The organism is Burkholderia sp. BDU5 (assembly GCF_001522845.1).
Taxonomy (GTDB): Bacteria; Pseudomonadota; Gammaproteobacteria; order Burkholderiales; family Burkholderiaceae; genus Burkholderia; species Burkholderia mayonis.
Map to the genome: position 1 here is coordinate 113,427 of NZ_LOWC01000145.1, position 56,205 is coordinate 169,631.

General features: G+C 66.9%; 48 protein-coding genes and 5 pseudogenes (2 of these 53 running past the window's edge). 24 read left to right on the top strand and 29 right to left on the bottom strand.

Translation table 11 applies throughout. The features are described from left to right. Positions 1-687, top strand: partial view of a glycosyltransferase family 4 protein gene (locus WS69_RS23270; RefSeq protein ID WP_059473029.1) — the 3' portion only. The gene continues 453 nt to the left of window position 1, outside the view; 687 of the gene's 1,140 nt are visible here — the last part of the coding sequence; the start codon falls outside the window, past its left edge; it ends in the stop codon at positions 685-687. Beyond that, positions 681-1,433 carry a glycosyltransferase family 2 protein gene (locus tag WS69_RS23275; RefSeq protein WP_197419299.1) on the top strand — a complete coding sequence of 251 codons (753 nt, stop codon included), beginning with the start codon at positions 681-683 and terminating at the stop codon, positions 1,431-1,433. Before WS69_RS23270 ends, WS69_RS23275 begins: the two co-directional genes overlap by 7 nt. Positions 1,434-1,469: 36 nt before the next feature. Here WS69_RS23275 and WS69_RS23280 read toward each other — a convergent pair whose 3' ends face one another. From WS69_RS23280 to WS69_RS23295, 4 genes are all read right to left on the bottom strand, one after another. Further along, complete coding sequence (locus tag WS69_RS23280) at positions 1,470-2,153, bottom strand: Fe2+-dependent dioxygenase (protein WP_059473030.1); 684 nt, start codon at positions 2,151-2,153, stop codon at positions 1,470-1,472. Beyond that, entirely contained in the window at positions 2,150-2,893 is a 744-nt protein-coding gene (locus WS69_RS23285; RefSeq protein ID WP_059473031.1) for a tetratricopeptide repeat protein, read from the bottom strand. Before WS69_RS23285 ends, WS69_RS23280 begins: the two co-directional genes overlap by 4 nt. A gap of 4 nt (positions 2,894-2,897) precedes the next feature. Next, complete coding sequence (locus WS69_RS23290; protein ID WP_059473032.1) at positions 2,898-5,144, bottom strand: TonB-dependent receptor; 2,247 nt, start codon at positions 5,142-5,144, stop codon at positions 2,898-2,900. 579 nt (positions 5,145-5,723) lie between these two features. Then, a complete protein-coding gene (locus tag WS69_RS23295; RefSeq protein WP_059473033.1) occupies positions 5,724-7,019 on the bottom strand; it encodes an aspartate carbamoyltransferase in 1,296 nt (431 codons plus the stop codon). Between the two features lie 270 nt (positions 7,020-7,289). Between WS69_RS23295 and WS69_RS23300 the strand changes: the two genes are divergently transcribed. Next, positions 7,290-7,424 (top strand): entericidin A/B family lipoprotein, encoded by a 135-nt coding sequence (locus WS69_RS23300; protein ID WP_004528487.1) that lies wholly within the window; start codon positions 7,290-7,292, stop codon positions 7,422-7,424. Between the two features lie 807 nt (positions 7,425-8,231). On the opposite strand, the gene WS69_RS23305 is transcribed toward WS69_RS23300, so the two are convergent. Together WS69_RS23305 and shiA are read right to left on the bottom strand one after the other, a co-directional pair. Continuing rightward, the gene (locus WS69_RS23305) at positions 8,232-9,002 is read right to left on the bottom strand and encodes an IclR family transcriptional regulator domain-containing protein (RefSeq protein ID WP_059473034.1); all 771 of its coding nucleotides are present in this window, start codon (positions 9,000-9,002) and stop codon (positions 8,232-8,234) included. A 13-nt stretch (positions 9,003-9,015) separates the two neighbouring features. Beyond that, the gene (gene shiA / locus WS69_RS23310) at positions 9,016-10,323 is read right to left on the bottom strand and encodes a shikimate transporter (RefSeq protein ID WP_059473035.1); all 1,308 of its coding nucleotides are present in this window, start codon (positions 10,321-10,323) and stop codon (positions 9,016-9,018) included. Positions 10,324-10,694: 371 nt separating this feature from the next. Here shiA and WS69_RS23315 point away from each other — a divergent pair. Further along, a pseudogene (locus tag WS69_RS23315) lies at positions 10,695-11,823 on the top strand (4-hydroxyphenylpyruvate dioxygenase family protein). Positions 11,824-12,321: 498 nt separating this feature from the next. Beyond that, positions 12,322-14,040, top strand: a complete 1,719-nt coding sequence (locus WS69_RS23320) for a CocE/NonD family hydrolase (protein WP_059473036.1) — start codon at positions 12,322-12,324, stop codon at positions 14,038-14,040. A 327-nt stretch (positions 14,041-14,367) separates the two neighbouring features. On the opposite strand, the gene WS69_RS23325 is transcribed toward WS69_RS23320, so the two are convergent. The 4 genes from WS69_RS23325 to WS69_RS23340 all read right to left on the bottom strand — a co-directional run bounded on the left by WS69_RS23325 (position 14,368) and on the right by WS69_RS23340 (position 18,669). Next, positions 14,368-15,150 carry a helix-turn-helix domain-containing protein gene (locus tag WS69_RS23325; RefSeq protein WP_108034054.1) on the bottom strand — a complete coding sequence of 261 codons (783 nt, stop codon included), beginning with the start codon at positions 15,148-15,150 and terminating at the stop codon, positions 14,368-14,370. 12 nt (positions 15,151-15,162) lie between these two features. After that, complete coding sequence (locus tag WS69_RS23330) at positions 15,163-15,573, bottom strand: response regulator (protein ID WP_059473037.1); 411 nt, start codon at positions 15,571-15,573, stop codon at positions 15,163-15,165. 403 nt (positions 15,574-15,976) lie between these two features. Further along, the gene (locus WS69_RS23335; RefSeq protein ID WP_059473038.1) at positions 15,977-16,624 is read right to left on the bottom strand and encodes a response regulator; all 648 of its coding nucleotides are present in this window, start codon (positions 16,622-16,624) and stop codon (positions 15,977-15,979) included. Then, entirely contained in the window at positions 16,621-18,669 is a 2,049-nt protein-coding gene (locus tag WS69_RS23340; RefSeq protein ID WP_059473039.1) for a PAS domain S-box protein, read from the bottom strand. Before WS69_RS23340 ends, WS69_RS23335 begins: the two co-directional genes overlap by 4 nt. A 56-nt stretch (positions 18,670-18,725) precedes the next feature. Between WS69_RS23340 and WS69_RS33710 the strand changes: the two genes are divergently transcribed. The 7 genes and pseudogenes from WS69_RS33710 (at position 18,726) to WS69_RS23375 (ending at position 28,378) form a co-directional block, all read left to right on the top strand. After that, positions 18,726-19,067, top strand: coding sequence for a hypothetical protein (locus WS69_RS33710; RefSeq protein ID WP_156438350.1), 342 nt, complete (start codon positions 18,726-18,728; stop codon positions 19,065-19,067). Between the two features lie 360 nt (positions 19,068-19,427). Next, positions 19,428-23,232: pseudogene (locus tag WS69_RS23350) on the top strand (nitrate reductase subunit alpha). Then, the gene (gene narH, locus WS69_RS23355; protein WP_059473041.1) at positions 23,229-24,758 is read left to right on the top strand and encodes a nitrate reductase subunit beta; all 1,530 of its coding nucleotides are present in this window, start codon (positions 23,229-23,231) and stop codon (positions 24,756-24,758) included. The pseudogene WS69_RS23350 and the gene narH overlap by 4 nt, the downstream one beginning before the upstream one ends. Then, positions 24,755-25,447 carry a nitrate reductase molybdenum cofactor assembly chaperone gene (gene narJ / locus WS69_RS23360; protein ID WP_059473042.1) on the top strand — a complete coding sequence of 231 codons (693 nt, stop codon included), beginning with the start codon at positions 24,755-24,757 and terminating at the stop codon, positions 25,445-25,447. The genes narH and narJ overlap by 4 nt, the downstream gene beginning before the upstream one ends. A gap of 143 nt (positions 25,448-25,590) precedes the next feature. Further along, a complete protein-coding gene (narI, locus tag WS69_RS23365; protein ID WP_059473043.1) occupies positions 25,591-26,274 on the top strand; it encodes a respiratory nitrate reductase subunit gamma in 684 nt (227 codons plus the stop codon). A gap of 7 nt (positions 26,275-26,281) precedes the next feature. Next, positions 26,282-27,079, top strand: a complete 798-nt coding sequence (locus WS69_RS23370) for a peptidylprolyl isomerase (RefSeq protein WP_059473044.1) — start codon at positions 26,282-26,284, stop codon at positions 27,077-27,079. Positions 27,080-27,103: 24 nt separating this feature from the next. After that, a complete protein-coding gene (locus tag WS69_RS23375; protein ID WP_059473045.1) occupies positions 27,104-28,378 on the top strand; it encodes an MFS transporter in 1,275 nt (424 codons plus the stop codon). A gap of 4 nt (positions 28,379-28,382) precedes the next feature. Here WS69_RS23375 and WS69_RS23380 read toward each other — a convergent pair whose 3' ends face one another. From WS69_RS23380 to WS69_RS23400, 5 genes are all read right to left on the bottom strand, one after another. Next, positions 28,383-28,730, bottom strand: coding sequence for a hypothetical protein (locus tag WS69_RS23380; RefSeq protein ID WP_059473046.1), 348 nt, complete (start codon positions 28,728-28,730; stop codon positions 28,383-28,385). Between the two features lie 40 nt (positions 28,731-28,770). Continuing rightward, positions 28,771-28,989 carry a ribbon-helix-helix protein, CopG family gene (locus tag WS69_RS23385; protein ID WP_010109026.1) on the bottom strand — a complete coding sequence of 73 codons (219 nt, stop codon included), beginning with the start codon at positions 28,987-28,989 and terminating at the stop codon, positions 28,771-28,773. A gap of 106 nt (positions 28,990-29,095) precedes the next feature. Continuing rightward, positions 29,096-29,902, bottom strand: a complete 807-nt coding sequence (locus WS69_RS23390) for a fused MFS/spermidine synthase (protein WP_059473080.1) — start codon at positions 29,900-29,902, stop codon at positions 29,096-29,098. A 35-nt stretch (positions 29,903-29,937) separates the two neighbouring features. After that, positions 29,938-30,201, bottom strand: a complete 264-nt coding sequence (locus tag WS69_RS23395) for an HPr family phosphocarrier protein (protein ID WP_059473047.1) — start codon at positions 30,199-30,201, stop codon at positions 29,938-29,940. Positions 30,202-30,277: 76 nt separating this feature from the next. After that, positions 30,278-30,724 carry a hypothetical protein gene (locus tag WS69_RS23400; RefSeq protein ID WP_059473081.1) on the bottom strand — a complete coding sequence of 149 codons (447 nt, stop codon included), beginning with the start codon at positions 30,722-30,724 and terminating at the stop codon, positions 30,278-30,280. A gap of 273 nt (positions 30,725-30,997) precedes the next feature. Between WS69_RS23400 and WS69_RS35350 the strand changes: the two genes are divergently transcribed. Then, a complete protein-coding gene (locus WS69_RS35350; protein WP_269434757.1) occupies positions 30,998-31,120 on the top strand; it encodes a hypothetical protein in 123 nt (40 codons plus the stop codon). Between the two features lie 201 nt (positions 31,121-31,321). Here WS69_RS35350 and WS69_RS23410 read toward each other — a convergent pair whose 3' ends face one another. Beyond that, positions 31,322-32,095: a YoaK family protein gene (locus tag WS69_RS23410; protein ID WP_059473049.1), complete on the bottom strand. Its 774-nt coding sequence runs from the start codon at positions 32,093-32,095 to the stop codon at positions 31,322-31,324. A gap of 377 nt (positions 32,096-32,472) precedes the next feature. Here WS69_RS23410 and hyfB point away from each other — a divergent pair, with 377 nt between their 5' ends. The 7 genes from hyfB (at position 32,473) to WS69_RS23445 (ending at position 40,542) form a co-directional block, all read left to right on the top strand. Further along, positions 32,473-34,479, top strand: coding sequence for a hydrogenase 4 subunit B (gene hyfB, locus WS69_RS23415; RefSeq protein ID WP_059473050.1), 2,007 nt, complete (start codon positions 32,473-32,475; stop codon positions 34,477-34,479). Beyond that, a complete protein-coding gene (locus tag WS69_RS23420) occupies positions 34,473-35,423 on the top strand; it encodes a respiratory chain complex I subunit 1 family protein (RefSeq protein WP_059473051.1) in 951 nt (316 codons plus the stop codon). The genes hyfB and WS69_RS23420 overlap by 7 nt, the downstream gene beginning before the upstream one ends. Beyond that, positions 35,424-36,083, top strand: coding sequence for a formate hydrogenlyase (locus WS69_RS23425; RefSeq protein ID WP_010118847.1), 660 nt, complete (start codon positions 35,424-35,426; stop codon positions 36,081-36,083). Beyond that, positions 36,076-37,536 (top strand): hydrogenase 4 subunit F, encoded by a 1,461-nt coding sequence (locus WS69_RS23430; RefSeq protein WP_059473052.1) that lies wholly within the window; start codon positions 36,076-36,078, stop codon positions 37,534-37,536. Before WS69_RS23425 ends, WS69_RS23430 begins: the two co-directional genes overlap by 8 nt. A gap of 3 nt (positions 37,537-37,539) precedes the next feature. Beyond that, positions 37,540-39,153, top strand: a complete 1,614-nt coding sequence (locus WS69_RS23435) for a hydrogenase large subunit (RefSeq protein ID WP_059473053.1) — start codon at positions 37,540-37,542, stop codon at positions 39,151-39,153. After that, positions 39,153-39,677 carry an NADH-quinone oxidoreductase subunit B family protein gene (locus WS69_RS23440; protein ID WP_059473054.1) on the top strand — a complete coding sequence of 175 codons (525 nt, stop codon included), beginning with the start codon at positions 39,153-39,155 and terminating at the stop codon, positions 39,675-39,677. Before WS69_RS23435 ends, WS69_RS23440 begins: the two co-directional genes overlap by 1 nt. A 448-nt stretch (positions 39,678-40,125) precedes the next feature. After that, positions 40,126-40,542: a hypothetical protein gene (locus WS69_RS23445; protein WP_059473055.1), complete on the top strand. Its 417-nt coding sequence runs from the start codon at positions 40,126-40,128 to the stop codon at positions 40,540-40,542. Between the two features lie 443 nt (positions 40,543-40,985). On the opposite strand, the gene WS69_RS23450 is transcribed toward WS69_RS23445, so the two are convergent. Then, a complete protein-coding gene (locus WS69_RS23450; RefSeq protein WP_059473056.1) occupies positions 40,986-41,945 on the bottom strand; it encodes a universal stress protein in 960 nt (319 codons plus the stop codon). A gap of 20 nt (positions 41,946-41,965) precedes the next feature. After that, a complete protein-coding gene (locus WS69_RS23455; protein WP_156438354.1) occupies positions 41,966-42,202 on the bottom strand; it encodes a hypothetical protein in 237 nt (78 codons plus the stop codon). 126 nt (positions 42,203-42,328) lie between these two features. Here WS69_RS23455 and WS69_RS23460 point away from each other — a divergent pair. Then, positions 42,329-42,586: pseudogene (locus WS69_RS23460) on the top strand (DUF2249 domain-containing protein). On the opposite strand, the gene WS69_RS35355 reads toward WS69_RS23460, so the two are convergent. The 5 genes and pseudogenes from WS69_RS35355 to WS69_RS23475 all read right to left on the bottom strand — a co-directional run bounded on the left by WS69_RS35355 (position 42,573) and on the right by WS69_RS23475 (position 46,013). Next, positions 42,573-42,704 (bottom strand): hypothetical protein, encoded by a 132-nt coding sequence (locus WS69_RS35355; protein WP_257791911.1) that lies wholly within the window; start codon positions 42,702-42,704, stop codon positions 42,573-42,575. The pseudogene WS69_RS23460 and the gene WS69_RS35355 sit on opposite strands and share 14 nt — an antisense overlap. 182 nt (positions 42,705-42,886) lie before the next feature. Beyond that, positions 42,887-43,606: pseudogene (locus tag WS69_RS23465) on the bottom strand (AEC family transporter); the annotation flags it as partial. Further along, positions 43,599-43,825, bottom strand: a pseudogene (locus WS69_RS35055) (TauD/TfdA family dioxygenase); the annotation flags it as partial. The pseudogenes WS69_RS35055 and WS69_RS23465, both read right to left, overlap by 8 nt. A gap of 595 nt (positions 43,826-44,420) precedes the next feature. Further along, complete coding sequence (locus WS69_RS23470; protein ID WP_059473082.1) at positions 44,421-45,209, bottom strand: hydroxyethylthiazole kinase; 789 nt, start codon at positions 45,207-45,209, stop codon at positions 44,421-44,423. A gap of 246 nt (positions 45,210-45,455) precedes the next feature. Then, a complete protein-coding gene (locus WS69_RS23475; RefSeq protein ID WP_059473058.1) occupies positions 45,456-46,013 on the bottom strand; it encodes a PadR family transcriptional regulator in 558 nt (185 codons plus the stop codon). Positions 46,014-46,159: 146 nt separating this feature from the next. Here WS69_RS23475 and WS69_RS23480 point away from each other — a divergent pair, with 146 nt between their 5' ends. From WS69_RS23480 to WS69_RS23490, 3 genes are all read left to right on the top strand, one after another. Beyond that, entirely contained in the window at positions 46,160-48,181 is a 2,022-nt protein-coding gene (locus WS69_RS23480) for an oxidoreductase (protein ID WP_059473059.1), read from the top strand. Positions 48,182-48,276: 95 nt separating this feature from the next. Next, the gene (locus WS69_RS23485) at positions 48,277-48,717 is read left to right on the top strand and encodes a nuclear transport factor 2 family protein (protein ID WP_059473060.1); all 441 of its coding nucleotides are present in this window, start codon (positions 48,277-48,279) and stop codon (positions 48,715-48,717) included. A 400-nt stretch (positions 48,718-49,117) separates the two neighbouring features. Further along, entirely contained in the window at positions 49,118-49,903 is a 786-nt protein-coding gene (locus tag WS69_RS23490; RefSeq protein WP_059473061.1) for a helix-turn-helix transcriptional regulator, read from the top strand. Here WS69_RS23490 and WS69_RS23495 read toward each other — a convergent pair. From WS69_RS23495 to ribD, 6 genes are all read right to left on the bottom strand, one after another. Next, positions 49,900-51,297: a DUF6687 family protein gene (locus WS69_RS23495; protein WP_059473062.1), complete on the bottom strand. Its 1,398-nt coding sequence runs from the start codon at positions 51,295-51,297 to the stop codon at positions 49,900-49,902. The two genes, WS69_RS23490 and WS69_RS23495, sit on opposite strands and share 4 nt — an antisense overlap. Before the next feature lie 18 nt (positions 51,298-51,315). Then, positions 51,316-51,807 (bottom strand): DUF2165 domain-containing protein, encoded by a 492-nt coding sequence (locus tag WS69_RS23500; protein ID WP_059473063.1) that lies wholly within the window; start codon positions 51,805-51,807, stop codon positions 51,316-51,318. A gap of 64 nt (positions 51,808-51,871) precedes the next feature. Next, entirely contained in the window at positions 51,872-53,275 is a 1,404-nt protein-coding gene (locus WS69_RS23505; protein WP_059473064.1) for an MFS transporter, read from the bottom strand. A gap of 34 nt (positions 53,276-53,309) precedes the next feature. Further along, complete coding sequence (locus WS69_RS23510; protein ID WP_059473065.1) at positions 53,310-54,173, bottom strand: VOC family protein; 864 nt, start codon at positions 54,171-54,173, stop codon at positions 53,310-53,312. Positions 54,174-54,175: 2 nt separating this feature from the next. Beyond that, a complete protein-coding gene (locus WS69_RS23515; protein WP_059473066.1) occupies positions 54,176-55,228 on the bottom strand; it encodes a methyltransferase in 1,053 nt (350 codons plus the stop codon). Then, positions 55,225-56,205, bottom strand: partial view of a bifunctional diaminohydroxyphosphoribosylaminopyrimidine deaminase/5-amino-6-(5-phosphoribosylamino)uracil reductase RibD gene (gene ribD, locus WS69_RS23520; RefSeq protein ID WP_226382862.1) — the 3' portion only. Its footprint extends 192 nt past the window's final position; the window shows 981 of its 1,173 coding nt (coding positions 193-1,173); its start codon lies off the right edge, out of view; the stop codon is at positions 55,225-55,227. The genes WS69_RS23515 and ribD overlap by 4 nt, the downstream gene beginning before the upstream one ends.

The window sequence follows — 56,205 nt, forward strand, 5'->3', positions numbered from 1 at the left end:
ATCGTGGCTGGCGAACGGGTGCGTTCGCACTACATGGGTGACGCGCGTTTGCCGATGCCCGTTATTGAAATCCAGGCGCCCGTCGATTGCAGGAAGTTCTATCCAGCGTCAGCGGCGGCGGCCCCCGCGCTCGCGCGGACGTCGGCGCTCAAGATCGTTACCGTCGCGAATCTCAATCCGCTGAAAGGCGTCGAGCATTTCATCGGCATGGCGGCGTTGTTATCGCAGTGGTTCGACGATCTCGCGTTCTACATCGTCGGTCCCGCGTACGACTCGCAGAACGCCTACGTTTCCGCGCTGAAGGAATCGATTAGGCAGAACGATCTGACGAACGTGCACTTGATGGGGGCATCGAACAACATACCAGGCATCTTGCAGGCGGCCGATGTGTACGTCTGCTCTTCCATCGCTGAAGCCTCCCCGATATCGGTCTGGGAAGCGATGGCGATGGGAAAGGCGATCGTGTCGACCGATGTCGGCGACGTGAAACGATTCGTGATCGATGGCGTGAGCGGGTACGTTGTTCCTTCTCGTGACGCGCAGTCTCTGGCCGAGGCCACGGCCAAGTTTGTTCGGGATCGGTCGCTGCGTGAAAGGTGCGGGGCAGTGGCACGCCAGGTGGCATTGGAAAAGCTCGACATTTCCGTGTGCGTGGCCGCTCATCGGATGGCGTATTCGCGATGTTGAAGATCTCCGTCATCACTGCTGTCTTCAACGGACGCGAAACGATCTCGCGTACGATCGAGTCGCTGATCGCCCAGGATTACCCGGGCATCGAATACATTGTCGTCGACGGCGACTCGACGGATGGGACATTGAAGATTTTGGAGCGCTACCGGTCGCACATCGATATCCTGATCAGCGAGCGCGACAACGGAATATATGATGCATTGAACAAAGGCCTGCGGATGGCGACGGGCGACGCCATTGCGATTCTGCATTCCGACGATTTCCTCGCCGGACAGGATGTTCTGTCGAGGATCGCCCGCACTTTACAGGCGTCTGAAGCTGACGCGGTCTATGCCGATCTCGTCTACGTAGGCCGCTACTCGATCGACACGGTCATTCGCTACTGGAAGGCTGGCGAGTTCAGCCGTCCGAAGCTTGCTTTCGGGTGGATGCCACCGCATCCCACGTTGTGTGTGAGGCGCTCGCTTTACGAGCGGATTGGCGGGTTCGACGACTCGTTCGATATCAGCGCCGACTACGACATGATTCTGCGCCTGTTCAGCTTGCCGGATGTGAGGATGGCCTACATACCTCACGTTACGGTCAAGATGAGAGTGGGCGGAGTGAGCAATCGCTCATTACGTGAACTGGTGAAGAAATCGAAGGAGGACTTGCGAGCGATTCGCAAGAATCACATCGGCGGATATTTCACGCTCGTCTGTAAGAACGTTTCGAAGATTCCCCAGTTCTTTTGGCGGCGCTAGTGAAGGAAAGAGTCGTTCTGCGCCGTGGAGCCTTCTTCACGCATCCGCCCACCGCCGCAACAGATTGTGATAGATCCCGGTGAGCGCGATCACGCTCGCATCGCGCCCGCCTTTCTCCGCGGTCAACTGCTGGATCTGCGTATCGAGCTGATAAAGCAGCGTGCGGTCCGCATCGTCGCGCACCATGCTCTGGATCCAGAAGAACGACGCGACCCGCGCGCCGCGCGTCACCGGCGTCACGTGATGCAGGCTCGATGCCGGATACAGCACCATGTCGCCCGCCGGCAGCTTCGCGCGATGGACGCCGAACGTGTCCTCGATGCACAGCTCGCCGCCGTCGTACGCATCGGGTTCTTCGAGAAAGAGCGTCGCTGACAGATCGCTGCGCACCCGAAAATCGGTGCCGCGCAACAGGCGGATCGCGTTGTCGACGTGCGTGCCGAACGCATCGCCGCCCGCGTAGCGATTGAAGAGCGGCGGAAACACCTTGAGCGGCAGCGCCGCCGAGAAGAACAGCGCGTTGCGCGCGAGCGCGTCCTGGATCGCGTCGCCGACCGCGCGCGCGGCGGGCGAGCCCTCCGGCAACTGCTGGTTGCGCTTCGCGAGCGCCGACTGCGCGCCGGACGTCGCGTTGCCGTCGGTCCAGTCGGCGTGGTCGAGCGCATCGCGGCATTGCGCGACCTGTTCCTTCGTCAGCACGCCGGGAATGTGAAGCATCATGTTGCGAATTCCTCCTGTCGCGCCGCGATCGCGCGGAACGCGTCGATCGGCGACGCCGCGAGATACGCGCGCATCTTCGCGACGAACGCGGGCGTCGCGGTGCGCGGCACGCGCGCGAGCCACTCGAGCGCCTCCGCGACGCGGCCACGCTCGGCAAGCAGGCGCGCATAGTTGAACTGGCCGCGAAAGTCGCCCGCGGCGGCCGCGCGCCGGTAGCAATCGAAGGCCGCGTCGCGGTCGGCCGCGACGATCCAGCCGTCTTCGTGGAAGCCGCCGATCAGGTTGATCGACTTCGCGTGGCCGAGCGCGGCCGCTTTCTCGAACCACTCGAGCGCGGCCGCGCGGTCCTCGTCGACGCCTTTGCCGAGCGCGAGCAGCGTCGCGTAGTTGTACATGCCCCAGTCGAGCCCCGCACGCGCGGCTTCGCGATACCAGTACGCGGCGACGGCCGCGCTCGCGGCCGTTCCCCAGCCGAACTCGTAGCAGCGGCCGACCATGTTCATCGCCATCGGATGATCGGCGCGCGCCGCATGCTTGAACCATTCGAGCGCGGCGGCGGGATCGCGCGCGACGCCCTGGCCGTCGAGCAGGTATTGCCCGTAGACGGCCTGCGCCTCGACGATTCCGTTCTCCGCAGCCGCCGCGACCCACGCGGCCGCGCGCTCGGGCGGGCCGGCGAGGATCTCGGCGAGATCCTCGCGCGACGCCGACGCAAGCGCCTTCAACGATACCGGCCGCATCGCGTCAGTAGCGCGCGTTCAGCGTGACGAACGCCGAACGGCCCGGCGCGATCGACGCGTAGTGCGCCGGATATGCCTGATCGAAGTACGTGCGGTTGAACAGGTTGTTCACGTTCAGTTGCAGGTCGAGCTTCTTGTTGATCCGGTACTGCGCCATCGCGTCGAAGCGCCAGTACGACGGCACGGCGCGCAGGTTCGCGGTGTCGCCGAACACCTTCGACATGTAGAACGCGCCGCCGCCGACCGTGAACTTCGGCGTCACGTCGTAGTTCGACCACAGCGTGAAGCTGTGCTTCGGCGTGTTCGGGAACGGGTGGCCATTGTCGGCGGTGTTCTTGCCGTTGTCGCGCAGTTCGCTCTTCATGTACGTGTAGCCGCCGAACACCTGCCACGCGCGCGTGATCTGCCCGGCGAAGCCGAGTTCGAGACCCTGCACGCGCTTGTTTCCGACCATCGCGTACTGGTTGTTCGGCAGCGTGACGCGCGCGTTCGTCGTGTCGATCTGGAACAGGGCGGCGGTGAGCGACAGCTTGTCGTTCAGCACGTTCCACTTCGTGCCGACCTCGATGCTGCGGTTCTTCTCCGGCGCGAGCTGGTCCGCGTTCGAGCCGACGCCGCCGCGGCCGGGCGTCAGCGACTGCGACTCGGACCCTTCGCCGAGCAGCATGCCGGCCGGCGTCGACGACGTCGCGTACGACGCATAGACACTGCCGTTCTGCGCTGGCTTGAACACGAGGCCGAGCTGCCAGTTGAACAGCGTGTCGTCGCGCGTGTAGGTTTTGCCGCCGTTTGCGCGGGTGTCCGTGAAGCGGGTCGAGTAGTCGTCCAGGCGCACGCCGGCGTTCACCTGCCAGCGCTTGCTGAGCTCGATCGTGTCGAACCCGTAGATCGATTTCGTGACGGTGCGCGCATGCGCGTAGTCGTTGTTGCGCGTGATCGAGCCGGCCCACGGATCGTTCGGATTCGGCGACCAGAGGCTCGTGCAGTTGTAGCCCGATGCGGCGCCGATCCCTTGCTGGCAGATATTGCCCGTGCCGGTCGCGACGTTGTACGTATCGCGCTTGCCCCATTCGCGCGACAGCTCGAGGCCGGTCGTGAAGCTGTGCTTGAACGGGCCGGTGCGGAATTCGCCGAACAGCTCGGTCTGGTTTGCGATGCTGTTGATCGAGCTGATGCGGTTGTTGTTGCGGCGCCAGACCCGGCCGTTGATCACGTTGCCCTGGCTGTCGTCAGGCTGCGTCCAGATGTAGTCCTGGGTCGACTCCGTGTAGCGGGTGGTGTTGCGGATCGTCAGCGACGGCGTGATGTCGTGCTCGATCCTGAGCGTCGTGATGTCCGACGTCGTCTTGCGGAAGTCGCGGTCGACGAGGCCATAGAAGTTGTGCCGGTCGACGTTCGCCGGATAGATCGTGTCGACGTTCGCGGGCTTGTTCGCCGTCGTGTAGAAGTACGGAATGCCGCTGTCGGGCAGGTCGTCGGTCGACAGGTGATAGTAGCTCGCGGTCACGCGCGTCGCCGTGCCGAGGCCGAACGCGATCGACGGCGCGACGCCCCAGCGCTCGTTGTTCACCGCGTCGCGGCCGGCGACGTCGTTGTTGTGGCTCATCAGGTTCAGGCGGAATGCGGCGTGATCGGCGAACTGCCAGTTGCCGTCGGCGGTGAAGCGGCGGTAGCGGTCGGTGCCGAGCCCCGCGCTCGCCTCGGCCGTCGTGCCGAGATGCGGCGCCTTCGTGACGAGATTGATGCTGCCGCCCGCGCCGCCGCGGCCGCCGTACGCGCCGTCCGAGCCCTTCGTGATCTCGATGCGCTCGGTGTTGAAGATTTCGCGCGTGGTGGCGCCCGTGTCGCGCATTCCGTCGACGAACATGCTGCCCTGCGTGTCGTAGCCGCGGATGAACGGGCGATCGCCGAGCGGGTTGCCGCCTTCGCCTGCGCCGAACGTGATGCCGGGCACGGTGCGCAGCGCTTCGGTGAGGGTCGCCGCACCGCTGTTGTGGATCAGTTCCTGCGGAATCACGGTGACGGATTTCGGCGTGTCAACGAGCGGGGCGGTGAATTTCACCGACGACGAGAAGTCGACCTTGTAGCTGGGCTCCGCCGCGCCTTTGATCTGGATCGGCGCAAGTTCCTTGTCGTGATCGGCGGTCGCGACGGGCGGCGCGGCGTCCTGCGCGAACGCCGGGCTCGCGGCGAGCACGCTGCAAAGGGTGGTGAATTTTCCGAGCTTCAACTCGTCGGAGCGCGACTTCATCGGTGGTATTTCCTCGCCAGGTGTGACTCGATCGGGCGAGGCAATCGCATGCGCGACGCCATCCCGCCCGAACATTACAAATTGTTTTCGGGCGCCATTTTAGTGAATAAGTTTATAAATGAGAAGCGTTCTTGTTACGTTTTCTCGAACAATGGTCGATGGATCGGGCTATCTCTTTGAATGGAAAGAGGTAAACGGTGGGCGCTGGTCGGCGAGCGGCTGACTAGTTCGCCGGGAGTCAGGGACTGTGTGGGTAGCGCGTCCGATCCCCGCCGTGCGTCCGCGGCCGGGGCGACGGGCGTGCGCCCGGAGGCAAACGCCGAGGCGATCCGGGCGAGCGCGACGGCGGAAGCGGTGCGGCAAGGCGGCCGACGGCGCGCATGGAACGTGCGAGACGTCGGATCGCGCGAATGCGGGAATCGGGAGGGCGGGAAAAGTCCGAGGAAGGCCGGGTGGCCGCCGATGCAATCGACGCCCGCAGGCAAGGTGCGTGGGGCGAACGTCGTCCGGGCGCGTCGAGCGAACGGGCGATGGACGCCCGGCCCGCCGCCCGCCGTGCCCGCCGCGTTTCCGCCGGAATCAGTCGATCCCGTGAAACACCGCATCCTCCGGCCCGAGATACGCGGGCGGACGCCACGTCGCGTCGCGCATCGAGTGCTGCACCAGATGCTCGACGCCGAGCAGTACCGCGAAGATCGCCATTCGCACCGGAATCCCGTTGTCCGTCTGGCGGAAGATCGCGAGGCGCGGGTCGCGGTTCAGATCGGTCGACAAATCGTTCGCGCCCGGCCGGCTGTCGCGCGGCAGCGGGTGCATGATCAGCGTGTCGCGGCCGCACGCCGTATCGACGAGCGCCTGGTTGATCTGGAAGTCCGGCGTGTAGCCTTCGAACGACTCGTCGGTGAAGCGCTCCTTCTGGATCCGCGTCGCGTAGACGACGTCCGCGCCTTTCAGGCCCGCCGCGAGATCGTGCGTTTCCTCGACCACGTGGCCGTTCTTCGAGATCTGCTCGACGATGTACGTCGGCATCTCGAGCGTCGGCGGCGACACGAGCGTGAACTTCAGCCCGCGATACAGCGCGAGCAGCTTGACGAGCGAGTGGACGGTGCGGCCGTACTTCAGATCGCCGACGAGCGCGATATGCGCGCCGTCGACGATCTTGCCGAGCCGCGAGAACTCGCGCTGGATCGTGTAGAGATCGAGGAGCGCCTGGCTCGGATGCTCGCCGGGGCCGTCGCCGCCGTTGATCACGGGCAGGTTCGTCGCGCGCGCGAACTCGGCGACCGAGCCTTGCTCGGGGTGGCGGATCACGAGCGCGTCGACGTAGCCCGCCATCACGCGGCTCGTGTCGTAGACGGATTCGCCCTTCGCCATCGACGAGAACGTGAAGCCCGTCGTGTCGCACACCGAGCCGCCGAGCCGGCAGAACGCCGCGCCGAACGACACGCGCGTGCGCGTGCTCGCCTCGAAGAACAGATTGCCGAGCACCGCGCCCTCGAGCACGCGCGAGATCTTGCGTCGGCGCGCGATCGGCTGCATCACGTCGGCAACGCGAAAGAGCGCCTCGACCGAATCGCGCGAGAATTGGTCGACCGACAGGAGTTGCGGCTTGCCTTCGAACAGGAACTGGTTCGCGAGCGGAGGCGGCGAATCTACGCGTTGCGTATATTTTTCGGCGGACTCCGGACGCGTGACGATCTCGGAGACGAAGCGCTCGACGATTTCGGGCATCCCGCGCGATTCTTGCGAATCGTCGGGCAAAAGCCATGTGTCGAGCGCGCGGCGGCTGACGCCGATGCGGTTCGCGAAGGCTTCGCGGGTCATGTTGAGGCGGCGCATCGCGTCGCGCAGGAACGCTTGCTGAGGAACGGTCATCGGTCGGCTGAACTCTCTGAAATATACGCGATGCGTATGTTAGGTCGCCGGCAGCCGAAGTCAAGCAGAAAATGCGGGCAGGTTGACGGATGATGGACAGTGGCGCATCCCGCGAAAGCGCTGTACGAGCCGAAACACGTTTAACAATTGCTGTGCCTCGCACGACGGGTGCGTCCGTATAATCGGGATCGGTCCCCGCGCCGCCGTGCTCGGGTGGATTTCGATACGTCGGTTGCTCGCAAAGAGCCCGCATTGACAAGGAGAGTGAGAATGAATCGCGCGATTGCTGCTGCCCTGCTGATCCTGACCGCCGCGCTTGCCGGCTGCAACACGATCGCCGGCGTCGGCCAGGACATTTCGAAGGGCGGCCAGGCGATCTCGAACACGGCCGAGAAGGCGAAGTAAGTGAGGTCGTTCCCTATCGAAGGGATGGCCGCCGTGAGAACGGCGGCGCGGGCGGGCCCGGCGAGATGCCGGGCCTGTGTCGTTTTGGGGCTTGCGCGGGCTTGGGCTAACCTGGCGACCCGCTCGGACGCGGGGCCGACCGGCGCAGACATCGATTGGGACTGGGGCGGCTGACGGATATTCCGATCTGTCCATTTGGCCAGAATTGGCTGGACGTGCACGCGCACGTGGACGCCGATGTATGGCTCGAAATCAACAGCCGCGGCACCGTTGCAGTTTTGACGAAAATCAAATGTAGAGGGCGTGTTTCGGCCTTATCGCCAGAGCATCGATCGACATCGAATCGGAACGAAATGACGGCTTTGCTGAAATTCCCGCGGGTGCGACCGATTGGGAACGCGCATCCCGCTTTCTGGTTTGACCTCCGCCGGAAGATGGGCGCGTACGTTCAACGTGCTTGCCGGTATCTGGAGGGTGCATCGCAGACATGTCAAGGATGCATTCGCGCTTCTTCAACGGCCTTCCGCGGTGTTCGACAAGAACGGATGTCTCGTGTGCCATGTGGTCACATGCATGGTATGCATCGGCAGCGTTCACGAGCGTGGCTTCGTTGAAGGGGGCGCCGATCAGTTGGAAAACCAGTGGCAGCCCGTTTGCGGATGCGCCGCACGGCAAGAGCACCGACGGCACGCTTGCCATATTGAACGGGCATGTGAAGCGGTGGATACCCGGCCGCAGCAAGCAGACAGCACCACGAGCCCGATCGGCGGGCAGGCATCCGCCGCGAGGCCCGCGGCGCACCCCGCGTCACAGCACGTTCATCATCGCGAGCGCGGTTTCCTGCAGGTGCGGCAGTACGCGCGCGAGCGCGGCGCCGGCGCTTTCGCTGCCCATCGGCATGTTGGTGCTGAGCGCGGCGACGACTTCGCCCTGGCGGTTCTTGAGCGGCACCGCGATCCCGCGCACGCCGACCTGCAGTTGCTGCTCGATCAGCGCGTAGCCATCGATGCGCGCCCGGTCGATCTTCTCCTGCAGGCGCGACTTGTTGGTCAGCGTGTGCGGTGTGAACGGCGGGAACTCGGTCGAATCGAGCCACGCGCGCACCGCGTCCTGATCGTTCTTGTATGCGAGCAGCACGACGCCCGGCGAGATCAGCGGCGCGGGTACGCGCGCGCCGAGCACGAAGCCCGTCGTCATCACGCGCGACACGCCGTTGCGCGCGATCACGACGAGTTCCCATTCGTCGAGCACGCTGACGTACGCGGATTCGTTGAGCGTCGCGCTCAGTTGCTGCAGATACGGCTGCACGGTGCGCGGCAGCCGCGCCGAGTCGAAGTACGACCAGCCGACCCGCAGCACGCGCGGCGTGAGCCCATAGAGCCGTCCGTCCGTGTACACGTAGCCGAGCGATTCGAGCGTCAGCAGATAGCGGCGCGCGGCGGTGCGCGTCAGGCCAGTGCGCGCGGCGGCCTGGGTCGGCGTCATCCGCGCGTGCTGGCTGTCGAACGCTTCGAGGATCGCGAGGCCTTTTTCGAGGCCGGCGATCCAGTCGCGCTTGTCGAGCGGCGTTTTCTTCATCCGCGCGCGGCGCTCAGGCGACGCGCATCCGCGCGGCGACGAACGTCGAGATCAGACAGCCGATCGCGAGATACGCGGCGACGAGGTGCCACGAGCCGCCGGCGAAGCTGACGAGCGCGACCGCGATGAACGGCGTGAAGCCGCCGCCGACGACGCTCGCGAACTGATAGCCGACGCCCGCGCCGCTGTAACGGTATTCGGCGCCGAACAGCTCGGTGAAGAGCGGCTGCTGGACGCTCACGACCATGTCGTGCGCGATGTTCGCGAGCATCACCGAGAAGATCACGATCCAGATGGTCGCGCGCGCTTCGAGCGCGACGAAGAACGGCACCGCGCACGCGAGCCCGACGAGCGCGCCGACGATATAGATGCGGCGCAGCCCGAAGCGGTCGGCGAGCCACGCGAAGCACGGAATCGTCGCGCAGCTCAGCGACCCGACGAGGAGGCCGATGTTCAGGAACAGATCGCGCGACATTCCGAGATTCGACGTCGAATAGCTGAGCGCGAACGCGGTCACGATGTACATCGTGAACAGCTCGGCGAGGCGCAGCGCGACGATGTAGAGGAACGCCTTCGGATGACGGGTCAGCGCCTCGATCACCGGCAGCTTCAGCTTGCGGTGGCCGTGCTCGACCTTCTCGACGAACTCCTGCGACTCGTCCATGCTCGAGCGCACCCACAGGCCGATCAGCACGAGCACGATGCTGAACACGAACGGCAGCCGCCAGCCCCACGCACGAAACGCGGCGTCGCCGAGCGTGTGGCTCAGGATCGACACGATGCCCGTCGCGAGCACGAGGCCGACGCCGTAGCCGACCTGCACGCCGCTGCTGTAGAACGCCTTCTTCTTCTGCGGCGCGCTTTCGACCGCCATCAGCGCCGCGCCGCCCCATTCGCCGCCGACCGCGAAGCCCTGCACCGCGCGCAGCGCGACGAGCAGCACGGGCGCCCACCAGCCGATCGTCTCGAAGGTCGGCAACAGGCCGATCGCGACCGTCGACACCCCCATCAACATCACGGTCAGGACGAGCATCCGCTTGCGGCCGAGCCGGTCGCCGTAGTGGCCGAACACGACGCCGCCGAGCGGCCGGAACAGGAAGCCGACGCCGAACGTCGCGAACGCGGCGAGCGTGCCCATCGTCGGGCTGACGTTCGGGAAGAACGCGTGGTTGAACACGAGGGCGGCGACGATGCCGTACAGCAGGAAGTCGTACCAGTCGACTACCGCGCCGACGAAGCTGCCGATCGCGGCCTTGCGAGCCTGTTTACCGAGGGCGGGGCCGGCGCCGGCCGTGCCGACCGCGTCAAATGCTGGGGTCATTCCATGTCTCCTGTTTTCGTCGTCGCATCACCGCCGCGGCGGCCTGGGGCGTTTGCGGCGTCGTCGGCGCAGCTCGCGCGAGCCGTCGCGTCGGGGTGATCGCAGGATAGGAGCGGCGGCGGGTTCCGAGCAACTTGGCAAGGCATTGCAATGGGCGATTATCGAACGGAAGCGTGCGATTATCGAACGATTTCCGGGTTTGCTCTAGGCAGATGGCCGATGCGCGTCGATCCTGTTTGGCCGCATGAACGATTTGGTTAAAATCGCTAGCGCCGGCCGACGATCGGCGGTCGTCATGCTGCGGCGCAGCGTGCGGACGGCCGCGCCGACCGCAGGCCGCGCAAGTTCCACCGCCAGCCCAGGAGACATCGATGTCCAGCCCCGCCAGCCCTACGTCCCGCGACCCTGTATTTTCCGGCCCGCCGAGCGACAACCCGCTCGGGATGGCGGGACTCGAGTTCGTCGAATTCGCGTCGCGCGAGCCCGATGCGCTTGCGCGCCGATTCGAGCAGCTCGGCTTCAAGGCGATCGCACGGCACGCCAGCAAGGCGGTCACGCTGTACCGCCAGGGGCACATGAACTTCCTCGTCAACGCGGAGCCCGACTCGTTCGCCGCGCGCTACGCGGACGAATACGGATCGGGCGTCTGCGCGATCGGCATTCGCGTCGACAACGCGCAGCGCGCGTTCGACCGCGCGATCGCGCTCGGCGCGTGGGCGTTCGAGGGAGAGCGGCTCGGCGTCGGCGAGCTGACGATTCCGGCGATCCAGGGGATCGGCGCGTCGCACATCTATTTCGTCGACCGCTGGCGCGGGCGCGGCGGATTGCGCGGCGGCGTCGGCGACATCTCGATCTTCGACGTCGACTTCCGCCCGATCGACGTCGCGACCGCGCAGGCCGACCTCGAGTACTTCGGCACCGGCCTGCGGCAGGTCGACCATCTGACGCAGACGGTCGGCAGCGGCCGGATGCAGGAATGGCTCGACTTCTACCATGATCTGCTGCATTTCCGCGAGATTCACGAGCTCAACGCGAACTGGCACGTGTCCGAGGAGTCGCGGGTGATGGTGTCGCCGTGCGGCGAGGTGCGGATCCCGGTGTACGAGGAGGGCGCGCGGCGCACCGAGTTGATGCACGAGTACCTGCCCGATCATCCGGGCGAGGGCGTCCAGCACATCGCGCTCGCGACGGACGACATCCTCGCGTGCACCGACGCGCTCGTCGCGAACGGCGTCGAGTTCGTCGAGCCGCCGGCGGGCTATTACGACGAGATCGACACGCGGCTGCCCGACTGCCGGATCGACGTCGACGCGCTGCGCGCGCGGGATCCTCGTCGACGGCGAGATCGGCGACGACGGCGTGCCGCAGCTGTTCTTCCAGACGTTCGTCAAGCGCCGGCCCGGCGAGATCTTCTTCGAGATCGTCCAGCGGCAAGGGCATCACGGCTTCGGCGAAGGCAACCTGACCGCGCTCGCGCACGCGCGGCGCATGGCGAGCTGACGGCGCCGGCGCGGACCACGGCCGTGGCTTTGGCCGCTGCCACAGCCGCGGCCGCGAAGTGCGGCGGCGGTTTTCGCCGAGCGCGTCGCCGATGCCCGATCGGGCATCGGCGACGCGCATCCGGCGATGCATGCCGCTCGGTTCCGCGCGCGGCAAGCGGCGCACGCGCAACCGGCTCGTTTCGGCGCGCGTCTTCGCTCGATTCGTCCCGCTCGCGCTGTTTCGAGGGTTTACTTTACGAATGCGCTACAAGCCTATTTCAAACGATTCCCGATCCGCCGGGGAGTCGGCCGGCGCGCATCGCAAGGCTTTCGCCTTATGGCTCAAACGCTGAACGCCGGCGCCCGCCGCGTCGGGCGGCCGTCCCCGTGTCTTGCATGCCTTGACCCTGCGCGCGACGAATGGCTCAATCAGCCAGCGTCGCGCAAAACCCGCCGATAGCGAGCCGCCGACGGCATCTTCGACTAAACAAGATCCAAGACAAATTGGAGGAGATACATGAAGCTTGCGCGTTTCATCGCGGGCGCGAGCGTCGCGCTCGCCGCGTCGCTTGCCCACGCGGGCGTGTCCTGCCGGCCTGCGACGCCCGCCGAAGCGGCCGTCTACACGACGCCGTTCCAGTTTCCCGGCGTGAGCTCGCCGGAGGATGGCACCTGCTGGGTCAACGACCAGAGCGTGACGGCGACGGACGGCGCGCGGCTCACCGCGAACGTGTTCCTGCCGAGGATCACGAGCCCCGACCAGAAATTTCCGACGATCGTGATGATCTCGAGCTGGGCCGCGTCCGACTTCTTCGAATATCTCGGCCAGCAGCGCAAGCTCGCGCAGGACGGCTACATCGTGCTCGCGTACACGGCGCGGGGCTTCTACCTGTCGGGCGGACAGGTCGAGGTCGCGAGTCCGCAGGACGTGAAGGACGTGTCGTCGGCGGTCGACTGGGTGTCCGCGAACACGCCCGCCGATCCCGACAAGCTCGCGGTGAGCGGGATCTCGTACGGCGCTGGGCTGTCGCTCCTCGCGCTCGCGCAGGACAGGCGGCTGAAGACGGCGGCGGCGCTCTCCGGCTGGGGCGATCTCGTCGATCAGCTATACGGCGAGCAGTCGCCGAACGCGACGTGGAGCGCGGTGCTGTTTCTGTCCGGCAAGGTGACGGGGCGGCTCGATCCGATCGTCGGCCAGTACGTGAAGGCGCTCCTCGATCCGAACACGACGCAGGCGAAGGTCGACGAGATCGTCGCGTGGGCGCAGGTGCGCTCGCCGTCGACCTATCTCGACACGCTGAACCGCCGCGGCGCGCCCGTCTTCATCAGCAAGAATTTCGAAGACGACATGTTCACGCCGAACTCGTCGATGAAGCTGTTCTCGCAACTGACGGTGCCGAAGAAGCTGCTGCTGAATCCGGGCATCCACGCGCAGGCCGAGATTCCGGGCGCGCTCTTGGGCGCGCCGAATTACCCATACGACCAGGCGCACCGCTGGTTCGACCGCTGGCTGAAGGGCGTGCAGAACGGCGTCGATACCGAGCCGAAGGTGTCGATGCAGATCAAGTTCGCGAACACGCGCGAGTCGTTCGACACGTGGCCCGCGAGCAACGTGCAGGCGCAGACGCTGTACGTCGGGCCGCGCGGCGCGCTGCGCTGGGACCTGTCGTGCCTGTGCACGAAGGGCGTGTCGGGCACGCTGCAGAGCGCGCCGAACCGCGCCGCGGGCAGCGATCTGATCCAGAACTTCTCGGACACGACCGCGACGAGCGGCCCGATTCCGGTGCTGTCGACGTTCGGCGAGAGCCTCGGCGCGCCTGTCGTCAATCCGCTCGCGACCGTCAATCTCGCGACGGGCGTCCGCTACGAGGGCGTGCCGCTTGCGTCGCCGCTGCATTTGCGCGGAATCGCGAGGCTGAACCTGCGTGCGACGCCGTCGCAGGCGCGCGCGCAAGTCGTCGCGTATCTGTACGACGTCGACGCGCTCGGCTTCGGCAAGCTGATCACGCACGGCGCGCGGACCGTGCACTGGGCGACGCCGGGCGCGACGGTCGATTTCCCGATCGAGTTTTCGGCGACCGCGTACGACGTGCCGGCGGATCACCACATCGGCATCGTGCTCGACACGTACGACAGCCTGTATCAGCCGCCCGTCAATCCGGGCGAGCGATTCGGCGTGACGTTCCAGTTCGATCCGAACAGGCAGGCGACGCTCGTCCTGCCGGTGCGCTCGTGACGCCCGCAGCGCGTCGATGACGATGCGTGCGCTGCGGTAGTCGGCGCGCGCATCCGCATAAAAACGCCCGGCGCAAGCGGCCGGGCGTCGACAAAAAAATGGACGGCCGTATTGCTACGCCGTCCCGAAGCGCCTCTTTCGAGGTAGGGTGATAATTCGTCGATCTTCGATTTCGTTTTCCTCGTAGCGGCCGGCCAGTTTGCTCCCCGTATTGTTCGGCCCCGTCGCAGCCCGGTTTGCCGAGCTTTTTTCCCCGTCGCGTTCGGCCTGCTGGCCTTTCTTCTATCCCCGTAGCGATTGTTCTGCGATCCGCGCGGCCCGCTCGCGTCACACGCGCGCGAGCCCGACCGGATCGATGATGCGGATCTGCTTGCCGCGCGGCGCGATCAGCTTGTCGCGCTGGAACTTCGACAGCATCCGGCTGACGGTCTCGAGCTTCATCCCGAGATAGCAGCCGATCTCCTCGCGCGTCATCCGCAGATTGAATTCCGCCGCCGAGTAGCCGCGCTTCTGGAAGCGCTCCGACATGTTGAGCAGGAATGCGGCGACGCGCTGCTCCGCCGTCATCGTGCCGAGCAGCATCATCTGGCTCGATTCGCGGACGATCTCGCCGCTCATCAGCCGGTGGACGTGGTGCTGCATCGGCTTCACTTCGCGGCACACCGCTTCGAGCTGCGCGAACGGGATGATGCAGACGGTGCTGTCCTCGAGCGCGACCGCGTCGCTGTTGTGGCGGCCGCCGCACACGCCGTCGAGCCCCATCGTTTCACCGGCGATCTGGAAGCCCGTCACGTGTTCCTGGCCGTCGCGATGCATGACGACCGTCTTGAACGAACCGGTGCGCACTGCATAGATGCTCTGGAACGTGTCGTGCGTGCGAAACAGCGTGTCGCCGCGCTTGATCTGACGCGTCGAGCAGATCAACGCGTCGAGTTTGGCGAATTCGTTGACGGTCAGGTCGGCGGGCATGCAGACGCTGCGCATCGTGCAGCTCGAGCAGCGCGTGGCCGGACGCTTCGCCGCGTCGTCGCGCGCGGCCGCGCGCAGCGGCATCGTCGCGCGCGGTCGTGCGACGGACGTGAAGGCCTTCTGCGTTTGCGCTTGCAACATGATCTGCTCCTGTCATTCGGCCGCGCTCGCTCGGCGCGCGCTGGCCAGGGTTCTCACGGCGCGGCATGCGGCGTCCACGTCGGCGGTCTTGTCGAAGAAGAAATCCGCCCCTGCGTCGTTGCATGCCGCGCGAAATGCCGCTCCGGACAGGTTGGTCAGCACGATCTTGACCACCTTCGGCGCGGCGCGCGTCAGCGCCGAAATCAACTCCAGCCCGCTGTCGCCCGTCAATCTCAGCTCGATGACGGCGACGTCGGCGCCCGATTCGAGAATGCCCGCCATCGCAGCCGGGACGTCCTCGGCTTCGCCGACCACCGCGACCCCGAGGATCGTTTCGAGCAGCGACGCAAGGCGCGCTCTGACCGGGGCCGCGTAGTCGACGAGAAAGACTCTCAGCGGAGGAGTTGATTCGCGTGCATCCATGGCCGGCAGTATGGTCTGCCCAATCGCGGCGTGAAATCAGCGCCGGGTGAAAATGAGGTAGGCGATGGCGCGGTCGCTGTAGGGATATCCCTACGAGGGTTTGAGCGGATGCGGACAAAGGGCGGGGCGGCGGCTGGCGACGTCGGGGGCGGGCATGGGACGAGCGGGCTGGCGGGCGGTGTCGACGGGAAAACGGGCGGGCCGATCGCGGGCGAGTCTGGGCGGGGACGGGGCGGCGGGCGGTGGCGGAGCGATGGAGTATGCGGTGCGCGAAGCGGCGGCCTGGCACCGTTGCGCTGCCGCCCGGGCGACGGCCGCCCGGCGAGCCGCCCAATGGGCGACGGCGCGACAGGCGCACGAGCGGCGGCCCGTCGCGCTACGGCGAGCGCCGACCGGACTTCGATCAGACCTCGTCGCTGTCGTCGAACAGCTTGTGCCGCATCGCGTAGCGGACGAGCGCCGCGTCGTGCGGCATCTGCATCTTCTCGAGGATGCGCGCCTTGTAGGTGCTGACCGTCTTCGCGCTGACGTTGAGCGCCTGCGCGATCTCGCTGATCGTCTCGCCGGCGGCGATCCGGCGGAACACGTCGAACTCGCGGTCCGACAGGCGCTGGTGCGGCAGCGACTCGGTGGGCTCGTTCAGGCTTTGCGCGAGCCGCTCGGCCATCGCGAGGCTCACGTAGACGCCGCCCGCCGCGATCTTCGTCAGCGCGCCGATGAGCTCCGCGCTCGCGCTTTCCTTCGTCATGTAGCCCGACGCGCCCGCGCGGAACGCACGCGACGCGTATTGCTGCTCCGCGTGCATCGTCAGCACGAGGATGCGCAGCGTCGGCTTTTCTTCCTTGATCTGCTTGATGAGATCGATGCCGTTGCGGCCCGGCATCGACAGGTCGAGCACGAGCACTTGCGCATCGGCCGAGCGCATCAGCTCGATCGTCGAGATGCCGTCGCACGCCTCGCCGGCGACTTCGAAGCCCGGCGTGCTGCTGAGGATGTGGCGCAGACCGTCGCGCACGAGCGCGTGATCGTCCGCGATCAGGACCTTGATCATGGAAGCGCGTCCTGTTGCCGGATCGCCGCGAGCGGCAGCGCGACCTTGATCGAGAAGCCGTGGCCGGGCGCGGAATCGGTCGTGACGGTGCCGCTCAGCATGTGTGCGCGCTCGCGGATGCCGATGAGGCCGAACGACTTGTCGCCGTGCGCGTCGCGACGCTCGTCGGGCTGCATGCCGCGGCCGTCGTCCTTGATCTGCAGCACGCAGAGGTCCTGGTCGATCGCGAGCATCAGCGTCACGCGGGTCGCGTCCGCGTGACGCGCGACGTTCGTCAGCGCCTCCTGGACGATCCGGAACAGCGTCGTCGCGCCGGCGTTCGAAAAGCTCGTGTCGGCCGTGTCGAGCCGGCGTTCGACGTCGATCCCGTAGCGGTTCGTGAAATCGTTCGCGAGCCATTCGATCGCGGGCACGAGGCCGAGATCGTCGAGCATCACGGGCCGCAGGTCGGCTGCGATGCGTCGCACCGACGCGACCGTCGAATCGATCAGGCGGCGCATCCCGTGCAATTGCTGCTCGACGGCCACGACCAGCTGCGCGTCGGGCTGCTCGTCGCGATAGCGGGCGAGCGCGAGCGCGATCGCCGACACGTCCATCTTGAGGGCGGTGAGTTGCTGGCCGAGGTCGTCGTGGAGCTCGCGCGCGATCCGCGTCTTTTCTTCCTCGCGCACGTTCTGCAGATTCGCGGACAGTTCGCGCAGCTCTTCGCGCGATTGCCGCAGCGCGGTCTCGGCGCGCACGCGCTCGGTCACGTCGCGCAGCATCACCGTGTACAGCTTGCCGGAGCCGTCGCGGATCTGCGAGATCGACGCTTCGATCGGAAACTCCTCGCCGTTCTCGCGCAGACCGAACAGCACGCGCTGGCGGCCCATCTGCCGGTCGGACACGCCCGTCACGCCGAACTGCTCGACGTGCCTCGCGTGCGCCGCGCGAAAGCGCTCGGGAATGAAGCGCGCGAGCGGCGAGCCGATCGCGTCCATCGCGGACACGCCGAACACGCGCTCGGCGGCCGGATTGAAGATCACGACGGTCTGTGTCTCGTCGATCGTGATGATCGCTTCCATCGACGAGCGGATGATGCCCATCATCCGCGCTTCGTTGATCGGATTGTCGTCGGCGTTCACGGCGCGCGCGCCGAGGCGGCTGACGAGCAGATACGCGAGCACCGCGAGCAGCGCGGACGTCGCCGCGCCGGCGACGAGCACCGTGGTCGCGACGGCGTTCGAGCGGATCGCCGCCCAGCGGTTTTCGGTCGTGTAGGCGAGCGTGAGCGGCGCGCCGCCGAAATTGAGCTGCTCGGTGCGGGCGAGCGGCGGATGCGACGTGTCGGCGCCGTTGTATTCGCGGTCGGTCGCGTAGACGAGCGTGCCCGGCTCGCCCGCCGTCAGGCGCAAGTCGATGTCGCGGTCGTTCGCGGTCGACAGCTCGATGAGGCGCCGCGCATCGAGCGTCGCGGCGACGAAGCCCGATGTGTCGGCGCGGCGGCGTTCGATGGCGGGCAGCGCTTCGTTCGACGTGTAGACGGGCAGATAGAGCGTGAGCGCGCCGACGCCGCTGTCCGGCGCGTACGCGCCGTCGGACGGCGTCGCATGCGCGTCGAGCGTGACCAGGCCGGAATCCGCCGCGCGCAGCAGCGCGGCGCGCGTCTGCGGATCGACGTTCGTCTGCGCGGCGCCGACGACGATCTTCGCGTCGACGAAGCCGAGCGAGCGGATCGGCGAGCGCGCGCGGTCGAGGTCGAGCTGCGCCTGATAGTTCGGCCAGCCGACGGCGGCGGGCGAAGCGTTCGCGCCGAGCATGCCGCGCGCGCCGCGCAGCACCGTCGCGGCCGCCAGCAGCTCTTGCCGCAGCGTGGTCGTCACGTGCCCGGCGCGCCGCTCGAAACGGGCTTGCGCGGCGTCGCGCTCCTGCTGCAGCACGAGACGTGCGACGCCGTATGACGCCGCGAATCCCAGCGCGGCGACGATCACGGCGACGAGCGCGCCGCGCCGGTCGGTACGGGACGCATCGCTCGATGCGCCAGGGCTGATCCCGCTGGCGGTCATGAGTTCATACCTATGCTTCGTTATGCCGGTGCTGCTGGTTGGGGAGCGTCGAGCATATGGGCTCGATGCGCAGCGGGAATTGGAATGTCGATATTTTGCGTGATTCCTGCCATTTTCGGCAATGCGACATCGCCGAGGTGCTGCGGATCAAATTCTTTCAAATATTACGCCGCCAGGCAATTCATTCGAATCCGGTGCGCCGTCCGCGTCAAGGCTCGCGCCTTGTCGGCGGCGTAAGGGTGCCCGCTGTGCGGCGCATCGTGCGGAGCGGCATCGGCGCATCGAACCGGCAACGCGCGGCACTCGACGCTGCGCTTTTTCATCCGCTGTCACAAGTACGCCGTCCAATTCGTCGATATTCGGCGACGCATGGCCATTGGCGTTTTCCATGCCTTTAGCCGTATTCGACTGTGCGCAGTCCTTTTTTCATGACCATTTTTTTCGACGTCGCTTCGGCGGATTCCGGCCGCGCAGGTCCGGCAGATGAAGTGTCGAATGCCGGAGCCGAAGCCGGAGCGACCGGTGGATTGCGCTGCCCACGCCCAAGCGCGCCGCACCGGACGGGCTCGAGATGCTCGCGCGCCGCGATCGCGACGACTGCGACGACCGCGCGGATCGACTCGCAATTGCGATCGCACGCACGATGCCGCATCCGGCGCTCGGCTCGCATTCTCGTCGAGATTGTTCACGTTACCTTTACTTTGTGAATGGCCGTTGCTAGATTCAAAACCGTGCGCCTCACCCCCACAAGGATCGCCATGAGCCATTTCCTGGACAGGCTGCGCTTTTTCACGACGACCCGCCCGCAGTTTTCCGACGGACATGGCGCGGTCACCGACGAGGACCGAAAGTGGGAAGAGGGCTACCGGCAACGCTGGCAGCACGACAAGATCGTCCGTTCGACGCACGGCGTGAACTGCACCGGCTCGTGCTCGTGGAAGGTCTACGTGAAAGGCGGCATCGTCACGTGGGAGACGCAGCAGACTGACTATCCGCGCACCCGCCCCGACATGCCGAATCACGAGCCGCGCGGCTGCTCGCGCGGCGCGTCGTACTCGTGGTACCTCTATAGCGCGAACCGGCTCAAGTATCCGCTCGTGCGCAGCGCGCTCGTCAAGTTGTGGCGCGCGCGGCGCCGCACGATGGCGCCCGTCGACGCATGGCGCTCGATCGTCGACGACGAAGCCGCGCGGCGCGGCTATCAGAGCCGCCGCGGCCTCGGCGGCTTCGTGCGCGCGACGTGGGAAGAAGTCAACGAGATCGTCGCGGCGGCGAACGTCCATACGATTGCGCGCCACGGGCCGGACCGCGTCGTCGGCTTCTCGCCGATTCCTGCGATGTCGATGGTGTCGTACGCGGCGGGCTCGCGCTATCTGTCGCTGATCGGCGGCGTGTGCCTCAGCTTCTACGACTGGTATTGCGACCTGCCGCCCGCGTCGCCGTAGACGTGGGGCGAGCAGACCGACGTGCCCGAGTCCGCCGACTGGTACAACTCGACGTTCATCGTGATGTGGGGCTCCAACGTCCCGCAGACGCGCACGCCCGACGCGCACTTCCTCGTCGAGGCGCGCTACAGGGGCACGAAGATCGTGTCGGTGTTTCCCGACTACGCGGAAGGCGCGAAGTTCGGCGACCTGTGGCTGCATCCGAAGCAGGGCACCGACGCGGCGCTCGCGCTCGCGATGGGCCACGTGATCCTGAAGGAATTCCACGTAGAAGGATCGAGCGACTACTTCTCCGATTACTGCCGCCGCTACACGGACATGCCGTGCCTCGTGCGGCTCGTTCCGCACGGCGCAGGCTACGCGCCCGAGCGGCTCGTGCGCGCGTCCGATTTCGACGGCGCTTTAGGCGAGGCCGAGCATCCGGACTGGAAGACCGTGATGATCGACGACGCGACGGGCGAGTTCGTCGTGCCGGTCGGCTCGGTCGGTTTCCGCTGGGCGCGGCAGGACGGCGGCGATCGAGGCAAGTGGAACCTGAAGGCGGAGACGTCGCGCGGCGGCGCGCTCGCGCCGCGCCTGTCGCTCGCGAAAGCGCATGACGAAGTCGTCGACGTGCTGTTTCCGTACTTCGGCAACCAGCCGCACGCGCATTTCGACCACACCGCGCATGCGTCCGAGCTGTCGCGCGGGATCGGCGCGCGGCGCGTCGCGACGCCGGACGGCGAAATGCTCGTCGCGACCGTCTACGATCTGTTCGTCGCGAACTACGGGCTCGACCAAGGCCTCGGCGGACGCGACGTCGCGACAAGCTATGACGACGACGTGCCGTACACGCCCGCGTGGCAGGAGGCGATCACCGGCGTGAAGCGCGAGGACGTGATCTCGGTCGCGCGCCAGTTCGCGGAGAACGCGCACAAGACGCAGGGCAAGTCGATGGTGATCGTCGGCGCGGGGATCAATCACTGGTTCCACATGGACATGACGTACCGCGCGATCATCAACATGCTGATCATGTGCGGCTGCGTCGGCAAGTCGGGCGGCGGCTGGTCGCATTACGTCGGGCAGGAGAAGCTGCGGCCGCAGACCGGCTGGACCGCGCTTGCGTTCGCGCTCGACTGGCACCGGCCGCCCCGGCAGATGAATTCGACGTCGTTCTTCTACGCGCATACCGACCAGTGGCGCTACGACCCGATGGATCCGTCGGCGCTGCTGTCGCCGCTCGCGGACAAGCGCCGCTTCCACGGCGCGCCGATCGACTACAACGTGCGCGCCGAGCGGATGGGCTGGCTGCCGTCCGCGCCGCAACTGGGCGCGAACCCGCTGCGCGTCGGCGCGGACATCGCCGATCCCGCGCACGCGGGCGCGGAGATCGCGCGGCGCTTAGCGTCGGGCGAGCTGAAGATGGCGTGCGAGGACCCGGACGCGCCCGAGAATTTTCCGCGCAACCTGTTCGTGTGGCGCTCGAACCTGCTCGGCTCGTCGGGCAAGGGCCACGAGTACTTCCTGAAGCACCTGCTCGGCACCACGCACGGCGTGCAGGGCGACGAGATCCGCGAAGGGGATGGCGGCCGGCGCCCTGAGGAAGTGACGTGGCATGCCGACGCGCCGCGCGGCAAGCTCGACCTGCTCGTCACGCTCGATTTCCGGATGTCGACGACCTGCATGTACTCGGACGTCGTGCTGCCGACCGCGACGTGGTACGAGAAGGACGACATGAACACGTCCGACATGCATCCGTTCATCCATCCGTTGTCGGCGGCGGTCGATCCGGCGTGGCAGTCGAAGAGCGACTGGGAGATTTTCAAGGGGATCGCGAAGCGCTTCTCGGAGCTGGCCGACGGGCATCTCGGGATCGAGCGCGACATCGTGCTCGCGCCGATCGCGCACGACAGTCCGGCGGAGCTCGCGCAGCCGTTCGACGTGCGCGACTGGAAGCAAGGCGAATGCGATGCGATTCCGGGCAAGACGATGCCGGCCGTCGCCGTCGTCGATCGCGACTATCCGGGCACGTACCGCAAGTTCACGTCGCTCGGGCCGCTGATGGACCGGCTCGGCAACGGCGGCAAGGGGATCGGCTGGGACACGAAGGACGAGGTCGCGCTGCTCGGCGCGCTCAACTATCGCGTCACCGAAGAAGGCTGCGCGCAGGGCCGCCCGCGGATCGACAGCGCGCTTGACGCGGCCGAGGTGATCCTCGCGCTCGCGCCGGAGACGAACGGCGCGGTCGCGGTGAAGGCGTGGCAGGCGCTGTCGCGCGTGACGGGCGTCGAGCACGCGCATCTCGCGCACGCGCGCGAGGACGAGAAGATTCGCTTTCGCGACATCCAGGCGCAGCCGCGCAAGATCATCTCGTCGCCGACGTGGAGCGGGATCGAGTCCGAGCACGTGTCGTACAACGCGGGCTACGTGAACGTGCACGAGTTCGTGCCGTGGCGCACGTTGAGCGGCCGGCAGCAGCTCTATCAGGATCATCCGTGGATGCGCGCGTTCGGCGAGTCGCTCTGCGCGTACAAGCCGCCCATCGATACCGGCAGCTACGCGCACATGGTCGGCCAGCGCTCGAACGGCAATCCCGAGATCGTGCTGAACTTCATCACGCCGCACCAGAAATGGGGCATTCACAGCACGTACACGGACAACCTGCTGATGCTGACGCTGTCGCGCGGCGGGCCGATCGTCTGGATGTCGGAGCGCGACGCGCAAGCGATCGGCGTCGCCGACAACGACTGGATCGAGTGCTACAACGCGAACGGCGCGTTGTGCGCGCGCCGTCGTGAGCCAGCGGGTGCCGCGCGGGATGGTGATGATGTATCACGCGCAGGAGAAGATCGTGAACACGCCGGGTTCCGAGATCACCGGCACGCGCGGCGGCATCCACAACTCGGTGACGCGCGTGTCGCTGAAGCCGACGCACATGATCGGCGGCTATGCGCAACTGTCGTACGGCTTCAACTATTACGGCACCGTCGGCTCGAATCGCGACGAGTTCCTGATCGTGCGCAAGATGAAGCGGATCGATTGGCTCGACGGCGAAGATGAACGCGAAGGCGGCGCGATTGCCGCCGGCGCATCGGCCGCACCGGGCGAACGCAACGTCGATGCAGGAGAAACCCGATGAAAATCCGCGCGCAGATCGCGATGGTGCTCAATCTCGACAAGTGCATCGGCTGCCACACGTGCTCGGTCACGTGCAAGAACGTATGGACGAGCCGCGAAGGGATGGAGTACGCGTGGTTCAACAACGTCGAGACGAAGCCGGGCATCGGCTATCCGAAGGATTGGGAAAACCAGGAGCGCTGGCGCGGCGGCTGGAAGCGGCGCGCGGACGGCAGGATCGAGCCGCGCCTCGGCGGCAAGTGGCGGCTGCTCGCGCAGATCTTCGCGAATCCGCATCTGCCGGAGATCGACGACTACTACGAGCCGTTCACGTTCGACTACGCGCATCTGCAGGAAGCGGGCGATGCGAAGGCGATGCCCGTCGCGCGCCCGCGCTCGCTCGTGAGCGGCGAGCGGCTCGAGAAGATCGAGTGGGGGCCGAACTGGGAGGAGATTCTCGGCGGCGAGTTCGACAAGCGTTCGAAGGATTACAACTTCGACAACGTGCAGAAGGACATCTACGGCCAGTTCGAGAACACGTTCATGATGTACCTGCCGCGGCTTTGCGAGCATTGCCTGAATCCGGCGTGCGTCGCCGCGTGCCCGTCGGGCTCGATCTACAAGCGCGAGGAAGACGGGATCGTGCTGATCGACCAGGATAAGTGCCGCGGCTGGCGGATGTGCGTGTCCGGCTGCCCGTACAAGAAGATCTACTACAACTGGCAGAGCGGCAAGGCGGAGAAGTGTATCTTCTGCTATCCGCGCATCGAGGCGGGCCAGCCGACCGTCTGCTCGGAGACCTGCGTCGGCCGTATCCGCTATCTCGGCGTGCTGCTGTACGACGCCGACCGCATCGGCGAGGCGGCGAGCGTCGAGCGCGAGACGGATCTGTACGAAGCGCAGCTCGCGCTCTTTCTCGATCCGAACGATCCCGCGATCGCCGCGCAGGCCGAGCGCGACGGCGTGCCCGCCGCGTGGCTCGACGCGGCGAAGCGCTCGCCCGTCTACAAGATGGCGATCGACTGGAAGATCGCGTTCCCGCTGCATCCGGAATACCGCACGCTGCCGATGGTGTGGTACGTGCCGCCGCTGTCGCCGATCAACGCGGCGGCGAACAGCGGCGCGCTCGGGATGAACGGCTATCTGCCGGACGTCGAATCGCTGCGGATTCCGCTGCGCTATCTCGCGAACCTGCTGACGGCGGGCGACGAAGCGCCGGTGAAGCTCGCGCTGGAGCGGCTGCTCGCGATGCGCGCGTTCATGCGCGCGCGGCACGTCGATCGCGTCGATGCGCCGGGCGTGCTGAAGCAGGGCGGCCTGTCGATCGCGCAGGTCGACGAGATGTACCGCTATCTCGCGATCGCGAACTACGAGGATCGCTTCGTGATCCCGACGGCCCATCGCGAATACGCGGAGGATGCGTTCGATCTGCGCGCGTCGTGCGGCTTCTCGTTCGGCAACGGCTGCTCGGGCGGGACGTCGGAAACGAGTCTCTTCGGCATGAAAAAAAGCCAGAAGACGATTCCGATCAAGGAGGTGGGGGGATGAGCGACGCACCGCTCGAGCCGCGCGGCGCGGTGTATTCGGCGCTGTCGGCGCTGCTCGATTATCCGGGCGACGCGCTCGTCGACGCGCTGCCCGCGATCGACGCCTGCTTGCGCGACGCGAAAGGGCTGACGAAAGACGCGCGCGCGGGGCTCGCCCGCTTTCTCGCGTATCTCGGCGAGCGCGATCTGCTGACGCTGCAGGAGAATTACGTCGCGCTGTTCGATCGCGGGCGCGCGACGTCGCTGCATCTGTTCGAGCACGTGCACGGCGAATCGCGCGATCGAGGCCAGGCGATGGTCGATCTGCTGCGGATGTACGAGCAACACGGGCTGTATCTGAGCGCGCACGAGCTGCCCGATTATCTGCCGGTGTTCCTCGAATATCTGTCGCGCCTGCCCGAGCGCGACGCGCGCAACCTGCTCGCGGAGACGGCCGAGATCCTACGGTCGCTCGCGGCGGCGCTCGCCAAGCGGGGCAGCCATTACGGCTTCTTGATCGGCGCGCTGCTGTCGCTCGCGGGCAAGGGGCAGGCAGACGTGCCCGATGCGCCGGACGACGACGCGCACACGGTCGTCGACCATCGCGCGCTCGACGCCGACTACGTGGACGAACCGGTACGTTTCGTCGGCGCGGCGACGCCGGGCGCGACGGAGCCCGTGCGGTTCTACGACAAGCGGCCGGGACGGTAGACGGCGGGACACGGGCGGGCGCAGGGGCGTCGACGCGCAGCCGGCAAGCGTCGCCGGTCACGGGCGGAAGCGCGGACGAAGGCCCAACGAAAAACTCGCCGAAGGTTTCGGCGAAGGACCCGACGAAGGATCAGGAGAAGCCCATGAGCGATTACCTGAATACGTTTCTGTTCGGCATCTATCCGTATCTGTGTCTTGCGGTGCTTTTGATCGGCAGCCTGATCCGCTTCGATCGCGAGCAATACACGTGGAAGAGCGATTCGTCGCAGTTGCTGCGGCACGGCGCGCTGCGGCTCGGCAGCAACCTGTTCCACTGGGGCGTGCTCGTCGTCGTGATCGGCCACTTCGCCGGCTTTCTCGCGCCGCACTGGCTCGTGTCGCCGTTCCTGTCTGCGTCCGCGCATCAGTTGATCGCGATGGTCGGGGGCGGCGCGGCGGGCGCGGTCGCGATCGTCGGGCTCACGATCCTGATCGCGCGACGTCTCGGCGATGCGCGGATCCGCCGCAACAGCCGCAAGTCCGACATTCTGATCGTGCTGATGCTGTGGGCGCAGCTCGCGCTCGGGCTCGGGACCGTCGTGCTGTCGGCGCGCCACATGGACGGCGCGATGTTCGAAGTGCTGACCGACTACGTGAAGGGCGTGGTCACGTTCCGGCCGGGCGTCGCCGAGCTGCTCGCCGGCGTGCCGTGGACCTATCGCGCGCACATCCTGCTCGGCTTCACGATCTTCCTCGTGTCGCCGTTCACGCGAATGGTGCACGTCTGGAGCGGCTTCGCGTCGGTCGCGTATCTGATTCGGCCGTATCAAGTGGTGCGCAAGCGCTGAGACGCCGATGAACGCGATCGACGAAACCCCCGGCGCGCAGCGGCCTGCGCGCGTCAGCGTCAACGGCGTCGAGATCGGCGCGTCCGACATCGACGACGAGCGTGCACATCACGGCGATGCCGACGATCCGCTCGATGCGGCGCGGCGCGCGCTCGTCGTGCGCGAGTTGCTGCGGCAGCGCACGGTCGCGCTCGGGCTCGCGGCGGGCGGCGCGCCGCTCGACGACGGCGTGCTCGACGCGCTGCTCGCGAGCGAGCTCACGCATCTGCCGGAGCCGACGCGCGACGATTGCGAGCGCTATTACCGGAACCATGCGGTGCGCTTTCGCCGGCGCGACATCGTCTACGCGAGCCATATCCTGTTCGCGGTGACGGACGCGACGCCGCTCGCGCCGCTGCGCCGCGAGGCCGAGGCGACGCTCGCGCGCGTGCTCGCCGATTCGCAGACGTTCGAGACGCGCGCGCGCGAGCTGTCGAACTGTCCGTCGGCGAACGTCGGCGGCAGCCTCGGGCAGCTGCTGCGCGGCGATTCGGTGCCGGAGTTCGAGGCGGCCGTGTTCGATACGCCGGACCTGGGCGTGCTGCCGCGCCTCGTGAATACGCGCTTCGGTTTCCACATCGTGCGGATCGACCGTCGCGTGCCGGGCGATCCGGTGCCGTTCGACGCGGTCGCATCCGACATCGCCGCGTTTCTCGCCGAGCACGTGCGGCACAAGGCGATCCAGCAATACGTGACGCTCCTTGCGAGCGGCGCACGGATCGAGGGCGTCGCGCTCGGCGACGCGAACGGCCCGCTGGTTCAGTGAACTGATCGACAAAGGAGGGCGGACATGGCCTCACAGCACGGTTCCGGCGCGTTCGACCATGTCCTCGCCGTCCCGGCGCGCGCATGGTCGGTGCTCTTTGCGAGCACGCTCGCGTTTCTCGTCTGCTTCGTCGTCTGGATGATGTTCGGCGTGATCGGCATCCAGCTGCGCGAGGATCTGCATCTGAACGCGACCGAATTCGGGCTGCTCACGTCGACGCCGGTGCTGACGGGCGCGCTGATGCGGCTGCCGCTCGGCGCGTGGACCGACCGCTTCGGCGGCCGCATCGTGATGACCGTGCTGCTCGTCACCTGCGCGGTGCCGGTCTATGCGGTCAGCTATGCGACCGAGCTCTGGCAATTCCTGTTGATCGGACTCTTTCTGGGCTGCGTCGGCGCGTCGTTCGCGGTCGGCACGCCGTATGTCGCGCGCTTCTTTCCGCCGCAACGGCGCGGGCTCGCGATGGGCGTGTTCGGCGCCGGCACGGCCGGTGCGGCGGTCAATCTGTTCGTCACGCCGCTCTTGCTCGCCGCGTATGGCTGGCGCTTCGTGCCGCGCGTGTACGCCGTCGCGCTCGTCGTCACCGCGGCGATCTTCTGGCTCGCGTCGGCGCCCGATCCCGGCGCGGGCGCGCAAAAGGGCGCGTGGCTCGACTCGTTCAAGGTGCTGCGCGATCCGCGCGTGTGGAAGCTCTGCCAGTACTATTCGATCACGTTCGGCGGCTTCACCGCGCTGTCGCTGTGGATACCGCAGTATCTGAAGAACGGTTACGGGATGTCGCTCGTCGCCGCGTCGGCGTTCGCGGCGGGATTCTCGTTGCCGGGCTCGGTGCTGCGCGCGCTCGGCGGCGGGCTGTCCGACCGCTACGGCTCGCATGCGGTGACCTGGTGGGGGCTGTGGGTCGCGTGGATCTGCTTGTTCCTGCTGTCCTATCCGCCGACCGACCTCGTGATCCATACGGTCGACGGCACAACGACGCTGCAACTGCACCTTCCGCTCGCCGGGTTCGTCGCGCTGACGTTCGCGCTCGGCGCCGTGTTCGCGTTCGGGATGGCGTCGACGTTCAAGTATGTCGCCGACGATTTTCCGGACAACATGGGCGTCGTCACCGGCATCGTCGGGCTCGCGGGCGGACTCGGCGGCTTTCTGCTGCCGATCATCTTCGGCGCGCTCGTCGATCTGTTCCGCGTGCGCTCGACGTGCTTCATGTTCCTGTACGGGATCGTCTGGGTGTCGCTGATCATCCTCTATCTGTCTGAGATCCGGCGCGTGCCGGTTCCGGGCGGCGTCAGGCGCTGAACGGTCAGGCCACGCGCTCGGCGTCGGCCGGCTGCGCTTGCGGTTCGTCCGCCGGCGCCTGCTTGCCGTGCGACGACGACCGCTTGCCGTGCGACGACGACCGCTTGCGCGCGGCCGGCTCGAGAATGCTCGAGGCGTTGCCGAGGAAGAGCCAGTGGACCTGGTCGGGCGCGGACGCGTCGGTTTCGCGAATCCAGTTCGCGCCGCAGGCGCCGCAGCGGTATTTGCCGATCTCGATCGGCTTGCGCAGCAGCGGCCGCAGCCTGGTCGGCTTGCCGACGGCGACGAGCGGCACGCCGCTCGCGGGATGCCGCTCGGCGAGGAGCAGCTGACAGACATCGCAAGGTATCATTGCTGCTTTCGTACGACGCGGGCGCGCACGCACCCATGAATCAGGCGACGGTCTTGCGGCGCGGCTGCGGCTTCGCGGCGCCGCGGACGGCAACTGGACTGCGCGTCTTGTAGCTCACGCCGTGCTGCTCGAGATAGTCGCGAATCATCTGACGCACGACTTGCGATGGCGTCAGATCCTGCGCGGCGCACAACTGCTCGAACGCCTTCTTCTTGAAGGGGTCGATCAGGACGGTCAGACGAGCGCTTTTCGTTTCCATGGCGGGACACAGTGGCGAGTATGTTAATCAAATTATAATACATGCCGATTCCCGGACGATTTTTCGTCCGTCCCCTCATTTCCGGCGCGGCTTCGCGCGCCGCGGATCAAGCCTCGATCGGTTCGCCGAACCGGCTCCAATCGTAGCTCACGCCCAGTTCGATGCGCACCGCCGCCTCGACGAGATCGACGCTGTGCCGATCCGCAATCGCGTTCGCGCGCTCGATCATCGTCTCGAGCGACGGCAGCGGCGCGTCGCCTTTCCACGCGAAGCCGATCAGATTGAGCGCGCTGTCCTCGGCGGGCGCGAGCGTCGCCGACGCGCCGAACACATCGCGCAGCGCGGCGAGGCAGTCGGCGACGCGCGGATCGTCGGTCAGCAGGTTGACGACGAGCACGCCGCCTTCCGCGAGATGACGATGGCAGTCGGCATAGAATTGCCGGTTGCCGAGCTCGTACGGCAGGCCGGCGGCGTCGAAGCCGTCGACGATCAGCACGTCGGCGCACGCATCGCGAGACGCGACGTAACGGGCGCCGTCGGCGCACAGGACCGCGAAGCGCGCGTCGTCGGGCGGAATCCGGAACCGGTCGCGCAGTGCGATCACGTCCGGATTGATTTCGACTGTCGTGATTTGTGCATCGGGCAGGTGCCGGTGGCAATACTTCGCGAGCGAGCCGCCGCCCAGGCCGATCATTGCGATCCGGCGCGGCTCGGGACGCAGCAGCAGAAAGCCCATCGCCGTGCGCGTGTAGCCGAGCGCGAGCATGTCCGGGCTGTCGGCGTACATGCAGCTTTGCATGCCGCGGTCGTCGAAGCACAGTGACACGAGGTGCGGCGTTTCGATCACGACCGGCGAGTTCGCGCGCCCGCAGCGGTGCGGGGCGGACAGCGGCTCGGACGCGTTCGCGGACATGCCGGGAAAACGCGGTCGCATCGGCCGATTTCCGCTCATCGGCTCGCGGTCAGCAACGAAGCGAGCGAATCGAGCGCGTCGTCCTCGTCGGGGCCGCTCGACAGGATCTGCATCTGCGTGCCGCACTTCGCGCGCAGCGCGACGACGGACATCACGTCCTTCGCGTTTGCGCGGCGGCCGTTCGCGACGACGACGATGTCGCTCTGAAAGCAGCCAGCCGTGCCGGCGAGCGCCTGACCGGCGAGCGCGGCGTCGTAGCGCCCCCATTTCAGGCCGATCTCGATCAATGCTTGTGCCACCAGGATTCCTTCAAGTAATTCATCGCGCGCCGGCCGTTCCGTCCGGCTTTCGCGCGTGCCTGCTGCGCGTGCCTGCTCAGTGCATGACGCGGGCCTGCGCACGGGCGAGGAATGCGAGCAGTTCGCCATCCCACGCGTCATCCTGCAGGACGATCTTCGCCGTGTCGAGCGGCTTCATGTCGCGGTTCAGATGCATGAGGAGGAGCGACCGGGGCGGGCACGGCCGGCGGAAGAAGTGCCCGTCGTCGTCGAGGAAGAGGCAGGGGCGCTGCCGGATCCGCGCGCTCGAGACCGAGATTCGATCGAGCACGTGGCGCGCCGATTCCTTCGGGTAAACGAAGATGACGTTCGTGCCGAGCGCTTCGAGGCGCCCGCAGGCGTCCGCGAAACGGTACAGCATCTGGAAGCCGCGCTCTCCGCTCCGGCCGACGCCGACGATCACGAGCCCCTGCGCGCCCATCACGTCCCGCGCCTCGCGACGCGCGTAGTCGTGAGCCAGGAGCGCTACATGCATGTCGAACATGCGTGCCTCCGGGACGGGCCGCGCATCGGGCGGCACGTGCAGTTGAGCCAATCGCCGGACGGGGCCGGCGCGCGATCGATCATTTTCGTGCCAAGGAATGTATATGCACATAACATTAACATGATATGTGCGTGTCAGGAAAGTGGGCGAGTGCGTCGAACGGGGCTGGCCTGGGTGCGAGAGGGGAGGCGGTGCGTACTCCGGTTGCTGACGAAATGCTTTCGGCTTAATAGTGTAACCGGCCGTCGCGGCCTGCACGACACTGCTGCCGACGTGGACGTGGACGTGGACGTGGACGTGGACGTGGACGTGGACGTGGACGTGGACGTGGACGTGGACGTGGACGTGGACTCGCGGCCGGCCGGGTGGCGGCGAGCGACGGTATTCGAAACTTGACATTGCTTTCGCTCTCGCCCTCGGGGCCGGGACGCCGGACCCGGAACGCGAACCTGTCGTGCGGGGCGGAGCGCGCAAGGCGGCGCTCCGTGATCGGGCCGCGCCGAGCGAGGCGACCCCGCCCGAGTCCGCGCCGGCAAGCGCCGCCCATCTACGCGCGCGAATCGACGCGGGCGGGCGCCGCCGCGCTCCCGCGCGCCATCAATGCACGCGCCCGTCGCCCGGCCGGCTCGCCCATTCGCGCAGATCGTCGAGCATCGGCACGCCGGCCAGCACGACGAGGAGGCCGGCGAGCGGGATCGTCACCGAATAGCCGACATGCTTGAAGCCGAGCGCGCCCGCGAGGCCGCCGGCGAAGAACATCGCCAGCATCGCGCCGAGCACGCGCAGCTTCTGCCGGTTCGCGTACACATCGGGCTCGCCGGGCCCGGCTTGCGTCGAATTCCAGTAGAACAGCTTGCCGAGCTCGATGCCGAGATCAGTGACGATGCCCGTCATGTGCGTCGTGCGGATCTCGGCGTTCGAGAGCTTCGTGATGATCGCGTTCTGCAGGCCCATGATGAAACACAGCAGGACGACGGTGACGGGCACGAAGAACGTCCGCCAGAGCGCGAGATGGCTGCCGAGCAGGCCGAAGCACAGCAGCAGGAACGCCTCGAGCAGCAGCGGGAACGCGTAGCGGCTGTGCAGCCGCTTGCGCCGCCCCCAATTGACGAGCACGGCCGACGATGCGGCGCCGAGCAGGAACGACGCGAGCGACGCGATTCCCGCGAACGCGAGTACGACGTTGCCGAGCGCCGCCTGATCGGCGATCGCCGATACGATCCCGCTCATGTGCGACGTGTACTGCTTGACGGCAAGAAAGCCGCCGGCGTTCGCGGCGCCCGCGACGAACGCGAGGGAAAAGCCGAGGTGCCGGTTGGCGTCGAGATTGCGATCCTTTCCGGCGAGACTGCGAAAGTAGGCGACTGGCATGGCATGGCGTGGCGGCGGATGGTCCTGCGCGTCCTGCTCACCTAGCCGGGGACGGGCGTGTTCGGGCGCCGAACAGTCGCGACGCGTACCGGGGAACGAGGTGATGCGTATCGGCGCGTATGGTGACAGATCGACAATGGTGCTAGGATGATAACGCCATTATCATACTCTTGTAACGAGATGGTCCTGCGATGACGCCCGGCTCGACGCACCGAATCGACGAGGAGAAAGAGGAGACGCGCTGCCCGAGCGCGCGTCGCGCACGCTGCGGCGCCGCATGCGCGCGGCTTTTCGCCGCTTGCGCGGCGTGCGGCGCTTCGCCATACTCGTTCGCACGTCCGTTGGCGCGGCGCTAGGCGATCCACGAGTCAGACAACATGGAACAGGGCCTGCTTCTCCGATGCGTGCTGCTCGTCGCTGTCGCGTGGCTCGTGCTCGGCTGCGCCGGACTCGCGAACCTGCGCCGCACCGGCGTGGTCGCACACGGGCTCTTTCCGCTCGGCGCGCTCGCCGGACTCGCGCTGGCGGGCGCCGGCTTCGCCGGCGTGTTCGCCGCGCCGTCCACCGTCGTGCTGCCGCTTGGCCTGCCCGATCTGCCGTTCCATCTGCGCATCGACGCGCTGTCCTCCTATTTCCTGTTCGTGCTCGGCGTGGTGACGGCGGGCGTCGGCGCATTCTCGTCCGGCTATTTCCGCAAGGGCGAGGGCACGGCGCCCGGCCTCATCTGCTTCGAATACCACGTCTGTGTTGCGAGCATGGTGCTGCTGCTCGTCGCGGACGACGCCTATTGCTTCATGGTCGCGTGGGAGACGCTGACGCTGTCGGCAACCTTCCTCGTGATGACGAACCACCGGATCGCCGAGATCCGCCGCGCCGCGTTCCTGTACTTCCTGATCTCGCACGTCGGCGCGCTCGCGCTCCTGCTGTGCTTCGGGCTGCTGCAGGCGGGCACGGGCGACTATGCGTTCGCGAACATGCGCGCCCAGCATCTCGACGGGCTCGCGGCGTCGGCCGCGTTCGTGCTCGCGCTCGTCGGCTTCGGCGCGAAGGCGGGCATCTACCCGCTGCACGTGTGGCTGCCGGCCGCGCATCCGGCCGCGCCGTCGCCCGTGTCCGCGCTGCTGAGCGGCTTCGTGCTGAAGGTCGGTCTGTACGGCATCCTGCGGACGGTTCTCGATCTGCTGCACGTGCAGGTTGCATGGTGGGGCGTGCTGATGCTCGCGCTCGGCCTCTTCAGCGCGCTGCTCGGCGTCGTGTTCAGCACGATCCAGACCGACATGAAGCGGCTGCTCGCGTACTCGTCGATCGACAATATCGGCCTGATGTGTGTGAGCCTCGGTCTCACGATCCTGTTCCTCGGCTACCGTCTGCCCGCGCTCGCGGCGCTGTCGCTGACGGCGCTCCTGTATCAGATCGTCGCGCACGCGTGCTTCAAGAGTTTGCTGTTTCTCGGCACGGGCGCGGTGCTGCACGCGACAGGCGAACGCAATCTCGGGCGGCTAGGCGGCCTGATCCGCTTCATGCCGTGGACCGCGTGGGCGATGCTCGCCGCCGTCGCCGCGAGCGCGGGGCTGCCGCCGTCGAGCGGCTTCGTGTCGGAGTGGCTGCTCGTGCAGAGCTTCCTCTTCACGCCGGGTCTGCCCGATTCGGTGCTCGGGATGACGGTGCCGCTCGTCGCCGCGCTCGTCGCGCTGACCGCGGCGCTCGCCGGCTACACGATGGTCAAGTTCTTCGGCATCGTGTTCCTCGGTCAGCCGCGCGAGGCGAAGCTCGCGCGCGCGCGCGACGCGAGTCCGTGGGAGCGCGTCGCGTTTTGCTGGTTCGCGGCGGCGGGCGTGCTGCTCGGCCTCGCGCCTGTCCAGTACGCAAAGGTGCTCGACGCGGTGACGCGCTCGCTGATCGGCGCGGGTATCGGCGGCGTCAACCACGGCTGGCTGCTGTTCGCGCCCGTGTCCACCGCGCGCGCGAGCTACATGCCGGCGCTCTTCATGCTGTTCTTCCTCGCGTGCTGCGCGCTCGCGTGGCTGCTCGTGCGGCGCTTCTACCACGGGCGGCTCAGGCGCTCCGCGCCGTGGTCGTGCGGCCATCCGTCCGTGACCGCGCGGATGCAGGACACGGCCGAAGGCTTCGGCCAGCCGATCCGCGAGATCTTCACGCCGTTCTTCCGGATCGAGCGGCAGTTGCCGTCGCCGTACGACCGGCAGCCGGAATACCGGATGAGCGTCGCGGACCGCACGTGGCATCTGCTCTACGAGCCGATCGCCGCGCTCGTGAGCCGTGTCGCGGCGCTCGTCGGGCTGCTGCAGACGGGCCGCATCGCGATCTATCTGACGTACAGCTTCGCCGTGCTGATCGTTCTCCTGACGGTGGTGAGACCATGGTAACCGCCTCAGGCATCCTGTCGCAGACACTCGAGATTCTCGTCGCGCTCGCGGCCGCGCCGCTGTTGACGGGCTGGGTCAACCAGTGCCGCGCGTGGCTGCAGAACCGCCGCGCGCCGAGCATCTGGCAGCCGTACCGGATGCTGCACAAGCTGTTCAACAAGGAATCGGTCGTCGCGGAGCACGCGAGCCCGCTGTTTCGCGGCGCGCCTTACGTCGTGTGGGCGGCGATGACGCTCGCGTGCGCGATCGTGCCGACGCTGTCGACCGAACTGCCGTTCTCGCCCGCCGCCGACGCGATCGCGCTCGTCGGCCTGTTCGCGCTCGCGCGCGTCGCGCTGTCGCTCGCGGCGATGGATATCGGCACCGCGTTCGGTACGCTCGGCGCGCGCCGCGAGATGCTGATCGGCTTTCTCGCGGAGCCGGCGCTGCTGATGGTGCTGTTCTCGGCGTCGCTGATCACGCAGTCGACGCTCCTGACGAGCATCGTCGCGACGCTCGGCCATCGCGAGCTCGTGATCTATCCGAGTCTCGCGTTCGCGGGGATCGCGTTCACGCTCGTGTCGCTCGCGGAAAATGCGCGGCTGCCGGTCGACAACCCGACGACGCATCTCGAGCTGACGATGATCCACGAGGCGCTGATCCTCGAATATTCGGGCCGCCATCTCGCGCTGATGGAATGGGCGGCGAGCCTCAAGCTCTTCGCGTATTCGTGCATTGGCCTCGCGCTCTTCATGCCGTGGGGGATCGCCGAGGCGGGCAATCCGCTCGCGCTGCTGTTCGCGCTGCCGGCGCTCTTCGTGAAGCTTTTCGTCGGCGGCGCGGCGCTTGCGGTCGTCGAGACGACGAACGCGAAGATGCGCCTCTTTCGCGTGCCCGAATTCCTCGCGACCGCGTTCCTGCTCGCGGTGATCGGCATGCTCGTCCATTTCCTGCTGGGGGCGTAGATGCACGGCTACGCGACCCAGCTCATCAATTTCCTCGCGGCGATCCTGCTGTTGCTGTCGTTCGCGATGCTGAGCCAGCGGCGAATCCTGTCGCTGATCCATCTGTATACGCTGCAGGGCGTCGCGCTCGTGTCGGCGAACCTGATCCTGGGCTTCGTGACCGCGGACACGCACCTGTACGTGTCCGCCGCGCTCACGCTGCTGCTGAAGGTCGGGCTGATCCCGTGGATCCTCTACCGGCTCGTGCAGCGGCTGAACGTGAAGGCCGATGTCGAGCCGCTCCTCAACATCCCGACGACGCTCGTCGCCGGCATCGCGCTCGTGATCGTCGCGTTCAACGTCGCGGCGCCGATCAGCCGGCTCGCCGAATCGGCCGCGCGCGGCACGCTCGGCATCGCGCTCGCGTGCGTGCTGCTGTCGTTCATGATGATGATCACGCGCGCGAAGGCGATTCCGCAGGTGATCGGCTTCCTGTCGATGGAAAACGGTCTGTTCTTCGCGGCCGCAGCGGCGACGAACGGAATGCCGATGATCGTCGAGCTCGGGATCGGGCTCGACGTGCTCGTCGGGATCCTGATCCTCGGCGTGTTCATGTTCCAGATCCGCGAGCAGTTCGATAGCCTCGACATACACCATCTCGAGAAACTGAAAGATGATTGACGTCTATCTGCTGCTGGCGTCGCTCGGCATGCCGCTCGTCGCGGGCGGGTGCCTTGCGTTCGTGCGGCGGCAGCACGTCGCGCGCGCGCTGAACGCGGGCTTCAGTTTCCTCACGTGCGCGGCGGCGCTGCTGCTCGCCGCGCGCACGGTCGCGCACGGGCCGATGTTCGCGCTGGGCGGGCTGTTCTTCGTCGATGCGTTCAACGTGTTCCTCGTCGCGCTGACGGCGTTCGTCGGCTGGACGACGTCGCTGTTCTCGAATCCGTACATGCGCATCGAGCAGGACCGCGGCAAGATGAGCGACGGGCGGATGCGGCTCTATCACTGCATGTACCAGCTGTTCATCTTCGCGATGCTGCTCGCGCTGCTGACGAACAACGTCGGCGTGCTGTGGGTCGCGATGGAGGCGGCGACGCTCGCGACGGTGCTGCTCGTCAGCGTCTACCGGACCGCGGCGAGCCTCGAAGCCGCGTGGAAGTACTTCATTCTGTGCGGCGTCGGCATCGCGCAGGCGCTGTTCGGCACGATCCTGCTGTATCTCGCGGCGGGCCGGCGGCTCGCTGACGGCGACGCGCTGTTGTGGACGAGCCTGAATGCCGTCAAGACGCAGCTCGATCCGACGATCGTGTCGATCGCGTTCGTGTTCCTGCTCGTCGGCTACGGAACCAAGGTCGGGCTCGTGCCGATGCACAGCTGGCTGCCCGACGCGCACGCCGAAGGCCCGACGCCGATCTCGGCGGTGCTGTCCGGGCTGCTGCTGAACGTCGCGCTGTACGCGGTGCTGCGCTGCAAGGTGCTCGCCGACGGCGCGCTCGGCAACGGCCTGCCCGGCCGTCTGCTCGTCGGCTTCGGGCTCGTGTCGGTGCTCGTCGCATCGTTTTCGCTGTTCCGGCAGAAGGACGTGAAGCGGCTGTTCTCGTATTCGTCGATCGAGCACATGGGGCTGATGACGTTCGCGTTCGGCTTGGGCGGCCCGGTCGCGACGTTCGCCGGGCTGCTGCACATGACGGTCCATTCGCTCGTCAAGTCGGCGATTTTCTTCACGGTCGGGCACGCGGCGCAGAAGGCGCGCACGCAGGCGATCGACGGCATTCAGGGGCTCTTGCAGGTGAGCCCGACGGTCGGCTGGGGAATGATGCTGGGCGCGCTCGCGATCCTTGGCATGCCGCCGTTCGGCGTGTTCGCGAGCGAATTCCTGATCCTGACGATGGCGATCGCGAAGCTGCCGTGGAGCGCGCCGTTCCTGCTCGTCGCGCTCGCGGCGGCGTTCGCGGCGATCTTCATGCGCGTGCAGCGGATGGTGTTCGGCGAATCGAACGTCGCGACGCTCGAACATCCGCCGGCGCTGTTGCCGGTATTCGTGCATCTCGGCCTCGGCTTGATGCTGGGGCTCTACGTGCCGCCGTATCTCGCGACCTGGTATCGGCAGGCGGCGGCGATGATCGCGGGGTAGGCGATGCGGATCGAATCGTTCCACATTCCCGGCCAAACGCGCTTGGCGAGCGCGGCGGGGCAGCCGCGCGTCGTGTTCGCATCGATCGACGCCGACGCGTGGACGCGCGCCGCTGCGACGATCCGCGAAGCGGGCGGGCGGCTCGTCACGCTATGGGGCGGCGAGCCCGTCGCGGGCCGCCTCGAGATGCGCGCGGCGTACGAGCTGGACGACGGCCTGCTGTGGCTGCGGCTGCCGGTCGAGCCGGCGACGGACGAAGCGGGAGACTACCCGGATCTGTCGACGCTTTTCGCGAGCGCGACGCGAATGCAGCGCGCGGTCTTCGACCTCGTCGGGCTGCGCGCGCGCGGCGCGGGCGATACGCGGCCATGGCTCGATCACGGCGCATGGCCGCACGATTACCATCCACTGCGCAAGAACGCGGCGGGCCAGGCGCGCTTCGACGGCGCGACGGTCGACTATCCGTTCGTGCCGGTCGCGGGCGACGGCGTGCATGAGATCGCGGTCGGGCCGATTCACGCGGGCGTGATCGAGCCCGGCCATTTCCGCTTTTCGGTCGTCGGCGAGAAGGTGCTGCGGCTCGAAGAACGGCTCGGCTATGCGCATCGCGGCGTCGAGCGGCTGTTCGAGCGCGCGGATGCGCTGGCGGGCAGCCGGCTCGCCGCGCGCGTCGCCGGCGATTCGACGGTCGCGTTCACGTGGGCGTATTGCATGGCGCTCGAACAGGCGATGAAGATCCGTGTGCCGGACCGCGCGCTGCGGCTGCGCGGGCTGCTGCTCGAGCGCGAGCGCGTCGCGAATCATCTCGGCGACCTCGGCGCGCTCGGCAACGACGCGGGCTTCGCGGTCGGCCTCGCGCAGTTCTCGCGGCTCAAGGAAGACTGGCTGCGTCTGAACGACCGGATCTTCGGGCATCGCTATCTGATGGAGCGAATCGTGCCCGGCGGCGTCGAGCGGGACATCGCGGCGGACGACGCCGCGGCGATCGCCGCGCAGTGCGACCGGATCGAGGCCGAGGTGCGCGCCATGCAGACGATCTACGACGATCAGTCCGGCTTGCAGGACCGCTTCGCGGGTACGGGGCGGCTCACCGCGCAGACGGCCGCGCATTTCGGCGTCTGCGGGCTCGCCGCGCGCGCGAGCGGGCGGGCGCGCGACGTGCGCGTCGACCATCGGCTCGCGCCGTACGATGCGGTCCCCGTCGACGTCGTCAGCGATGAGCGCGGCGACGTCGCCGCGCGGGTCGCGGTGCGTTTTGCAGAGACGTACGAATCGATGCGGGCGATGCGCGCGCTGCTTGCTGATCCGCCTGGCGACGGGATTGCCGCGCCGGTTGCATCCGTTGCGGACGCGCCGAGCGGCTCGGGTGATACGCGAGCGGCAGGACGCGGCACGGACGATGCGCGGCGCGGCGTCGGCTGGATCGAAGGCTGGCGCGGCCCGGTGCTCGTCGCGCTCGAACTCGGCGCGCGCGGCGACGTTGCGCGCTGCCATTGCCACGATCCGTCGTGGCACAACTGGCCGGCGCTCGAACATGCGATCATCGGCAACATCGTTCCCGACTTTCCGTTGATCAACAAGTCGTTCAACTTGAACTACGCGGGGCACGACCTGTAATGTGGCAGCTCATCAGACAGATCGCACGCACCGGATGGCCGGACGAGCCCGCGCCGCCCGGCGAAGACGCGTGGCAGCGCGATGCGCAGCCCATCCGGCAGGACATCCTCGACATCCTCGGGCGCGCGCTGTGCATCCGCGCGATCGACGCCGGCTCGTGCAACGGCTGCGAGCTCGAGCTGCATGCGCTCGGCAATCCGTACTACAACATCGAGGGGCTGGGGATCAAGTTCGTCGCGAGCCCACGGCATGCGGACATGCTGCTGATCACCGGGCCGTTGACGCTTAACATGCGGGACGCCGTGCGGCTCGCGTACGACGCGACGCCCGCGCCGAAGCTCGTCGTCGCGGCGGGCGATTGCGCATGCACGGGCGGCGTGTTCGCGGACAGCTATGCGGTGTGCGGGCCGCTCGAGAAACTCGTGCCGGTCGATCTGACGATTCCGGGCTGCCCGCCGCGGCCGATCGACCTGCTGCGCGGGATTCGCGGCGCGCTCGCGCATACGCGCACGGGCGGGCGTTGATCCCAACGTAACGCCGACGCTCCGCAGTTCCTGGCCGGGAAAGGCGGCGGCGGGATTTGGGCCGGCGGCGGCGCCGCCGCGTCACAACGCGAATCTCGAGCACGGACCTGCGGATTCCTCCCTACATCGAGACACACTCAAACCGTTCGATTGGCGCGTTGCCGCAGTCAGGCGCGAACGCATACGCGGCCCGCGAACATATCCATTTTTGACGTAAGGGAATTCCTACATCTGCTGCGCAGAATCCTACGCCGCTCTCGTCTTTTGCTGATTTCCAATCAGGCACTTTTTATCGCACTCTTGTTGAATCGAAAAATACAAAAAGTTGCCGCGCCTGCTCGAAGCTGTACCTAGTTCGTACGCCAGCCAGTTTCCCGAAAGACGCGAAAACTCACTGTCAAAGCCAATTTCGGCCGAGCGAGCAACGGAATAAAAAGGCACGAAGTCGATGGGATTACTGCGGAGTTTCCGAGCCTGGCGCAAGCTGCGCCGCCTGCCGTCGATCAAAATCGAGACGAAGGCGGCCGAAGCGAAGATCGAGCCCGCGGCGCATGCGAAATGGGCGGTAGTTATCCGCAATGCGGAAGGCGCGCGAGTCGGCGAAGCGATATACGGTCTTTCGCAGCTGACCGACCGGCTGTACGTGCATAGCCTCGAGATCGCGCCGTCGGAGCGTCGGCGCGGCTACGCGCTCGCGTTCCTGATGATGCTGAACCGTTACTACAAGGTGCCGATCGTGCCGACGGGCGAGACGCCGGGCGGCGGCCCCTTCTGGGTCAGCGTGAGCAAGCTCGGGCCGGGCGGACTGGCCGTGCTGCTCGATGAAAAGACGGACGGCGCGGACAAACCTCGCTCGGGTGCATAGCGGAGCGCGTGAGCCGGCGAATGAGCGAAGCGAGTCGCGGGCGGCGAGCGGCTACTGCGTTTTGTCGATGTGGCTGTTTCGTCGACTCGGGATTCTGGACAATGCCGGTAGCCGCAGGTGAAAACCGCAAGCGACAGCGCCGGTGCTCGATCAAATACGTGGAAGGAGACGAGGCCGGGTGCCGCGTGCGGATACCTTTCGTTTCCGGATGATGGTGACGCGGCGAAAGCGCGGCGGCGATGGGCGCGGTGTTTGGGAGAGGCGAATTGCTTCGCCGTGGTCGACACTTGCGAATCCCGTTTGAGCAACTCCGAATCGCGAGCTGACTTCGCGTCGGAACCGACACCGAAACGAGGTCCAAATGCTTGCGCCATCGCGTTTGCCCAAACGTTCGCAAAGCAAAACAATCGGCCGCTGCATGTCGCAGCGGCCGCTTTCGCGCCTCAGGCCGCCGGCCGGTGCACGAGCAGCAGCGGAATCTGCGTGAGCCGCGCGACGCGCAACGCGATGCTGCCGAGCAGCCAGCGCGACACGCCGCGTCTGCCGTGCGTGCCCATCACGAGCAGGTCGGCGGGCCAGCGATCGGCTTCGCGGACGATCGTGTGCGCGACGTCGTCGCTCGTGCGGTCGGTGCTGACGACTGCGGCGCTCGACTGGCCCGGCGCGTCGTCGAGCAACTGGCGCGCCACCGCCAGCGCCTTTTCGCTTTCCTCGACGAACGCGTCTTCGAGCACGTGGATCGGCACGAAATCGGTGAGTCGCACCGCGCGGTCGATCACGTAGATCGCGCGCAAATGCGTGTCGGACGTCGCGAATTGCGCGCCGTACCGCAATGCGTGTGTGGCGATCGGGCTGCCGTCGGTGGCGAGCATGATGCGCTTCGGCGCATGCTCGGCGATCTCGATGCCGGGCGGCACGACGAGGATCGCGCAATCCGTCTTCGCGAACAGCGGTTCGGACACGCTGCGGTCGACCCAGCGCAGCAGCCCTTGAGACTGGCGCGAGCCGACGACGAGAAGATCGGCGCCCCAGTCACGCGTTTCGTCGAGGAGGGCGTCGACGACGTCGCCGCCTTTCTTCGCGAGATCGACGATCGCCGTTTCGGCGGCGACGTCGGCGCGGCCGAACGCATGCGTTGCGTCGCCGAGCGCATTCGATGCGTCGTTGACGAGCTCGACGTGCGCCGCCGCGAATTCGGACGGCGCGAACGTGTGCGGCAGCGTATACGCGCGCGGCGTGTCGACGACGCTGACGAAGCGCACGGTCGCGCCGGCGGGCACCACGAGCTTCAGATAGGCGACTGCGCGCAGCGATGCCTTCGACGCATCGATCGCGACGAGAATGCGTTTGGGCTGCGATAACGGGGCGTGGTTCGAGGTATCGGCGGACATCGGCGGCTCCATCGACGTGCTGGACAGATCATTTATTTATTTTGCGGCAGCGGCCCCGGTATTCGTTGAGCGAAATCAATCTTTTCGAGCACGACGGAATGGCACATGCGCGGCGTCGGCGCGCCGCGAATTGCCGGGAACGCCTCACCGGCGCGGCGATTCGCGGTGAACGCGACGCCGATCGCGCCGGCTTTGCGCGATGGGATCGGATCGAAGCGCTGTTGTGCGAGCTGGAACGCGCACATAGAATGGTTGCTCGCAATATGCATCTATTCATGCCGAATCGATCCCAGCCGCGCCGCGTCCATCAAGTGGCGCGCGCCGGCTCGTCTGGCAGGACATTACGTGCACCATCGTTTCTTCATCCGAGTGACATCCGATAAGGACTTCCGATCATGTTGCAGCCGCATCTCCCTCTTTCTCCGACCGCGATCTATTCGTTCGACGCGCGTGGCGTCGCGAAGCGATTCCGTCATGCGGCGATCTTCGGTGCGCTCGATGCGCTTTAGTCGGGCGAAACCATGCACTTCGTCAACGATCACGATCAGCTTTCGCTCTTCAACCAGAATCGCCTGCACTATGGCGAGCGGGTCGGCATCGAGTACCGGCAGCGCGAACCCGGGGCGATCGTGATCGATTTCATCGCCCAATGACCGACGCCGCCCGCCGCGCGGGCTGCACCTCGGCCGTGGCGGCATCCGCGTCGCCCGACGATGCCGCGTTGTTCCGCGAGCTCTGCAGGCGCGCGTTCGCCGGCTGCTGCTCGAACATGCGGACGACGCCGACGTCATCATGCTGCATCGCTGATGCGCGGCAGTCTCGCCGCGCGGCGCAAGCGGAACGGATGCGCGCTGCGTCGCGGAACAAGCGCTGCGCTCGCGTTTGAGCGCAGCGCGACCTGTCCGTGCTCGCGAACAGCCGAAAGGCGGAAATCGGAAATCGAACCCCTCCGTCTAACCGACAACCAGTTTCGTCGAAGCCAGCATCAACGGCAGCCCGGCGAGCGCGAGCCCGGTCGACACGAGGATCATGCCTGCGATGTCTTCCGTCGGGCCGTCGTATTGTTGTGCGATCAGGTGGCTCAGCACCGCGATGGGCATCGTGCATTGAACGACGAACGCGCCCGCCGCGACGCTCGGCAATCCGAGCAGGTACGCGAGCCCGAGCCCGACGCCGAGTCCGCCCGCGACGCGCACGACCGCGAGCGCCGCGACCCGATGCAAGCCGGCGAGCCGGATGCTCGCGAGCGACGCGCCGAGCATCAGCAGCATCAGCGGCGGCGCCATGTTGCCGAGTTGCGTCGAGGCCGCCGCGAGCGGCGCGGGCAGGTGCAGGCCGTTCAACGCCATGAAGAGCGCGACGACGACCGCCCAGATCGCCGGGCTCGCAGCGATCGATTTCCACGATGCATGACCGGACAGCAGCCAGACGCCGATCGTGAAATGGCCGATCTGCACGAGCGCGGAGAATGCGACCGCATACAGCAGACCTGGCTCGCCGAACGCGAAAAGCGCGACGGGCAAGCCGAGATTCGACGTATTGGGCAGCATCAGCGATGGCATGTATTACCGCAGCGGCAGCTTCAGCACGCGCAGGAAGAGTGCGCCGAGCGCCGCGAAGCATACGAGCGCGACGGCTCCCGCGGCGAACGTGTGGACGAGCACGCGCGCCGTCCGTATGCGGCCGATGCGCTTCGTGCGACGAGTCGATGTGTCCTCGCAGTCGAGAATCACGAAGGCGTAACGATTGAAGGTTCCGATCATGTCGGATAGCTCGTCGTCGGTCATCGTGCGGGGAGAGTGGGCGGGCAGCGTCACTTTGGTCAGCGGCAACGTGCTGTCGAACGGTTGACGAAGCGATTGCGCAGAAATGCTGGAAGTCAGAGTCAACATAATCGGCCCTCGGGACATGGATTGCACACGGTTTTCGCCCAAGTGTTTCGCTAATGCTAATTAACGGACGCCGTCTCCGCCTGCCTCTCTTTCCATTGCCTGTCGCCTATATTGCAAAAGCATAAATGCGCTGCAAGATAGTTTGCAAATAGATTGATGGGTCTGTTTCCGGATTGGAAAGTCGGAATGGGGCGCGATGCGGTGTTTTATTGATGGAACTCATTTTATTTCTGCATCGCGTGCAATGGCGGAATTCAAGCGCTATTGCATTCTGGATGTTGGGGGCTGTTCAAGCGTCAGGCGCGCAATACAAGCGTCGGCGTCATGTCGGAATATGCAAATGGGCGAAATTATTGAATATTTCCTGATTGACGATCGCATCCGATATTCGGTACTGGGCGAGAAAAACTTCGAGTGTTTTAAAGCATGAGGAATGAAGGGGCGGGCTTGGCGCAGGTACCGATTCGCGAATTCGATTGCGGCCTCATGCATGTCGCGGCGCGCTTCGGATGCGACGGAGAAGAAGGCGGACGAGACGGCCGTGCGCGAGATACGTGAACGGCGCGCGTCTCGTCAAGCAAAACGTTTCAAACATTTATTCGGCTGGCGCGAGCAACGACAATTCGTCGACGAACCGGACGGCGAACGAAGCGGTGCCGCGCGCCTCCGCCGCGCGCTCCGCAGCAATCGCGTAGATCGCATGCGCCGCCCCCGTCGCGAGCAGCGGCGCGCCGCGTTGCGCAAGGAGCGCCGCGATCAACGCGCCGAGTGCGCATCCGGCCCCCGTCACGCGCGTCAAGCGTGCGTCGCCGCCTGCGATCGCGAGCGTGTCGACGCCATCCGTCACATAGTCGGTCGGCCCGCTCACCGCGACGATCGCGCCGCTGCGCCGCGCGAGATCGCCAATGAACGCGAGCGCGTTTTCCGAGCTCGCAGTCGTGTCGACGCCTTTGCCGGCCGCGGCGCCGCCCGCGAGCGCGATCAGCTCGCTCGCGTTGCCTCGGATCACGGTCGGCTTGAACGCGAGCAGGTCGCGCACGATCGCGTCGTATTCGGGCGCGCCCGCGCCGACCGCGACCGGATCGAGCACCCAGCGCGTATCCGCTTCGGCGGCGGCGCGCGCGGCCGCACGCAGCGTGTCGGCGCCGCTGCTCATCAGTGCGGCGGTGTTGATCCACAGCGCGTCGGCGCCGGCGCCGGCGCCGAAGCGTGCGGGCCAGTCGGCCGCCGCGCCGATTGCGGGCGCCGCGCCGACGGCGAGCAATACGTTGGCGCTGAGATTCGCCGCGACGTAGTTCGTGAGTCCGTAGACGAACGGCGCGGCTTGCTTGAGCGCGGCCAACTCGTGGCGGACGGACGGCGTATTCCAGGAGATCGATTTCATGTGGTGGTTCCTCGTCGCATTCGAGCATTCGAGCATTCGAGCACGCATGCGCGAATGCTTGCGCATGCGTGAAACGCGCTCTGATGTCTTTCGGCGATCTTCGCGAAGTGCGGACGCGGCACTGTAACCGTTGCGGCGCGTGCAGGCGTGGATCGCCGTCAAGAGTCTTCGATCGGTTCTTTGCTGCACGGGCTCGCGATTTGCATGATCGAGTGTGCATGCGTCGCCTCGCATGCGTGCACGACGTCACGTGCTTCGCCGCTTCGACTTCTCGTCCGGCATCGACAGAATGTCCAGCGCATGCTGCATCAGCTCGACGCCCAGGCTCTCCTGCATGATCCCCGCGTGCAGCACGAGATGCTGCAAGCGCCGGTCCTTCGTGTTCATGTCATGCGCGAAATCGCGCGCCTCGATCTCGCGATAGACCGCGAGCTTTTGCCGATGCAGCTCGAGCCGCCGCCTGATTTCGTCGGCGAGCCCGGTCGGTCCGACGACCGCCTCCGCGCGCAGCCGGATCATCAACTCGTCGCGCAACGGCTTCGGATCGTCGTGCAGCGCGATCCAGCGTTTCAGCTCCTTGCGGCCCGCCGGCAAGATCCGGTACGCGCGCTTGCGCCCGCGCGCCTGCTCGACGGGCGCCGACTCGACCCAGCCTTCGTCCTCGAGCCGCGCGAGCTCGCGGTAGATCTGCTGATGAGTCGCGTGCCAGAAGTAGCCGATCGAGCGGTCGAAGCGACGCGTCAGCTCGGAGCCGGAACCCGGGCGTTCGGCGAGGGAGGTGAGCAGCGCGTGAGGCAGGGACATTGACGATGGTGCGGATGGTCGAAACCCTTGCATCTTGCCATATCGAGGGATGCCTGCCCGTTTAGAGCGCCCATTTTATGCAACGCGTTGCATTCGCAGGAGCACGCCGATATATTTATGCAACCCGTTGCAAAAAAGAGCGACCGATGACCCACTATCCCCACTTGACGGCTCCGCTGGAGCTCGGTTTCACGTCGTTGAAAAATCGCGTGTTGATGGGCTCGATGCACGTCGGTCTCGAGGAGGCGCCAAACGGCTTCGAGCGCATGGCCGCGTTCTACGCGGAGCGCGCACGCGGCGAGGCCGGGCTCATCGTCACGGGCGGGATCGCGCCGAACGAGCGGGGCCGGATGGTGCCGGGCGGCTCGATGCTCACGACCGAAGAAGAGGCCGAGCACCATCGGATCATCACGCGCGCGGTGCACGACGCCGACGGCAAGATCGCGATGCAGATTTTGCATTTCGGCCGCTATGCGTATCATCCGGCGCTCGTCGCGCCGAGCGCGCTGAAGGCGCCGATCAACAGGTTCACGCCGCATCCGCTGTCGGCAAGCGAGGTCGAAGCGACCATCGACGACTTCGCGCGCTGTGCGGCGCTCGCGCAGTACGCGGGCTACGACGGCGTCGAGATCATGGGCTCCGAGGGCTATCTGATCAACGAGTTCATCGCCGCGTGCACGAACCATCGCGACGATGAATGGGGCGGCTCGTACGAGAACCGCATTCGCTTTCCGGTCGAGATCGTGCGGCGCGTGCGCGAGCGCGTCGGGCCGCGCTTCATTATCGTCTACCGGCTGTCGATGCTCGATCTCGTCGAGGGCGGCTCGACGCTAGACGAAGTGATCCGGCTCGCACAGGCGATCGAGGCGGCCGGCGCGACGATCCTGAACACCGGGATCGGCTGGCACGAGGCGCGCATCCCGACGATCGCGACGAAGGTGCCGCGCGCCGCGTATGCATGGGTGACGAAGCGGCTCGTCGGCAAGGTCGGCATTCCGCTTATCGCGACGAACCGGATCAACACGCCCGACGTCGCCGAGCGGCTGCTCGCCGACGGCTATTGCGACATAGTGTCGATGGCGCGGCCGTTCCTCGCCGATTCGCAGTTCGTGCGCAAGGCGCGCGAGGGGCGCGCGGACGAGATCAACACCTGCATCGGCTGCAACCAGGCGTGTCTCGACCACATCTTCAGCGGCAAGATCACGTCGTGCCTCGTCAATCCGCGCGCGTGCCACGAGACCGAACTCGTGATCGAGCCCGCCGCGACGCGCAAGCGGATCGCGGTCGTCGGCGCGGGGCCGGCGGGGCTGAGCTTCGCCGTCACGGCGGCCGAGCGCGGGCACCACGTCGAATTGTTCGAAGCGTCGTCCGAGATCGGCGGACAGTTCAACATCGCAAAGAAGGTGCCCGGCAAGGAGGAATTCCACGAGACGCTGCGCTATTTCCAACGGCAGATCGAATTGAGCGGCGTGAAGCTGCATCTGAATACGCGCGTCGACGTCGCGGGCCTCGCGGGCGGCGGCTTCGACGAAATCGTGCTCGCGACGGGCGTCATGCCGCGCGTGCCCGACATCGACGGCATCGATCGCGCGAACGTGCTCGGCTATCTCGACGTGCTGCGCGACGGCAAGCCGGTCGGCGCGAACGTCGCCGTGATCGGCGCGGGCGGGATCGGCTTCGACGTCAGCGAGTATCTGACGCAGACGGGCGAAAGCGCGAGCGTCGCGCCGCCCAAGTTCTATTCGGAATGGGGCATCGACGTCGGCTACGAAGGGCGCGGCGGCGTGCGCATGCCGCACGTCGAGGCCGTGCCGCGCAACGTGCATCTGCTGCAGCGCAAGGCGTCGAAGGTCGGCGACGGACTCGGCAAGACGACGGGCTGGATCCATCGGACGTCGCTGAAGGCGCGTCGCGTCGCGATGTCGTCGGGCGTGTCGTACGAGCGGATCGACGACGCGGGGCTGCATGTGCGGATCGACGGAGAGCCGCAGACGCTCGCCGTCGATAGCGTCGTCGTCTGCGCGGGCCAGGAGCCGCGGCGCGAACTGTACGACGGCCTGCGCGCGGCCGGCTGCTCGGTGCATCTGATCGGCGGCGCGCACGTCGCCGCGGAGCTCGACGCGAAGCGCGCGATCCTGCAGGGCACGACGCTCGCCGCGTCGATATGACGGGCGTCGCTCGCCGCCCTTGCAAGCGGAGGCTCGTGCGGCGCGGCATCGCATCACATGACGACACACCCGACTTACCGAAAAGGAGACGCAACATGACTTCGATTCCCGCCGGCGTGCAGCCGGCCGTGCGGCTGTCGCTCGAGCGCTGGCACGCGATGGTCGCGGCGTGCGACATGACCGGTCTTGCCGACATCGCCGATCCGAACGCGGTGTTCCGTTCGCCGATCGCGCATTCGGCCTATGCAGGCGCGCAGGCGCTCGTGCTCGCGATCGGCACGGTCGTGAAGGTGTTCGACGATTTCGTCTATCACCGGCAGCTCGCGACCGAAGACGGCCTGAACGTCGTGCTCGAGTTCAGCGCGCGAGTCGGCGACAAGCAGTTGAAGGGCGTCGATCTGATCCGCTTCGACGAACACGGCAAGATCGTCGAGTTCGAGGTGATGGTGCGACCGGCAAGCGGCCTGCAGGCGCTCGGCGCGGAAATGGCGGCGCGCATCGGCGCGCGGCTGCCCGAGTTCAAGTCGAATGTGTGAACAATAAGCGAATAAAAATAGAAATAGAGATTTTCGCTTTCTAAAACACTAATAGCGTTTTCAGGCTAAATCTTACGATTGCATTGCTTTAAACTCCGAAACAGGTCACGTGGTCGTTGTGCCACGCACGCGTGACCGATCCTTGTCATGAACGATTCGCGAACGTTGTCGCGAATCGTTTTATTTCGAATGCGCAACAGCCGTGTTTCACGGCGTGGCGGAACACCGATGTCCCGATCGGATTCAAGTGAGCGTGTGCCGACGCGCATCGCGCGGCGTCGTTCCGCATGCCAATATGCAGTGATCGATCAGGCAGTGGAGGAGACTGTTTCGTCCGCGCGCGCTTTTGCGTGCGCAACGAACTCGCAGGTGTGACCGAAAAATACCAATTGGAGGCCAGATGACGTGTTTCGTTGACCAACTGAAGTTGATTTTCGATCATTATCCCGGTCTTTGGGGCTGCCAGGACAGCCAGTCGCGATTCATTCACGTCAACGATGCATTCGCCCGAGTGGTCGGCGTGCGCAATCCGCGCGAACTCGAAAATAAATCCGCATTTGATTTGCCGTGCGGCTCGTCGAATTGCGCGGACCAATTCCAGGCGCAGGATAGCGAAGTCCGCGAAACCGGCCGGGCGATCAAGGTGCTCGACGTTCATCCGTATGCGTCGGATGTCTGGATGGCGTTCGTCTTCACGAAGATTCCGCTCGTCGACAGGAACCAGGAAATCGTCGGCACGATTTTTCATGCGGCGGAGCTGTCGCAGATCGACATGATCACGCTCGGTCGCGTGATCGGCGATTCGTATGCGGGCAAGCGGATCGGCGATCCTGTCGAGCAAGGCTCGTACCGGATCGATTCGCCGAAGGACGCGCTCGCGCTGACCGAGCGCGAACGGCAGGTGCTGTTCTTCCTCGCACGCAACAAGACGGCGAAGGACGTCGCGAACATCCTCGGCTTGTCGGTGCGGACAATCGAGCAATATATGGAAAGCTTGCGCTGCAAGTTCTCCGCGTCGAGCAAGAACGAACTGATCGATCTCGCGGCGGGCGCCGGCTATTGCAACCGCATTCCGCAGTCGCTGCTGCGCAATCAGCTTTCGGTCGTGCTCGAGCGCGCGGCGCCGCCGATGCCTGCCGACGTGCTGGCGGCCGCCAAGCCGCCGGCCGTCGTCGCGATGCTCTAGCCGAGCGCGCCGCCCGCGACGCGAGCGATCGGCGCTTCGGCGCTTCGCTCGGCCGCGGGCGTCGGCTGCCACGCGGCGGGCGCGACCGCGAGCAGGTGCTTCAGCTCGCGCACGATCGTTTCCGCCGGAATGCCGCTCGGCCGGGCGCCGTCGTGGCCGAGCCGCGGCATGATGTGCTGCACGCCGTCGTATTGCCAGCGGCGCGCGTGCGTGTCGGCCGCTTGCAGGGCGCGCACGAAGATCGACAGATCGCGCCGCGGCCGCGGCGCCGCCGATACGCGCTCGACCCATCCCTCGTAGCGCTGATGCACGACGACGTCGCCGTGCGCGACGAGCGCGACTGTCGACAGCGGCGTCCGGTTGTGAAAGCCGATCGGCGACAGACCGAAGTAGCGCTGCGACACGCGTCCTCGCAGCGCGTCCGCGGCAGGCAGGCGAAACACCGCGAGATCGAGTTCCGGATGCTGCTCGAGCGTGGCGTCCGGATGGTCGAGCAGCGCTTCCGTCGCCGCGTGGTGCAGGTCGGCGTCGCGCCACAGCGCGTCGGGGATCGACGGCGCGTCGAGCAGGTCGCGCAGCGCCGGCAGCAGCGCGTGGAAGACCCGCGCGATGCGCGTGCTCTCGTCGCGCGGCGTGCCGATGTCACGCGACGCTTGCGCGGCGACCGCATTCAGCGCGAACGAAAGCCGGCGGGCGGCGTCCGAGCGGCCGCGCGCGAAATCGCCGAAGCGCGCGACGTCGACGAGCAGCGCCTGATGGCGCAACGCATGGTCGGGCGCGATCAGCCCGTACACCGACGCGAGCCCGTCGAGATCGAAGTGATCGGTCGTCACGTGCCGCACGTCGGGATCGTCGACCCACTCGGGCGCGAAACACAGCACGCTCTCGGTCGACAGGTTCGCCTTGTAGCGCGCGGGCGTGCGGTTCGCCGGCCAGTGCGACAGCGTGATTCGCGTCGCCGCGTTGTGGGTCGCGTCCGCCGAGATGTTCGGCACGTCGCGCGCGCGCTCGAACGGCAGGAACGCGAGGCGGTCGCCGGATGCGAGCCGGACCGCCTCAACCGGAGCCTGGGGCGCGGCCGCGGTCTGCGGCGCGAGCGCGGCGGCAAGGCCGGCGCCGTCGGTGGCGGCATCGCGCAGTTCGAGCTCGCCGTGGCCGCCGAAGTCGTAATGGAGCGCACCGAGATTGCGGCGACGCAGGTCGCACGGATTGCCGTCGCGCGTGACGGCGCCGCCGCCCGCGATCAGGTTTTGCAGATCGATGAACTGGTTGTCGCGGATCGCGACGACGCGGCCCGCGAGCAGCCGCAGCTCGAAGCCATCGAGCCGGGCGGCGACGTCGTCGTCGAACTGCACGACGCGATCGCCGTCGTGAAGGGGAAGAAGAGTCGTCATCGCAGGGATCCTGTCAAATCAAGGTGTCGTACCGAGGTGGAACAGCAGGTAGGCGGCGATCGACCAGACGACGAGCGCGATATGCGTCAATTGCAGGCCTTCCTGACGTATCCAGTAGCCGTACCACAGCCCGCCGAGCAGCAGCACGAGCGCGCACGCGGCGAAGCTGGTCGCGCCGGCGTCGAGCCATGGCAGTGCGGCCGCGTGAGGAGACGGCGTCGTCAGCAGCAGGCAGACGCCGCCCCACATCGCGATCGCGGTGATCGCCTGCAGCAGCACGATGATCACGAGCGCGGCCCGGTGCAGGCCGCGCGACGTCGCCGCGCGGCGCAACAGCGGCGTGTCGACGGGCGGATCCTGCTTCAGCAGCGCCATGCTCATCGTGCGGCCGACGGCGCCCGTCGTCGCGGCGAACGTCTGCACGTTGTTGATCGTGACGATCGTCGCCCATCCGGCGATCGCGAACGCGTGCAGGCTCTTGAACAGATCGATGTCGGTCGGCGGGCTCATCGTGCTTGTCCCGTTGCGGAGCGCGTCCGGGCGGCGCGCACCGCGTGTGCGGTGTGCGCCGCGGTCATCGGGTGCGCACGCGGCGCGCGACGAGCGCGGCGAGCACGGGCGCCGCCGCGAACACGGCGAAGAGCCACGCGGCCGCGTGCTGCGCGCCGGCGAGGCCGCCCGGCTCCGAGAAGCCCGCGAGGTTCGCGACGAGGCCGGCGAGCGCGGAGCCGATCGCGGTCGCATAGAGCTGGACGGTCGTGATCGACGTCGACGCGAGATCCTCCTGGCCGGCCGGCGCGCTCGTCAGTACTTGCGTGAGCAGATGCGGCCAGCCGATGCCGATGCCGAAACCCACCGCCGCGAGCGCTGCGCACAGTAGCGCGAGGCCGGGGCCCGCGCTCAGCAGATGCTGCGGCGGCACGACGATCGCGAGCGCGACGAGCGCGAGCACGACGAGGAGCGGCCCGCCGCGCACGAGCGCCTGCGCGGTGCGCGCGCTGCGCCCGGAGCTGAACAGCGAGCCTGCGGTCCAGCCCGCCGCCATCAATGCGGTCAGATAGCCGGCGAGGAGCGGCGGGTAGCCGTGGATGATCTGCAGGAAGTACGGCACGAAGATCTCGGTTGTCATCCCGATCACGAGCAGGCTCATGCACGCGTAGATCGCGCCGAGCGGCGCGCGCACGTCATACGCGCCCGTCGGCAGCAGCCGGATCGTCGCGCCGCGGTCGAAGCGCGCGATCAGCACGGCGATCGTGAGGCCCGCGGCGACGCCCGCGACATTCGCGACGATCTCCTTCGACAGACTCGCGACCGACACGACGAGCACCGACACCGCGAGCAGCAGGATCTTGCCGATTGCGGGCCGCCCGGCCCGTGCGCCCGACGCTTCGCGCGCGGGCAACTGGACGATCACGATCAGCGCAAGCAGGACGGCGACGGGCACGAGCGCGACGAACGCGAGCCGCCAGGTGCCCGATTGCGCGAAGATCCCGCCGATCGCGGGCCCGCACAGCGTCGCGACCCCCCACATGCCGGACACCATCGCCATCGCGCGTGACCACAGGCGCTCGTCGAACACGATGCGGATCAGCGCATAGCTGAGCGCGAACAGGATGCCGCCGCCGAAGCCCTGCGCAAAGCGGCCGACGAGCATCCACGGCATGTCCTTCGCGCCCGCGCACGCGAGCGTGCCCGCGCAGAACACGACGAGCGCGACGAGATAGGCGGCGCGCGGTCCGAAACGGCTGAGCACGTTCGCGGACAGCGGCGCGCCGATGATCGAGGCGGCCATGAACAGCGTGGTGTTCCATGCGTAGTACTCGAGTCCGCCGATGTCGCGCACGACCGAGGGCAGGATCGTCGTCGCGATATAGATGTTGATCGCGTGCAGCGCGACGCCTCCTGCGAGCGCGATCGAGCGCAAGCCGTTGCGGCCGGACAGCAGTTCTCCCCACGAAGGGGCGGTGATGGAACTCATGGACTACCTCGTCGGTTGCTGGGTCGGGTGTGCGTCAGGACGGCGACAGATGCTGCGAGATCAGGTGCGGATTGCTCTCGAGCATTTCGATCTCCGGGGAATAGACTTCGATTTCGAGCCCGTCGGGGTCCTGGAAGTAGAAGGCGGTGCGCACGCGGTCCGGCCCTGCGTGATAGCCGGGTGCCGGGCCGTTGCCCTTGACGATCTCGATGCCGCCGTCCGCCTCGACGAGTTCGGCGATCGCCTTGACGCCGTCCGGATCCGAGCGCACGCCGAAGTGATAGCCAGGCGGGTAGGCGACCACGTCCGCCTGCTCGATGAAGAAATCGAAGCCGTTCAGCTCCATTACAACCTTCTTCGGACCGAGGTTGTAGCAGTAAGCGGCTCCGAAGATTCGGCGGTAGAAATCGACTGATTTGTCGAGATCGCGGGCGAGGATGTTGATGTGGTTCACGCGCAATTCGTGCGGCCGGCCTTGCTCGGGCTCGTCGCGCAGCCGGCGCCACATCTTGATGCAAGCGGTGAAGGTCGCGAAGCTCGCGAGCCAGTCGCGCGCGACGTCGGACGATGCGTCGGCCGCCGTCAGTTCGAGCGCGAGCGGATAGCAGAACGCGCTCGAATGGCCTTCCTGCCAGACGGCGGGTGCTTCGCCGTTCGCGCCGGCCGGATCGATGCGGATCTGCGCGGCGGCCGCCCAGCCGGCCGGGCCGGTGCGCTCGGCGTTCGCCGCGGCGGCAGCCGAGCGCGACAGCACGAACACGCCGTCGGGTGCGGCGCCGTCCGCTTGCGGCGCGCGCAGCCGGTAGCCGGCCGCCGTGCATTGCGCGGACAGCGTGCGTGTGATCTGTTCCGCGTCGGCGGGATTGACGTCGAGATTGATCAGTTCGAAGACGAGCATGGTTAGACCTCGCTGGCGGGGCGTTGACCGATGAGAAGCGTGTAGCGGCCGATCGACCGCTCGCTGACCGACAGGCCGCTGTCGCGCGCGACGCCGGCGATCCACGGCGTCGGATGCAGCTCGCCGTGATTCGTGTTCACCATCATGTGCAGCGAGAAATCGGCGGACAGCGCCGGCGCGACACGGTTGTCGTCCATCGTCATCGTGAGGATCAGGAGTGCGCCGCCCGGCTTCACGAGGCCGGCCGCATGGCCGATTACCGCGCGCGCTTCCGGATCGTCGAAGTAGTGCAGGCAGTCGTTCAACATCACCACGTCCGCCGCGCCGCCCTCGAAGTTGCGTGCGTCGAGCAGGTTCTTCTCGAAGAACTCGACGCGGCCGGCGAGGCCGTGCGCGTTGATCGTTTTCTGCGCGGCGTCGCGGGTCGTCGGCAGATCCCAGATCTGGCCCGTCAGCTCAGGGTGGCGGCGCAGCACTTGCGCGAGATACGTGCCGTGGCCGCCCGCGAGGTCGATCACGGTGCGCGCATGGGCGAACACGCCGAGACCGCTCACGACGTCGACCATCGGCTGGCTCAGGCGCACCATCGCGTCGTTGAACGCGTCGCGCGCGCGGGTGTCGTGCGCGAAGCGGCTCTCCTGCTGGAAGCCGAGCGGTTTTTCGCTGCGCAGGATTTCGCCAAGGCGGGGCCAGTTGTCCCATTGCAGATGCTGGTGCTCGACGATCGGGCCGATGTAGTCGGCGCTCGTGCTCGTCAGGTAGCGCGCGGTCAGCTCGGTGTTGCGGAACGCGTCGCCGTCCTTGCTCAAGAGGCCGAGCGCGACGAGCGCGTGCAGCAGGATCGAGACCTTGCTCTCGACCATGCCGAAGCTCGCGGCGACTTCGGCCGGCGTGCGGCTCGTTTGCGTCAAATCGAACAGCTTTTCGGCGACGGCGTAATGCAGGATCGCCGATTGCCGGTATTGGTCGGACAGCTTCACCAAGTCGACGACCGAAGTCAGTGCCGCCTTGTCTTCGGTCGACTCGTAGATGGTCTCGACTGCAGATGCGCTCATTGAGGTCCTCGTTCGATGTGGTCCTGGGAAAAACCGGTGCGCGGCGACGGGCGCCGCGCGGCTATTGACGTACTGTCTGCTCGGGTTGCCTCGCGACGGCGCAGCAGGATGCGTTGGCCGCAGCCGATCGCGCGATGGTGGAACGGCCGCAGGCCCCAGCGGTGCGCGACGTCGTCGATCGACGCGACGAGCCGCGGCGCCGGCACGGGCACGCCGCAGCGCGACGGATGCACGTACAGCAGCAGCTCGTCGGCGAGATCGTCTTCGAACAACGCGTCGCATAGCGCGAGATCGGCGTCGATGAACAGCTCGTTGACGCCTCGCGCCGCAAGGCGTACGAGTGCGTCGGGCAAGCGGAGGTCGGCGTCGGCATCGGAGGATGATGCGGATGCGGCCGCCGCATCGGCATGCGCGGCTGCGTAACCGGCGGCGACGCCCGCGTCTTCCCGATGCAGCGCGAGCGTCGGCACGCTTTCCGTCGCCGCGGGCGACGCGTCGAGCGCTGCGAAGTCGCGCGAGCGGACGACGTAGCGCGACGCGGCGCCCTTGCGCGCCGCTGGGAAGGGCGCGCCGTGCGGCGCGAGCACGACGGAACTGCGCGCCCGCCAGTGCCGGACATCGTCGCGCGACTCGGATTCCGTCGCGCCGAGCACCGTCCGGTCGATCGCATCGAGCGGCCCGTCGATCGACAGGATCAGCTTCGCGCGCGTCCACGGGCGGCCGCGCTCGATCCGGCTGAAGAAGCCGATGTTCAGCTCGCGCGCCTCGGCTTCCATCAACCCCTGTTCGACGACGACGCCCGCGTCGGCGAGTCGCGCGGCGCCGCGCCCCGCGACCTGCTCGAACGGATCGCGCGCCGCGATCACGACGCGCGCGACGCCCGCCGCGGCGAGCGCGTTCGCGCACGGCGGCGTCCTGCCGTAATGCGCGCACGGCTCGAGCGTCACGTATGCGGTCGCGCCGCGCGCGCGTTCGCC

What these genes read in the sequence shown, in the direction of transcription:
- WS69_RS23275 (WP_197419299.1), top strand. Translation starts at nt 681, where the DNA reads ATGTTGAAGATCTCCGTCATCACTGCTGTCTTCAACGGACGCGAAACG.
- WS69_RS23280 (WP_059473030.1), bottom strand. Translation starts at nt 2,153, where the DNA reads ATGATGCTTCACATTCCCGGCGTGCTGACGAAGGAACAGGTCGCGCAA.
- WS69_RS23285 (WP_059473031.1), bottom strand. Translation starts at nt 2,893, where the DNA reads ATGCGGCCGGTATCGTTGAAGGCGCTTGCGTCGGCGTCGCGCGAGGAT.
- WS69_RS23290 (WP_059473032.1), bottom strand. Translation starts at nt 5,144, where the DNA reads ATGAAGTCGCGCTCCGACGAGTTGAAGCTCGGAAAATTCACCACCCTT.
- WS69_RS23295 (WP_059473033.1), bottom strand. Translation starts at nt 7,019, where the DNA reads ATGACCGTTCCTCAGCAAGCGTTCCTGCGCGACGCGATGCGCCGCCTC.
- WS69_RS23300 (WP_004528487.1), top strand. Translation starts at nt 7,290, where the DNA reads ATGAATCGCGCGATTGCTGCTGCCCTGCTGATCCTGACCGCCGCGCTT.
- WS69_RS23305 (WP_059473034.1), bottom strand. Translation starts at nt 9,002, where the DNA reads ATGAAGAAAACGCCGCTCGACAAGCGCGACTGGATCGCCGGCCTCGAA.
- shiA (WP_059473035.1), bottom strand. Translation starts at nt 10,323, where the DNA reads ATGACCCCAGCATTTGACGCGGTCGGCACGGCCGGCGCCGGCCCCGCC.
- WS69_RS23320 (WP_059473036.1), top strand. Translation starts at nt 12,322, where the DNA reads ATGAAGCTTGCGCGTTTCATCGCGGGCGCGAGCGTCGCGCTCGCCGCG.
- WS69_RS23325 (WP_108034054.1), bottom strand. Translation starts at nt 15,150, where the DNA reads ATGTTGCAAGCGCAAACGCAGAAGGCCTTCACGTCCGTCGCACGACCG.
- WS69_RS23330 (WP_059473037.1), bottom strand. Translation starts at nt 15,573, where the DNA reads ATGGATGCACGCGAATCAACTCCTCCGCTGAGAGTCTTTCTCGTCGAC.
- WS69_RS23335 (WP_059473038.1), bottom strand. Translation starts at nt 16,624, where the DNA reads ATGATCAAGGTCCTGATCGCGGACGATCACGCGCTCGTGCGCGACGGT.
- WS69_RS23340 (WP_059473039.1), bottom strand. Translation starts at nt 18,669, where the DNA reads ATGACCGCCAGCGGGATCAGCCCTGGCGCATCGAGCGATGCGTCCCGT.
- WS69_RS33710 (WP_156438350.1), top strand. Translation starts at nt 18,726, where the DNA reads ATGGGCTCGATGCGCAGCGGGAATTGGAATGTCGATATTTTGCGTGAT.
- narH (WP_059473041.1), top strand. Translation starts at nt 23,229, where the DNA reads ATGAAAATCCGCGCGCAGATCGCGATGGTGCTCAATCTCGACAAGTGC.
- narJ (WP_059473042.1), top strand. Translation starts at nt 24,755, where the DNA reads ATGAGCGACGCACCGCTCGAGCCGCGCGGCGCGGTGTATTCGGCGCTG.
- narI (WP_059473043.1), top strand. Translation starts at nt 25,591, where the DNA reads ATGAGCGATTACCTGAATACGTTTCTGTTCGGCATCTATCCGTATCTG.
- WS69_RS23370 (WP_059473044.1), top strand. Translation starts at nt 26,282, where the DNA reads ATGAACGCGATCGACGAAACCCCCGGCGCGCAGCGGCCTGCGCGCGTC.
- WS69_RS23375 (WP_059473045.1), top strand. Translation starts at nt 27,104, where the DNA reads ATGGCCTCACAGCACGGTTCCGGCGCGTTCGACCATGTCCTCGCCGTC.
- WS69_RS23380 (WP_059473046.1), bottom strand. Translation starts at nt 28,730, where the DNA reads ATGATACCTTGCGATGTCTGTCAGCTGCTCCTCGCCGAGCGGCATCCC.
- WS69_RS23385 (WP_010109026.1), bottom strand. Translation starts at nt 28,989, where the DNA reads ATGGAAACGAAAAGCGCTCGTCTGACCGTCCTGATCGACCCCTTCAAG.
- WS69_RS23390 (WP_059473080.1), bottom strand. Translation starts at nt 29,902, where the DNA reads ATGTCCGCGAACGCGTCCGAGCCGCTGTCCGCCCCGCACCGCTGCGGG.
- WS69_RS23400 (WP_059473081.1), bottom strand. Translation starts at nt 30,724, where the DNA reads ATGTTCGACATGCATGTAGCGCTCCTGGCTCACGACTACGCGCGTCGC.
- WS69_RS23410 (WP_059473049.1), bottom strand. Translation starts at nt 32,095, where the DNA reads ATGCCAGTCGCCTACTTTCGCAGTCTCGCCGGAAAGGATCGCAATCTC.
- hyfB (WP_059473050.1), top strand. Translation starts at nt 32,473, where the DNA reads ATGGAACAGGGCCTGCTTCTCCGATGCGTGCTGCTCGTCGCTGTCGCG.
- WS69_RS23420 (WP_059473051.1), top strand. Translation starts at nt 34,473, where the DNA reads ATGGTAACCGCCTCAGGCATCCTGTCGCAGACACTCGAGATTCTCGTC.
- WS69_RS23425 (WP_010118847.1), top strand. Translation starts at nt 35,424, where the DNA reads ATGCACGGCTACGCGACCCAGCTCATCAATTTCCTCGCGGCGATCCTG.
- WS69_RS23430 (WP_059473052.1), top strand. Translation starts at nt 36,076, where the DNA reads ATGATTGACGTCTATCTGCTGCTGGCGTCGCTCGGCATGCCGCTCGTC.
- WS69_RS23435 (WP_059473053.1), top strand. Translation starts at nt 37,540, where the DNA reads ATGCGGATCGAATCGTTCCACATTCCCGGCCAAACGCGCTTGGCGAGC.
- WS69_RS23440 (WP_059473054.1), top strand. Translation starts at nt 39,153, where the DNA reads ATGTGGCAGCTCATCAGACAGATCGCACGCACCGGATGGCCGGACGAG.
- WS69_RS23445 (WP_059473055.1), top strand. Translation starts at nt 40,126, where the DNA reads ATGGGATTACTGCGGAGTTTCCGAGCCTGGCGCAAGCTGCGCCGCCTG.
- WS69_RS23450 (WP_059473056.1), bottom strand. Translation starts at nt 41,945, where the DNA reads ATGGAGCCGCCGATGTCCGCCGATACCTCGAACCACGCCCCGTTATCG.
- WS69_RS23455 (WP_156438354.1), bottom strand. Translation starts at nt 42,202, where the DNA reads ATGCATATTGCGAGCAACCATTCTATGTGCGCGTTCCAGCTCGCACAA.
- WS69_RS35355 (WP_257791911.1), bottom strand. Translation starts at nt 42,704, where the DNA reads ATGTTCGAGCAGCAGCCGGCGAACGCGCGCCTGCAGAGCTCGCGGAAC.
- WS69_RS23470 (WP_059473082.1), bottom strand. Translation starts at nt 45,209, where the DNA reads ATGAAATCGATCTCCTGGAATACGCCGTCCGTCCGCCACGAGTTGGCC.
- WS69_RS23475 (WP_059473058.1), bottom strand. Translation starts at nt 46,013, where the DNA reads ATGTCCCTGCCTCACGCGCTGCTCACCTCCCTCGCCGAACGCCCGGGT.
- WS69_RS23480 (WP_059473059.1), top strand. Translation starts at nt 46,160, where the DNA reads ATGACCCACTATCCCCACTTGACGGCTCCGCTGGAGCTCGGTTTCACG.
- WS69_RS23485 (WP_059473060.1), top strand. Translation starts at nt 48,277, where the DNA reads ATGACTTCGATTCCCGCCGGCGTGCAGCCGGCCGTGCGGCTGTCGCTC.
- WS69_RS23490 (WP_059473061.1), top strand. Translation starts at nt 49,118, where the DNA reads ATGACGTGTTTCGTTGACCAACTGAAGTTGATTTTCGATCATTATCCC.
- WS69_RS23495 (WP_059473062.1), bottom strand. Translation starts at nt 51,297, where the DNA reads ATGACGACTCTTCTTCCCCTTCACGACGGCGATCGCGTCGTGCAGTTC.
- WS69_RS23500 (WP_059473063.1), bottom strand. Translation starts at nt 51,807, where the DNA reads ATGAGCCCGCCGACCGACATCGATCTGTTCAAGAGCCTGCACGCGTTC.
- WS69_RS23505 (WP_059473064.1), bottom strand. Translation starts at nt 53,275, where the DNA reads ATGAGTTCCATCACCGCCCCTTCGTGGGGAGAACTGCTGTCCGGCCGC.
- WS69_RS23510 (WP_059473065.1), bottom strand. Translation starts at nt 54,173, where the DNA reads ATGCTCGTCTTCGAACTGATCAATCTCGACGTCAATCCCGCCGACGCG.
- WS69_RS23515 (WP_059473066.1), bottom strand. Translation starts at nt 55,228, where the DNA reads ATGAGCGCATCTGCAGTCGAGACCATCTACGAGTCGACCGAAGACAAG.